This is a genomic window from Nostoc sp. (assembly GCF_036917975.1).
GTDB lineage: Bacteria > Cyanobacteriota > Cyanobacteriia > Cyanobacteriales > Nostocaceae > Nostoc.
Genome location: NZ_JBALEJ010000012.1, coordinates 115,343 through 173,013, shown reverse-complemented (window position 1 = coordinate 173,013; position 57,671 = coordinate 115,343). Strand labels below are relative to the sequence as shown.

The following is a 57,671-nucleotide window of genomic DNA, read 5'->3' as shown; positions in this document are numbered from 1 at the left end:
ACAGCCCAAAATGGCGTTCCTTGGTGGTACTTCCGTCAGCATGGCGGTGAGTATGAAGGTACGCGGATTCAATCTGTTGACCCAGATGGGATTATTGAAGCTAGTATTGGTGCTGAACGCGCCATCGGTTGTGTGGTTTACCCGGCAACTGAGATAATTGAACCAGGTGTAATTAAACATATTGAAGGCGATCGCTTTACTCTCGGTGAAATCGATGGCACTAAAACAGAACGCATCCAATTATTAGCACAGACTTTAAAACAGGCAGGATTCAAAGCCCCAATCCGCAATCAAATTCGCACGGAAATTTGGATCAAGTTGTGGGGAAATGTGGTCTTTAATCCTATTAGTGCCCTGACTGGTGCTACTCTAGAGGATATTTGTCGCTATCCCCTCACCCGTGAACTAGCGCGGCAAATGATGACAGAAACTCAAGCGATCGCAGAAAATTTAGGTATAAAGTTTGGCATCAGTTTAGAACAGCGAATTAATGGGGCAGAAAATGTTGGTGCCCACAAAACCTCGATGCTACAAGATATTGAAGCTGGACGTGCTACGGAGATAGACGCGATTGTTGGCGCAGTGGCAGAATTGGGAAAACTCACTCAAATTCCCACACCTTATATTGATGCTATTTATGCCAGCGTCAAGCTGCTGGAGGCGACTAAAGTCAAGAGTTGACGTTTTATTATGATATTGGGGTGAAAGACTTATCAAGACGTAATATCATGTCCAACTTAATACTTAGGGACTGACAAATAAAAAAATACTCAAAAAACTCTCTCCTCCTTATTCCTCCGTGTTCTCTGTGTCTCTGTGGTTCGTTTATTTGGATAATTTATTTCTTGGAAGTCCCTTATGTCATTGCGAGCGGAATATAAAATATAGATTATGGAGTGATAATTAAGCAAAAAAGTTGATGACCACAGCAGTCGATAAACTCACTCTGGTTGAATATCTTGCCTACGATGATGGCACAGATGTTAAGTATGAACTTGTGGATGGAGAGTTGGTTGAAATGCCACCGGAAAGCGATAGAAATAACTTAATCTCTCTGTATCTACTTTCACAGTTTCTCAAGTTTGTCCCAATTCAACTTATCCGCCATAAAGATACAGAACTTGTGGTTATCGGCAACCGGACTCGTGTGCGACTGCCTGACTTGATGATCTTGACACAGGAGTTATTAGAAGCGATGTCTACGACGGGCTACGCCTACGCAGGAGGACGGGCTACAATCACTCCAGATATGCCTCCTCCAGTAATGGTGGTTGAGGTCGTCTCTCCCGGAAAGGTAAATGAGGATAGAGACTACCGCTATAAGCGTTCTGAGTATGCAGCACGAGGTATTCCTGAATATTGGATTGTTGACGCTGCTCAAGCCCGAATTACCCTGCTGACTCTGGTAGATGGACTGTATGAAGAAGCCGTGTTTCAAGGAACAGACGTTATTAAGTCAGTAACTTTTCCAATGCTGAATTTGACCGCAGTCCAAGTATTGACGGCTGGACAGAATATTCCCAATCCCTAGTACCCAATTCAATCAGGTTGTCTGCAATTGGTAAAAGTTGCGTTCAGCGCAGTGGCAATTTGGATAAAAACCTCACTTGCAGGTGAAGTGCGATCGCTGATTGCAATCGGATTTCCAGTATCACCACCGCTACAAATATCGGGATCAATGGGAATTTGCCCCAGCAGTGGCGCTTGTAATTCTGCTGCGAGTTTTTCGCCGCCACCACTGCCAAAAATGGGCGTGCGTGCGCCACAATCACCACAAATTAAATAGCTCATATTTTCCACAATGCCAAGAACAGGAACACCCACTTGGCGAAACATATATATATTACGTCGGACATCTGCGATCGCTACTTGCTGAGGAGTTGTCACGAGAATTACTCCACAAACAGGGCTTTCTTGGATAATTGTGATTTGAGCATCACCTGTACCGGGAGGTAAATCTATTAATAAATAATCCAATTCGCCCCATTCCACATCTTGCAAAAATTGAGTGATAATTTTATGCAACACAGGGCCACGCCATGCCAAGGGACGATTTTCTTCTACAAGTAAACCAACTGACATCAGCTTAATTCCCTGAACTTCTAGAGGTAAAAATTTATCACCTGTAGGAGTATGAATTACTTGAATCTCAGCTTGCCCTAAACCCAACATTTGCGGCACATTCGGCCCATAAATATCAGCATCTAGTAGCCCAACCTTTGCACCTTGTAAGCTTAAAGCGGTGGCTATATTGACGGCTGTTGTTGATTTACCTACGCCACCTTTACCACTAGAAACTGCTAGGGTGATTTTAACGCCAGGAATTGTACAAATTTGAATATAAGTTTTTTTACACCAAGTTAAAAATGATAGTTTAGACTGAACATCTGTCTGTAATTGCTGCTGATGGAAACCAATATATAAACGCAAGTAAACATAGTCATCAACTATGCGGAGATTTCGTACCATTCCTAAGCTAACGATGTCATTTTTTAAAGTCGGTTCGATAACTTGTTTGAGGAGTTGGACTACCTCTTGCTGACGCGGATCATTAACTTCTGATTGCTGAAATGGGGATTGGTGATCAGACATGGTTAGGAGAAGCTTAGTACGCAATTTCGTAAATTCGTGGTCACTTGAGGATTCAAATTTAAACGCAGAGGGGCGCGGAGTTGAGCGCAGAGGAGCGCAAAGTTTGTTTGACTATATTCACTACGGGCTTAGTTAAAGCTATACTTAGTTAATAATTGTAGATTGACTTGAGGCTTTGCAAAACCCAACATTTTCTTGTTTTTAATAATTTATCAGTATGTCTTACGCACTTGTACATTACCCAAATATTAACATAAAGTATATCCAGCAAATAAGGCAGAAATATGACCCACAATTTGGTTTAATTGAACCACATATTACACTTGTATTTCCCATAATCGAGTCTATCAATGAAAACGATCTCATTATGCATACTCATAGTATCTTGAGTAAGTGGAAAACATTTCCTATTTCTTTAAAAGGATTGCAAAAATCATGGGATAAATATCTGTTTTTAATGGTTGAAGAAGGAAAGGTAGATATTATCAAATTACATAATGAATTATATACAGATATATTAGCCAAATGTTGTAGAAATAATATACCATTTATTCCGCATTTAACGCTAGGAGTATTTACAAAAGATACAGATGATTTTTTGCAAGTGTTCAAAGAGGCGCAGGCTTTAGATTTAAATTATCGTTGTGTTGTCGATAAGCTCCACTTGATAAATATTGCTGATGGGCAACGATCAATAATTTGGAGTAAAGAATTTATATTACGAAATTAGCAAAGCTTTGCTCGTGTTGGCATTACTGAGTTACCAAAAGCGATCGCTCTCATTTAAATAATTCGTAATTCGCAATTCGTAGTTAATAATTACGAATTAGTAATTATTTTCAGTCTTCTCCAAAATTTCTCTAAACCAAGCTTCTTCCTGTGGCGATTGCACTATTTTTAAAGGTTGTGAATAATCAATTGCTAAGTCAAATCTAGCACGTTCATAAATTTCATTTAGTAACCTTTGTAAGTCAACTATTGGCTCAGGTTCTCCCTGACGCAAAGGCACTGGAAAAATAGGAATTGGGGTTTTTAAGTCGAAAGTATATAAATCTGCATCAGGTCTATTGTAGCTGCGACTAACTAAGATACTATAATCTGTGGCTGTTGCTCCTAAAACAGGCATTGACTCTCCTTGTCTCAAGAGGTCAATTTCTACCAAGTTGGTTGCAGAAGCCAAAATTTTTTGTCGTTTGTTCTCGTAAGCGGCTCTACCTTCTTTGGAGCGTTTATTTTTAGGGGAAAGTATTTCTATCACCGCAACTACTTCTTTGCTTTGAGTTGTTCGCACCTCTAAAAATCGTTCAGTTACTTGTTCGGGTATGGGGACTTTCACTTTACTGGGTTCAGTAAGTTTTGCAGTAGTCAAAGTTGTGCTGGTATCTGTAGTGTTACGGTTGGCAACGGCTACATCGGCAATTCCCACAAGTAAGATATCATCGACACTAGTATAAACTCGCTCCTCTATGGAAACTCGGTATTTAGGGGCGATTTGAGGAGTTAAATCGTCGGCAACAGCTACAATTAAACGATTGTGAACTTGATGCCAAAGTTCAGGTTGTTCCAAATACGGGTTCATTCCAGGAAATGGATTTCCCATTGTGCTTTCCCTTAGTTATTTACTGCTCCCTTGAGACTATTGTATCTGTTTGAATCTTTTGAATCGCCCGTTGTGCTTGGATAGATACTTCTTTATCAGGATCATCTAAGGCTTGTTTTAGGGGGTTGATAGCGTCGGGATGAGCTAAATTTCCCAGAGCAATTACTGCTTCTTTCCTTACATCTGCATATTCATCTGTTAATGCTTGAATTAATCTCGGCATAACTTGAATATCTGGAATCTTTTGCAAAGCTTGTGCTGCTGATTTACGCACTTGCCAATGTTCATCATTTAAGGCTGTTTCTAATGCGGAAATTGCTTGATTATTTGCATGAATAGTCAGAGATTTAGCTGCATTTCGGCGAACTTGCCAGTCACTATCATTTGTAAGTGCTTGACAAAGGATTGTAATCACTTCTGTATCTTGTAAATGTTCTAAAGTTAAAGCCGCAGCACGACGTACACTTGCTTCCTCGTCAAAGATTAGATTTAAAGCTTGTGGACATTTTTCTAGTTGATTGATATATCGCAGTGTTGTAACGGCTGCTTCTCTTAACTCAGGACTTTTTGATTCTAAAAATGGCAAAATATATGGCAAAGATTGAATATCATGTATCTTCCGCAAAAGCACCAAAATATTTAATTGAAGATTTACATCATTACTTTGAAGTTTATCTAGTAAAAGTAACAATTCGTCTTGTGTAATTAACTCATTTAATGCTGATGCAGCTTCAGTGCGAATATCTGTATCTGCTGAACCGAGACATTCAATTAAAGCCGGGATTGCAACAGGATTAGCAATTTCCCAAAGAGCAGATATTGCTATTTTCTGAACAGTAACACTTTCATCTTTCAAAGCGATGATTAAAGCATCTATTGTTTCGTCATCGCCTAGATGCTGCAAGGTTTTGACAGCTACTATCCGATCATTTATATCAGGCGATCGCAACATTTCCAACCATTGGTTTAATTCCAGATTATTACTTGTAGACATTTTGAATCCTCTAGAAATAATTACTTCTTCCACCAATGCACACAACTAGCGCAACAAAAATGGAATTTGTACAGTAATTGCATTGGTTGGACATTCTTTTTCACAAGGTAGACAAAACCAACACTCATCATATTTCATGTAGGCTTTGCCTGTTTCTGGATTTTTTGCCAATACATCCAAGGGACAAACTTCAATACAGGCTGTGCATTTTTCTAGACATTTCGATTCATCAACTATTACAGGAACGTCTATTCTTTGATTGATTAAAGCCATAAAATAACTCCATGATTTTATGCTGAAACTGTTAAACGGTCAAATAAATGGGGTAATCTTACATCTATTATCTCATGATTTTAGGTTGTTTATAGGCATTATGGAATATCGCAGAGCCAAGATAGAAGGAGGTACATTTTTTTTTACCGTTGTTACTCATAACCGCCGGGAGTTTATTTGTAATGCAGAGAATATTCTGCTGTTAAGACAAGCATTCAGAGAAATAATGAGCAAATCTCTATTTACTGTAGATGCCATTGTCATATTACCAAACCACATACACAGTATTTGGACGTTACCACCAGGAGACAGTGATTTTTCAGATCGTTGGCGATTAATCAAAAATTATTTTACCCATCATTGTGATATTCAATATCAAGGAAAAATCTCTAGATCACGTCAAAATAAAGGTGAAAAAGCTGTTTGGCAACGCAGATTTTGGGAACATCAAATTCCAGATGAAATTGATTTCATTCGTCATGTTGATTATATTCATTATAATCCTGTAAAGCATGGATATGTTAAAGCACCTAAAGATTGGAATTATTCAAGTTTCATTTTGTATGTAAATAAAGGAATCTACGATATAGATTGGGGTTCAGGAATAGAGATAGAATTTCCCGAAGATGTAGGAAATGAATAATCTATTAGTAGGTTGGGTGGAGGCGCAAGTTAGTATCTTGGCAACACAATGAATAATTTATATCGCGCCGTAACCCAACATTAAGGGATATTAATCTTAGCGAATAATTAAATATAAAAAATAGGTCTAGCATTCATTTTATCTAATAAATTGAGAGAGATAGTGTAAATATTTTCTGTTTTACCGATATCATGTGTTGGGTTCCACTACGTTCTACCTAACCTACGGGAGATAGCTAGCTATCACAGACACTACCATCTGGCATAGTAGTGGTAGTGTATATAATAGCCCCGCTGATGTTGGCATTTTTAACACCAGTCAAATTAGCATCAGTGAGGTTAGCCCTGTTGAGAGAAGCTCCGCTCAAATCAGCGTCGGTGAGATTAGCGCCAACCAAATTGGCAACATTCAAACCCACATTATTGAGACAAGCTCTACTCAGGTTGGCTCCACTCAAAACGGCGGTGAACATTTCGGAACCACTAAAATTAACACCAACCAAGTTAGCGTCGTTGAAGATACACTCAGTCAAATCGGAAGCACTCAAGTTGGCGTAACTCAAGTCGGCACATTCAAAGGTAGCGGAAATCATCATACTCTTACTGAAGTTAACTCCACTGAGATTAGCATTGGTGAAATCGGTGTAAGTAAAATTACCCTCACTCAAGTCAATCCCACTGAGATTAACACCAGTCAAATCGCTGTCGCTCAAGTCAACGTTCCTAAAATCTCTCTCTCCAGCAGCATACCTTTCCAGCAATTCTTCAACTTCCATAACTTACCTCTTGCATCAACTAACACGTATAAAGATAACCCACTCAATCTGTGGAACACTTTATTTGACCCCACCAACCCCTTCGACCTTACCTTCCAAATCACCGATCTCCCCACAGGACAACTAGCCGAAGCTCAAATCACCAAATTCGACTCCCAAGGTCGCCCTAACGGCGGCACCCTCCTCATCGACACCGACGCTAATGGCATCGGCTGGTTCATCGATCCCACCCCCTACGACAACAGCGAATTCACCACCTCCCTCACCGACACAGCATTCCGCGCCACCACAGGCGAGGCATACGGCAAATACGACCTGCTAACCAGCATCCTGCACGAAATGGGACACCTAGCAGGCATCATCTCCGGCTACACCGAATTCGATCGCCACATCCAAACCGTCAACGGCTCCAAACTCTTCCGAGGCGACAACTTCACCGCCACCCTCACGAATGACGGCAGCCACCTCGATTCCAAACTGTATCCCTTCGACCTAATGAACACCTCCCTCTCCCCAGGTGTCCGTAAACTCCCGTCCCTCATCGACCTGCAAATCCTCAACGCAGTCCGCTCCTTGGAGTGGGGAAGTGGGGGAGTGGGCGGGAATGCCTTGCAAGCGCCTCTCAACTCCGATCCCCTAATTGGCATCCTTAACGGCGACTTCGACACCCAAGCCGACTGGTCAACTCGTGGTGCAGCCAACATCCTCAACTCCCAAGCCATCCTCACCGAAGACTCCCCCTTTAACAGCAACTTCACCCAAACCTTTATCATCCCCTCACACGCCAAATACCTGCAATTCACAATCCTTGACACCCATCTAGGAACCAACTCCTTCGCCCCCAACGACGCCTTTGAAGTCGCCCTATTAGATGCCCGTACCCTCACCCCCCTAGTCGGCACATCCATAGGACTCACCCAAACCGACTCCCTCCTCAACCTCCAACAAACTGGTAATGCATACTTTAGTGATAAAGTCAAGATAGCAGGCGCAAACACCTCCGGCGACAAAATAGCCCTGAACACACCGCGCACCGTCAAAATCGACATCAGCAACATAGCTCCTGGAACCCTTGCCACCTTATACTTCGACCTACTAGGCTTCGGTGCAAAAGATGGCAAAGTGATCATCGATAACGTCATGCTAGAATGGCACTAAGAAAAGCCCAAAAGCCTGTGTAGCCTCGTTCCCAGCCTCCAGGCTGGGAATGTATTCCGAGAGGCTCCGCCTCTGGTCAAGAAAGAGGAGGCGGAGCCTCCCAGAATGGGTTCCCAGCCTGGAGGCTAGGAACCAGTCAGCGCAAGGGCTGTATCTTAACTTAGTGGCATTCCGTCATGCTACTAGACCTAGACCTAATTAGCCCAACAGCGATGGCTTCGCCAACGCCAAGGGCGAACGCAGACACAGCCACCACCGACCAAGCAAAACCAGTATTAATCAACATCCTAGCCAATGACAGCGACGCAGACAGCAGCATCAACCCCACAACCCTAACCATCAAAACCAATCCTAGCAACCGTGCGATCGCAATCAAAAGGGATGGTACAGCAAATTACGAAAATTTTAAAGAAGATTTCCACAGATAAAAATAATTGCAGCGTGAATTTTACCTGGATAATAGAGATATTTTTATAGTTGAAAGTTTTTGCATTTTTCTTCATGGTATTTGTTGGGTTCCACTTCGTTCCACCCAACCTACGGGCTAAATACATAAAATAGGTTTAGCATTAATCTTTACAATAAATTGAGAGATTATTATAGTGTGAATATTTTCTCTTTTCCCGATATTATGTGTTGGGTTACACTACGTTTCACCCAACCTACAGGAGATAGCTAATTAATTAACTCCAACAAATTTAAGAGTTCACTTATGATGAACTTTGGTTTTGCTTCTGGTGGTAAATTTTGATTTTTTCTGTTGTAATAGCAAAAATCAATATTGACTTGTGTTGCTCCTGCATAATCGTGCTTTAGAGAATCTCCAACATAAAGAACTTCTGTCGGTGTTAAATTTAACCTAGATAATGCATAATGGAATATCTCAGGAGATGGTTTAGCAAAACCAATTGCTTCAGAAACTACAACTTCTTCAAAAAAATGCTCAATTCCAGCAGCCTGCATTCTCGGTAGTTGCGCTGATATAAACCCGTTCGTAATGACAGCCAAACGATAATTGCGTGCGAGAACAGTTAGCACTTCATTTACATCAGGTTCCATTACAGCAAAATGATTAAAAATATGCCAGTAACTTTCACCAAGATTGCTGATTTGATCTGTTTGTATATCTAATTGAGCAAGTGTACTTTGATAAGACATCTCGATTAAGTCACGAGGAGAAAAAGTTTCTCGCTGTTTCCAATACTGGGAATTATAAGTTTCAAAGACTTGAATAAAATTAGTCTCACTGACTCCATTTAAATCTAAAGATACTGCACAATTTTCCAGCGCTCCCAGAATAGCTTGTCGTTCACATAGTTCAAAATTCAACAGTGTATTATCGAGATCGAAAATTATTGCTTCATAACCCATTTTTATGATCTTAGGCTGTATTCTAGAAAAGTTATTGAATTGTTGATGGTGCGTTTCGCTCCGCGACAACACACCCTACATTTCTAATTAATTAAGCTCCAGTATTCTTAAATACTCCTTCACAGCATTAAATAGTCCCATTTCTAAAGCATCTGCAATTAAGGCGTGACCAATCGAAACTTCAAATATGTTGGAAATTGAACAAAATTTCTCTAAATTTTGCAAGTTTAAATCGTGTCCTGCATTGACTCCTAAGCCAATTTCTTGAGCCTTCTTCGCCGCTTGTTGATACTCCTGAAAAACTGACTCTACATCATCCTTACGAAAAGCTGTGGCATAAGGTTCTGTATATAACTCTATGCGATCTGCGCCAATTTCTTTTGCATATTCAATTTGAGTTAAGTCGGGATCTAGGAATAGGCTGACTCGGATTCCCAGTTGTTTTAACTCTTGGATAATTGGTTTGAGCCAAAAGCCATTTGTAGCCAAATCCCATCCGTGGTCTGAGGTAAAAGCGTCAGGTGCATCAGCAACTAAAGTACACTGCGTTGGCTTTACATCTCGTATTATGTTTAAAAATTGAGATGATGGATTACCTTCTATATTGAACTCAACAGTTAGCATTTCTGCCAGATCATAGACATCTTTAGGTTTGATATGTCGTTCATCTGGACGTGGGTGAACTGTAACACCACGTGCGCCTGCTTGAATGCAAGTAGAAGCTGCATTAATTACGCTTGGTATACCAAAACTTCGAGAATTTCTGAGTAAAGCAACTTTGTTCAGATTAACACTGAGATTTGTCATCAGATTGAATATATTAGCTCACAGTTACATCATACAATTCTTTAACTGTATCTACTTCCACAATGTAAGTATCAACAGGACGCTTAAACAATATCATTTGTCCTGATTCATTTTTCTTTAAGTTGACATGACAAAACCATTCATCATCATTTTTCTCTGGATAATCTAAGCGGTAATGATAAAGACCCCAACGAGTCTCTTGGCGATATAATGATGCTCTGGCTGCCATTTCTGCACAGTCACGAATAAAATGCACTTCTAGACTACGCATCAATTCATGGGGATCACGAGCGCCCATTAAATCTAATGTTTCTTGATATTGGACAAAATGTTTTAAACCAATCTCGATTTTATTCCCTGATTTGGGTGGTTGCAGATAATCATTAACTAAGCGTCTTAATTTATATTCTACCTGGGTGTGAGGTACACCATTGGGGCGAGTTAAAGGTGCATAAATTCTGGATTTTTCAGCTTCTAAAAAATCTGTATCTGGTTCGATAAAATCTAAATCTTGGATATATTTAATGGCATGAGTTCCGGCTATGCGACCAAAAACAAATGCCCCAATCATGTAATTATGAGGAACGCTAGCCAGGTCTCCGGCTGCATATAAACCTGTGACGGTTGTTTGAGCATTTTCATTCACCCACACACCAGAGGCACTGTGACCACTACATAAGCCAATTTCGGAAATGTGCATCTCTACGCCGTGAGTGCGATAATCTTCATTTCTACCTTGATGAAAGCGTTCTCTACTTGGTCGTTCATTTGCCCAGAGTATGGATTCAATTTCAGCGATTGTATCTTCATCAAGATGGGTCATTTTGAGTTGGACTGGCCCTTTTCCAGAATTTAATTCTTTCCAGATTTCCAACATCATTTGACCACTCCAATAGTCACAGCTAATGAAGCGATTTCCTTCGGCGTTAGCTGTATGTGCGCCAAAAGGCCCAGCAACATAGGCACAGGCGGGGCCGTTGTAATCTTTGATTAAAGGATTAACTTGAAAGCATTCAATATTACTAAGTTCTGCACCTGCATGATAAGCCATTGAATAGCCATCTCCAGCATTGGTAGGATTTTCATAAGTGCCGTAGAGATAGCCAGAAGCAGGTAATCCTAATCTGCCACAAGCACCTGTACACAAGATGACTGCTTTCGCTTGAATGACAATATAATCTCCGTTTCTGACATCAAATCCCACCGCACCAATAGCACGTCCGGCTTTAACTAATACACGGGTTGCCATGACGCGATTTGTAACTTTGACTTTGTGGCGTTTAACTTGGCGGGTAAGAATTGTTTTCAGGTCTTTACCTTCTGGCATGGGTAAGACATATTTACCCACACGATGCACTTGTTTTAAGTCATAGTTGCCTTGAGCATCTTTTTGAAATTTCACACCCCAGCTTTCTAATTCTTGGATGACTTCGTAACCTAATTTGCCTGTTTGATAAACGGCTTTTTGGTTGACAATGCCATCGTTAGCCAGGGTGATTTCGCGCACGTATTGTTCTGGTGTAGAATGGCCGGGAATGACTGCGGTATTCACGCCATCCATACCCATTGCGATCGCACCACTGCGACGGATGTTAGCCTTCTCTAAAATCAGCACATCTGCATCAGGATTGGCTTGTCTGGCCTTGATGCCTGCCATTGTTCCTGCTGTACCACCGCCAATGACAAGTACATCTGTTTTGATCCACTGGGTATTGATATTCATAATATCAAGTATTTTTTATAGGTTTTTGCACAAAATACGGTAGACTTAGCTAGTTACTGTATTTTAACATTTTTCGTGATTTACAACAAATAAATTATCCAATATTGTCGGTATTTTTTTGATTTGGAAGTCCTTTATGGGACGTAAAAAAATGTTTAGAGGTCATAAATATGTGCCCCTAGAATGTACTACTTTAAATCTCAATCACTAGATTTTTAGAACAATAGAAATTTGCCGCTTTTCTTGTATTCCTGAAACTTTTCTAAAACAGGGTGGTCATTTGGCATTAATGCAGGTAAGTCGGCTAAATTAAAAAATTCCAGCGCCAGCGATTCTCCATCTAGACAAGCGAGGTTTCCTTCCCATTCAACTGCTCGTAAAATTAAAATGAAGTTTTGCACGCGATCGCCATTGGGATAGGTTACAGTTTCATGGGCTGGGTTGGAAGACAACCCTACAGCTTCAAAACCCTTAACCGTTAAACCAGTTTCCTCAAAAACCTCTCGTGCAGAAGATTCTTCGGCAGATTCCCCTACCTCTGGACAGCCACCAGGTAGCCCCCAAAGCTGGAAATCACTCCGCTTTTGCAACAAAACACGCCCCAAGCTATCCTCAATAATCACACGTGAGCCAAATAATAAAAGTAAGCGATCGCCTACAACTTGTCGTAACTTGCCGAGATAGGAGTCTGACCAATTCGCCATAACGAGAAAGTTTGTAAAGAAAATCTAAAGGTAGCAAATAGCGATCGCCTGAAAACAGGATAATGCAGCTGAACTAGCCAATCCTTCCCATTCAACCTAAAACTATGACATCTACACCCAAAATCCTTGCCTTTGCTGGCAGCACCCGTATAGATTCTTACAACAAAAAATTGGTAAAAATCGCGGCGGCTGGCGCTAAAGCAGCAGGCGCAGAAGTTACTTATATAGACCTCCGCGATTTGCCTTTACCTCTGTTTGATGAAGATTTGGAAGCTGAACAAGGACTACCTACCAACGCCCGTACTTTCAAAGATTTGCTGATTTCTCATCAAGGATTGCTGATTGCTTCGCCGGAATATAACAGTTCACTCACAGCAGTTCTCAAGAATGCCATTGACTGGGCATCCCGTCCCGCCCCAAATGAAGCACCATTAGCTGCTTTTGCAGGTAAGGTTGCTGCCATTCTGAGTACTTCCCCTGGTGCCCTTGGTGGTTTGCGGGGGTTGGTTCACCTGCGGTCTATTTTAGGAAACATCAAAGTTTTGGTACTTCCCGACCAGATAGCCGTACCCAAAGCTTACGAAGCCTTCAATCCTGATGGCACGTTAAAAGATCCTAAACAGCAAGAATCTATTGAAAAGTTAGGCGATAATTTAACAAAAATATTGCTAAAGCTTAATTAAGCAAATATACTAGGCGATTAGAAATCGCGGCTACACAAACAAAGTCCGCCTACGCGGACTCAAAAGACATCTCCGAAAAAGAATTGTTTTGACGTAGCACTGCTACGTCTCTACAGGGGTTTTGGGTAACGCATATTTAATTTCTGGAGATGTCTAAAGAATTTGAAACCCACGGAGGTGGGTTTTGTCTGTATAGCCAAGCCAGTGCGGTCTTCTCCCAAAGGGAGAGGCTAGCGCCAAGGGGGTTTCCCCCATGAGCAACTGGCGCGCGAATTCTATTCGCCAGGGCAAGGTGTGTTTTTGCACTCATTGAGATGTACTAAGAACAACTGGTAAGGGCTACACCACATTGATCTTCCCTTGCCAACCAACCTTTAACACCTTGATATTCCACCTGTGCCCAATCTCCCTGAAAGCCTAGCAATTTGATAGCCGTATTAGCAGGAATTCTTCCCACTTTTTGCCTTTGTTGACTGGTACTAGCATAGAAATCCACGCCATTAGTACCGTAACCCCGCGTTGTTAAACCTAACTTTGGCACAAATACCCATCCAGTTCCTTGAAAACCATCACTAGCATTAGTAATCTGTACCCAATCTCCAGCAGCACTAATAACCTGAACTGTCTCGTTTATAGGTATTTGCCCTAGAATTGTGTTGTTTGTACTTGCACCACTCCGCACATGTAAACCTTGCGGATCTGTATCGATGACGTAGGCAAAAATATCACACTTTTGAGGATTAGTTGATTTCGCTAAACCTATTTGATGAGCTATACCAGTATTGAGTATCACACTCATACAACTGAATGCCAATGTTATCAATAGCTTTGATGCGGAATTTTTCACTTTTTTTGTCATATTTTCTTCAATTTTATGACATCAGTATCTAAGATACGACCGGCTACGCTTACACAATCTCTCACATCCCCATCATGAGCAACATTCCCCAAGTCGGACAACCAGCACCAGATTTCTCTACTCCCGATCAAAATGGCAATTCGGTCACTCTCGACGATCTCAGCAGTCAGTGGATTGTTCTCTATTTTTACCCCAAAGATGACACCCCTGGCTGTACCACCGAAGCGAAAGATTTCACCGATTTGTATCAAGACTTCAGCGCATTAGGAGCGAAAATCTTAGGCGTAAGTCCAGATTCGGGTAAGTCTCATTGTAAATTTATCAGCAAACATAACTTATCAATTAGCCTCTTGAGTGACCCAGAACATCTTCTGATAGAAGCCTACGGCGCTTGGCGCTTGAAAAAATTTATGGGCAAAGAATATATGGGTGTTGCTCGCTCAACTTTTTTAATTTCACCTGATAAAATTATTGTCTATGCTTGGCCTAATGTAAAAACCAAAGGTCATGCTCAGGCAGTTTTAACTAAATTACGGGAATTAGCAGCTACATAACGCAATTGGATATAAGTATAGTGACAGTAATCCTATATAAAATTGCTCTAGAAACTGCCGATGTGATGATTAAAGAAAGAAACTAGACTTTTCGCAACTTGAAATGATTATGGTTGAAGTCATCCAAGCTCACAATGTTAGTCTTGCTTATTTAGAAGCAAGATTTGGTCTACAACAAACTGAAGGTGAAGATTTTTTTATAGAGTGGTTTGAAACTCTGCCAGAAATCACAGATATAGAAAAACAATATCTAGATAGAGTTAAAACTAATTTTATGAGATTGGTTAAACATCCACCAATCTTAGAGAATGCAGTTAAGATGGTAGTTTTGTCTCCTTTATTAGACTTGGCAGGATTCTATCGTGAACCATTTTTTCTGACTACTGAAGAATCTCTAGAAATTGTCTTAGAGGATGAAGAAGAAATTATCAGAGGGCGCATTGATGTTCTGGTTATTAAAGAAAAATTGTGGCTGTTAGTAATTGAATCGAAAAGAGCTAGCTTTTCTATTTTAGCAGCTATACCCCAAGCACTAGCTTATATGTTGGGTAATCATAATCCAGATAAACCTGTGTTTGGATGTGTAACTAATGGAGAAGATTTTCAATTTATCAAGCTCATAAAGCAAGATAAACCGAAGTATGCTTTGTCTGATAAATTCACTTTATCTAAGCGAGAAAATGAATTATATCAAGTTCTCAGAATTTTAAGAAAACTAAGTCAAAGTTTGAGTTAATAGTTATGTCTCTTCGTCCTATCTACCTTGATGGTCACGCTACTACAGCTATAGATGAACGGGTATTTGCAGCAATGCTCCCCTACTTCACAGAAAAATTTGGCAACCCCGCAAGTATTGGTCATGTTTATGGTTGGGAAGCAGAAGCCGCTGTTAAACAAACGCGAGAAATTTTAGCGGCAGCAATCAACGCTACTCCAGAAGAAATTGTTTTTACCAGTGGTGCAACAGAAGCAAATAATTTAGCTATTAAAGGTGTTGCCGAAACTTATTTTAAAAAAGGTCAGCATATTATCACTGTTGCCACGGAACATAGTGCAGTTATTGATCCTTGTAATTATTTAAAAAGTCTCGGTTTTGAAATTACTATTCTCCCTGTTAAAAAAGATGGATTGATTGATTTAACTGAGTTAAAAAAAGCTTTACGTCATGAGACGATTTTGGTATCGGTGATGGCTGCAAATAATGAAATTGGCGTGTTACAGCCTTTGGCAGAAATTGGAGAAATATGCCGCGAGGGACTAGGTGCTGCTGGAGGCGATCGCAATATCATTTTCCACACCGACGCCGCTCAAGCTATTGGTAAAATTCCCTTGGATGTGGAAGCGATGAAAATTGACTTGATGTCGCTAACAGCCCATAAAGTATATGGGCCCAAAGGCATTGGAGCATTGTACGTCCGCAGACGCAACCCCAGAGTGCAACTGGCTCCCCAGCAGCACGGCGGCGGACATGAGCGGGGAATGCGTTCTGGTACATTGTATACACCGCAAATTGTCGGCTTTGGGAAAGCTGTAGAAATCGCTCTGGCTGAACAAGCAACAGAAAAACAACGCCTCACCCAATTAAGACAAAGATTGTGGGAACAGCTTTCCCAAGTTGAGGGAATTCATCTCAATGGACATCCTCAAGAACGATTGGCGGGAAACTTGAGTATCAGTGTTGAGGGAGTAGATGGAGCCGCACTTTTGCTAGGATTACAGCCTGTAATGTCTATATCTTCTGGTTCTGCTTGCTCATCGGCAAATACTGCACCTTCCCATGTTCTCACAGCACTGGGACATCCCCAACAGCTAGCTTATGCTTCAGTGCGATTTGGTATTGGTAGGTTTAATACGGAAGAAGAGATTGATATTGTGGCGAAACATGCGATCGCTACCATTCAAAGTTTACAAAAGACATCTCCGAAAAAGAATGTAGAGACGTAGCACTGCTACGTCTCTACAAGGGTTATGGATAACGCATATTTAATTTCTGGAGATGTCTAATAAACGTTAAATGGAAAGCTCATCAGATATAGAGACATAAAGCAATCTGGGATAGCAGAATATTAACAATTCAAAATTCAAAATTCAAAATTCAAAATTAAAGACATTTCAGACGGGGATTTAACACCAACTGTAGCTTGCTTCCCGTAGGGTAACTGATGCTACATATAGATGTAGGGGTCTTAAACCCTTGAATTTACGGTAACTATTGACTCTCGACCGATGGCTATTAATTTATGAATCAAGACTTAACACAGCAGTGGTTGACAGAAATCCAGACAATCAAAGAGCAGATGGCATTCCTGCAACATGAGCGCGATGCTGCTTGGGAAAGTGCCCAAAAATGGCGTCAGCTTTATAATACAGAAGCAGAACAACGGCGCACAGATGCCCAACTCTCCCAACAAGCGATCGCATCTCTCAAGGCAGATTTGCACAAACTCCAAGGTCTTGAAACAGGGACGCTGGAAGCTGGGACAACAGTCAAAGCTATCCAACAAGAAATAGACCAGCTAAAATCTGTCGAGGACTTGCAAGCTAAACTCATCGCTGTGATCAAAGAACGCGATCGCCTTTTGCAAGCTTTGAAAACTGAGCAAGATAACCACGCCCAAAGCCGCAATAGCCTAACTACTGCCTTGGGCGATGCCATTGATAGCTTGACACGCGAACGAGCAGTGGCGGCGGAGCAGGGGAAGAGGGAGTAAGAATTTTAGATTTTAGATTTTGGATTTTAGATTGAAATTTAATCCAAAATCTAAAATCCAAAATTGAATTGCTCAATGTCCTAAAATCCCATTGCCTTGGCTACTGCACCCAATTCTGCTGCAATACCCTGTTGAAATTGACTGTGATTGTGTTTAATGGCCGTATCCGGGTCTTTTAGACCATTGCCTGTGAGGACACAAACTACTGTCGCCCCCGTGGGAATTTGGTCTTTCACCTGCAACAATCCAGCGACAGAAGCAGCGCTAGCAGGTTCGCAGAAGATACCTTCTGATGCTGCCAAAAGTCGATAAGCGTCGAGAATTTCGGCATCGGTAACGGCGTGGAAATTTCCCTGACTGGCGGTTTGGGCTGCGATCGCTAACTCCCAACTAGCAGGGTTGCCAATGCGAATTGCTGTTGCTAGAGTTTCGGGATGCGCGACGGGTTTACCATGTACTAACGGGGCTGCACCTGCGGCTTGGAATCCCATCATTCGGGGTAAGCGATCGCACTTTCTGGCTTGATGATATTGACAAAATCCCATCCAGTATGCTGTGATATTTCCCGCATTGCCTACGGGGATACATAACCAGTCTGGGGCATCACCCAGGGCATCGACAATTTCAAAGGCTGCTGTTTTCTGTCCTTCTAGGCGGTAGGGATTGACTGAATTCACCAAAGTGATTGGATAGCTTTCGGCCATCTCGCGGACAATTTCTAGGGCTTGGTCAAAATTACCTTTAATTGCCAATACTTCTGCCCCATATAGCAATGCTTGTGCCAACTTGCCTAGCGCCACATAACCGTCGGGAATCAGTACAAAGGCATTCATCCCCCCACGTCTGGCATAAGCGGCGGCGGCGGCTGAGGTGTTGCCCGTGCTGGCACAAATTACTGCTTTTGCCCCTGCTTCCTTGGCCTTGGAAATTGCCATAGTCATTCCCCGGTCTTTGAAACTGCCGGTGGGATTGAGACCGTCGTATTTGACAAAAACCCGTACTTGTCTGCCAATGCGTTCTGCGATCGCTGGCGCCGGGATGAGAGGCGTGTTACCCTCCAACAGAGTCACAATCGGTGTGTTTTCGCTCACAGGCAAGTATTCGCGATAGGCTTCTATCAGTCCAGGCCAGGGTTGGCGATAAGATGTAGCAACAGACAGGCTCAAAGTCACGGGATTTAAAATTTATTAATGTAAGGATTGGATATTTAGAGAGGGCAAGATCGGGAAGTGCAAAATGGGTAAGAGGAAGAAAGTGAATTTTTCTTTGCCAGTTCCCAGTTATGAGTCCCTTAATTCAATTAAGAATATTATTTTTTGTGGTGCAGGCGTTAAATTTGGTATTTTTATTTTTTATTTAGAATGTCAGTTTATCATAACTGCCATAGCAACCTTCAGTTCAACAAATTTAGCAAAAATACCAGGCGATTAGAAAGATACTGTTGGCGAATTAATAGGGGGTCTAACCCATCATTCCTGATTACTCTGATTTAAGTCCGTTTCAACGGACTTGAGCTATTAGCCCGAAATTTATTTCAGGGCGGGAAAGCAACGCCAAACAATGTTTTAGGGGTGAGGGGTCAAACCCACCGTGAATTGACCAACAGTCTCATAGAATTCGCCAGGGCAAGGTGTGTTTTTACAAATCAGACTTACGCAAGAACTCTCTGAAACGAATGGCACTAAGTTAAGATACAGCCCTTGCGCTGACTGGTTCCTAGCCTGGAGGCTAGGAACCCATTCTGGGAGGCTCCGCCTCCTCTTTCTTGACCAGAGGCGGAGCCTCTCGGAATACATTCCCAGCCTCCAGGCTGGGAACGAGGCTACACAGGCTTTTGGGCTTTTCTTAGTGCCTTCCTCTCTGAAACTCTTATTTTTCTGCGGAAATATACATAGATGTCTCTGTTCAAGTTTTTAGAGGTTGTCTAGTTCCGACTCTATAGACTGGAAACGATGTTTTAAAGGAGTTTTAGCTGAAGTTGAGACACGTCAGCAAGTACGTTTTTTCATAATTTGGCGGAATTCTTGATGTAGTCTACAAATAATTTCTTGCGTAAATTCCCTAAAAACGGTCATAATAATTAGTACACCCATAATTGACAGGCCACCAAATTAAATAGTTCTAAGTAACTTCGAGTGGACGGAAGCTTCGCACGCTTTAATCGATGTTTTATTTGGAACCCAGCCATTCTAATCACCGTCTCTTATGATTGAACCGAAAATCCATTAGAGTAATTGATTGAAATTATACAATTATTTAATAAAGCTTAAAAGAGCATTATTATAATATTTCTAATGGTGTGAGTTAAATTGTGGATTTAATTAACGATGCCTACTTATAGTGTTTCCGATTGCGAGTCCCAAACTAGTTGGGTCAGTAAGTTAACTAAGTCTTACTACCAAGACGATCAGCAAGCTAAATTGCTGCATTTACAAGCAGAGGTAGATTCCCTGTTGCAGCAGTTAGAAAACCTAAAACACCAACGTCTAGCCGAAACTAACCAAAAAGAATAAGTCTATTTTGTAGAGCGATCGCCTTGTCCATCTCTAGTCTAAATTTGAATGGAGGGCGTGCTATTCAAAGCGCTGATTTTTCTGTGACCAGCGCTTTAAACTGTAGTTATGAGCATTTTCTACCAGTAAAGCTAGAGATTGCACGCCCGAAAGCTTGGCGATCGCAGAGAGTCTTTGTAAGTCATTTCCTGTAAAATCAGTGTAAATAACTTCATTGCTATCAGACAAAATTATAGTTCGGTCACGGCGTTGCTCTGTCTTTTCCCCCGGAATTCCAGGTTTAGACTGATTCAGAGATGCTATTGCTTCTGGTGATATAGTCAGTATTATTTCTGGTTGAGCGTTATTTGTTAAATCAATTACTTGAACCGGCCAATCACCCAACTTTTCCTGCATCTCCTCAAAGGTAGGAATAGCACCAGCCATAATTTCGCCAGATTTCTGCAAAGATTGCCACACACTCGATAATATTACCTTTACCCCTTGGGGATTTTGTTGATACAGTTCTCGTAGAGTAATGGGAGATGGTTGCACCCATTCCAGTGCTGCATTGGTCAGGGCTAAAGGTTTGGGTTGAAGAACATCATTTTTATTCTCTGGGATTTTTGGGCCAGCAGCTAATAGGCGCAAAACTTTACCCCGTAGTTGCACCGCCTTGATAGCGGCTATACTAATTTTTTGTTCTCCATTAGGCAACCAGACCACAATCTGGATTTCAGGGTCAGAAGTGATTCCCAAAATTTTCCAAAAAAATTTGGCAGTGTCAGTTTTGGGTGGGTTCAAATTCTCAAAAGGGGAATTTAGCCAGCGTTTACCGTCATTAAATGCACTCACCTCCACCTGATACCAAACTTGGTTATCTGTGAGTTTCAGGTCGGCGGTAGAATTTGCTTGCAGCCACTCACTGCTAGTAACTTGAGTGATTGGCTGCACCGTACCAACAATCTGACTAGATATTTGCGACTTTGTAATCTCACCATTGAGTCTTGCTAACAGACTTTGAATATAATCAAGATTTTCTTTGGTAATTTTTGGTTGCGCCTTTAACCAAGAATTAGCATGTCCTTCTCCCTGTTGAACCGCTAAAATCAAAGCAAACCAAGCTTGCACCTCTCGTCTATTTGGGTTCACCCGCAACGCCGCCACTGTCCGATTCCACAATCGTTTTTTATCAGCTTTAAGTAGAGTCGCAATTTCTTGGGAATTATGTGGCGACACTTCAAACACCTGTAAAGCTTTTCCCCAGCGACCATCAATCAAATCTGCCAACACCTGTTGACTAGGACTAGCCCAAATTTTCTGGGCTTGGGTTTGAGTCAATTGGGAATGCAAGCGAATCAAATCCATTTGGGCTTGCGCCGCCTCTGGCAAAACTCCTTTGCGCTGTTTCTTGATAAATTTTAACCATTCAAAAGCTGGTGTCCACAGTCCATTACGGGCAATTGACAGGGCATTTTGGTATCCATAATCCTTGAGGGCTGGTGATTTGAGGGTAATTTCCTCTAATTGAATTGGTTTAAGGAATAATTTCAGAGACTTGACTTGGTAAACCTGTAAGTGCGGTTCTAAACCTACTGTTTCATCAACAACTAATTCTTTGGTACTATCACCAGTTACCTGCTGCCATTTGGGCAATTGTCCATTCGGACTAGTCCAAGACAACATTTGTAGTAAATTCCTGCGTTCTGGATTGTAGTATACGACTTGACCGTAAGCGATCGCACCAGTTTCTTGATGGCGTTGACCCCGCAAATTAAACCAAACTCCTGGTGATGGTGTCCCACCTTCAAAGCGTTGCACTTGAGTTAAAGGTAAGGGAATGCTGATATCTTGGGATTCTGATGTCTCATCAAGCCAGGGGGAAGTTACAGAAGATTCCTCTGGGCCAGTTATAGGTAATTGAGTCGCTAAATAGTAGTAATTTTCTGACTCAGATTTAAACTCTAACTCGACTGATAGCTCGTAAACCCTGAGTTCCACAAGTTCTTTACAATCAGATTGACAATTAGCACGCTGTTGAAAAACTGGCAGTAAAAATGAGGTTTCCGTATTTTGATTTAAAGGCAGAGGTTCCCCAAATATTTGGTTTTTTTTACTCAAATCGAGTTGAATTTGTTTGAGAGTTTGGGGACGTTCGTGCTTCCCAAGGGGGATTTGTGCCCATGCAGGTAAAATTTTATTCAGCCAGCTTACCCGATCTGGATTGAATATGAAGAGAACGCTAATCCAGGCAAAAGCCATTATTAGACTAGCACTAATGAACAGAATTGCGTAGGCGCAGCCCGTCGTAGACATCGCTAACATTGACGACAACCAACTTCCCCGTTTTAGCTTTTTCTGGGGATTTTTAGCGACACGTTTCATTGCACCAGCACGAGTTTTATTTAGTTTCGAGGCTTTTGGCGTCAGCTTGCGTGAGCGATTTGCCATAGATTGGGTATTGGGGATTAGGGATTGGGGATTGGGGATTAGGGATTGAGAAAACTCTTTCCTAGTCCTCAGTACCCAATCCCAAGTACCCAGTCCCCAGTCCCCAGTCCCTAGTCCCCAATCCCCAATACCCTGTTATACTCGTCCTTGCAGAAGTTGCCTAGAAGCATTAAGTCTAATTTGGGACAAAATCCGTAAATGTCCCCATGTGAACACTAGATGATCGCGAATACACTCTTCACTTAAGTATGTAAGCAGAGTGTAAAAAATTGAAAGGTAGATTTATTAGCCGCAATCATTGCAAAACATGGATGCTTGCATGGTTACTTATTGCAGGAGTAAATGGAGTTGCACAAAAAGTACTAGCACAAGAGTACATAAATACAGAAACTACTCAGGAGTCAGGAGTTAAGAGTGATAATATTATTCCCTCGTCTCCCTCCCTCTCTCCAGATGAACCGATGGCGCAAGTTACATCGGTATCTCAACTCAAAGACGTACAACCCAACGATTGGGCATTCCAAGCACTACAGTCTTTGGTAGAACGCTATGGTTGTATCGCAGGCTATCCAGATAGCAGCTATCGCGGTAATCGCGCCTTAACTCGCTATGAATTTGCTGCGGGTGTGAATGCTTGTTTAGATAGAGTCAACGAATTAATCACTACAGCCACCAACGATTTAGTGACTCGCGAAGATTTAGCAACATTACAAAAATTGCAGTCAGAATTTGCCCCTGAATTAGCAACTTTGCGGGGTCGTGTCGATAGTTTAGAAGCCAAAACCACCGAAATTGCAGCCAACCAATTCTCAACAACAACCAAACTCAGTGGACTACTGATAGTTGGCATTCAGGGACGGACTAGCAATCGTGGTGATGTTAATCCTAGAGATGGACAAAAAGATACAAATGATGCAGGGACAAACACTAATGTTATATCTCTGGCGCAGCTATATTTAACTAGTCAAATCACTCCCACTAGTTACTTGTTTACAGGTCTTATAGATGGTCAGGGAAAAACCTCACCTAGATTTACCAATAGTGTTTCCCGGAATGATGTTTTACTTGGCTACGAATTTCCTACAAGTAACTTAATTGTAAGCGACCTCAATTTTCATTGGCTGGTGACAAATACATTAGCAGTAATGGTGGGAACAGACGGTGTAAGTATGCCAGCTGCTTTCCGAGGCCCCAACCGTGTAGAAAGTGCTGCAACAGGGCCGTTGTCTTATTTTGCCCAAAGAAACCCAATTTTAAATATGGGATACGGTCATGGCGGTATAGCTATTGATTGGCAATTTGCTAAACGCGCTAGTTTGCAGGCAATTTACACTAGTTATCAACCAGGAAATCCCGCTAAAGGCAGCGGTTTATTTGATGGAACCACCACTACAGGTGTGCAATTGCTACTGACACCAACTAATACTCTAGATTTAAGTTTGTACTACGTTAACAATTACTCTTCAAATGGTTGTTTGCTAACCTTTGTTGGCGATGAATGCTTAACTGCGGTTAATACCACGACTGGAAAATCAGCACCTCTGCAAACCAACGCCGTGGGTGCGACTCTAACTTGGCAAATTTCTCCCCGCATTAGCGCAGGTGCATGGGGTGGTTATACTAAATCTTATATTCCTGGGCAATCGGGAAATGTAGAGACAACAAATTATATGGTGTTTTTGAATTTCCCTGATTTATTTGCTAAAGGAAATTTGGGAGGAATTTATGTCGGTCAACCTCCTAAAATCACCAGTAGCGACTTACCTGTAGGGAATAATGTTCCTGATTTTATCAATACAGGTTTAGGACGTGCAGGTGGACAACCAGGAACAACTACTCAAATTGAAGCATTTTATCGTTTCCAATTATCAGATAATATCAGCATTACACCAGGAATAATTCATCTTATCCAGCCTGGCAACACACCAGATAGTGATTCAGTTACTATTGGCATTTTGCGGAGTACTTTCAGTTTTTAATTCTGCTTGCAGATACATCTTATAGAACTTAAGTCTTGACAGAGGCTTATACCTAATTGCTTACAAAAAACAATGAAAATCTATTTTGTAATGCCTCATACCCAATTTTAAATAGATATAAAAAAGGTTTGGCTCACCACCAAACCTTTGTATAAATCCAGTGCATAACAACATCCCAAGTCAATTTACCCATTATTCTATTCATAGGGCATCTTCCTATAGGATGTGTGCAAATATCTTGAAACCTGATAATGGATTGCTTAGTATAACTGAATACCTAGAAGATAAAATTAATCTGCCATAATTCAGGGCATATTAATATAGATGTTAAAGATAGTCATACAACTACTTGATTGTAATTTAATCCCAAAATGCTAATCAGCAACAAAAAAGACGGGGGTTAGCCCGTCCTCTGTATAATAAGTAAAAACATCTTGGTAATTTCTGCAATATATCAAAATACTTTAATTACAATCTGCCAAATTGCCAAATGCTTACCAATAAAACAAGAATATAAATTAATACAGTTCAGATAAGCTTCTCTTCCTTCTCTGACGAGAGGCTACGCGAATGTGTCCTAAGCTGTTAAGTATACAACTTGCATTATCAGGGCGGGCAAGATGCCATTGCTGTCAAATGAACGCGAAAAGCTGTTCGCTTGAATAAACTTTGGCAAATATCACTAGCCCATATTGAACAAGTTACGACAGCCGAACCCCAAAGTAATTGGCGAGAATTGCGTGCCCCTGGTAGCTTTATTCCTGGAGTGATTAAGGCTGGAACTTATTACACTAACCGTGGTAAAGAGTTTTGGTATGTAAATCGAGAGACAAATTATTTAACGATTCAATTGCGAGATGAATCCTACAAACGGATTATCTTAACTATCGATGACAATGAGTCTTGGCAACAAAGACTTTCTCAGATAATTACTGCATAGTTAGCAAAATGAAAAGCGTCTTTGCCGCGAGTCAGGGAGGCGGCAGCCCACTGATGGAGAATTCCCAGTCTCAGACTGGGAATGGGGTAATCTTTCAAAGAGTTGTATCGTCAGTTTTCTACTGATTTGGGGTTCTCTGTATTAACCACCGGCGACAGCTGGGACAATACTTACTTCATCGCCATCTTTAAGAGTTGTGTTAATCCCATCTAGATGACGGATATCTTCGCTATCGACGTAAAAATTTACAAACCGACGTAGTTTTCCTTGTTCATCGCACAACCGAGATTTAATACCAGGAAAGCTTTTTTCTAAGGAATCTAACAATTCAGCAATAGTGCTGCCGGTGGATTCTAGAGTAGCTTGATTATTAGTAAAACTCTGAAGAGTTGTAGGAACTAAAACTTTTACAGCCATAGAAGTACAAAGTGAAAGGGTGAGGAGTGAAGAGTGAAGAGTTAGGAGTCATCTGTAAGGGGTGAGATGTGAGGAGTAAAGAGTTATGAATAAAAAAACTCCTAACTCCTAACTCCTAACTCCTATTTAAACGAGGACTTGTTGCCATTCCAAGCGATCTAGAGTACGCGATCGCTCTAGGGCACGTTCAAAACTATCTATCTTAGCATCAATAGTCAAAGGTTCGCCAATGTAGCCTTGTAATGCTTCCTGCGTTTTCAGACCATTGCCGGTGATGTAAAGCACGGTAGTTTCATCTGGATCAATTTTGCCAGCTTCGACCAGTTTTTTCAGCACGGCGACGGTTGTACCACCAGCCGTTTCTGTGAAGATGCCTTCGGTTTCTGCCAGCAGTTTGATGCCATCAATAATTTCTGCATCATTGACTGATTCAATATTACCGCCAGTTTTCTGGGCTAACTCTACAGCATAAATGCCGTCTGCTGGGTTGCCGATCGCGATGGATTTCGCAATTGTATTCGGTTTAACTGGCTTAATAAAGTCGCGTCCTTCTTTAAAGGCTTGGGCAATGGGGGAACATCCATCTGCTTGAGCGCCACTGAAACGGATATTTTTACCTTCCACTAGCCCAAGCTCTGCAAATTCATTAAAACCTTTGTAAAGCTTGGTAAATAACGAACCAGAACCAAGGGGAACAACGACGTGATCAGGTAATTCCCAACCGAGTTGTTCTGCAACTTCAAAGGCTAGTGTCTTTGAACCTTCAGAGTAATAAGGACGCAGATTAATATTGACAAAACCCCAACCGTGTGTGTTGGCAATTTCCGAACAGAGACGATTTACTTGATCGTAGTTACCCTGAACAGCCATGACAGTAGGGCTATATATCAGACTGCCTAGAATCTTACCGGCTTCCAAATCTGCGGGAATAAATACACAGCAGTCTAAACCGGCGTGAGCTGCGATCGCTGCTGTAGAGTTTGCCAAATTACCCGTGCTAGAACAAGAAACAGTGCTAAAGCCTAATTCCCGCGCACGGGTGAGAGCAACAGACACCGCCCGATCCTTAAAGCTCAGGGTGGGCATATTCACGGCATCATTTTTTATATAAAGCTTATTTAGACCCAGGCGACGGGCAAGACGGTGGGAACGAACCAAGGGAGTCATCCCCGTTCCCACATCAATAACATTATCAGTTGCGACAGGCAAAAAGGGACGATAGCGCCAAATGGAATTGGGGCCAGCTTGAATTGTTTCACGAGTGACAGTCAGACGTAGGGCGTTGTAATCATACTTAACTTCTAATGGCCCAAAACATAACTCACAAACATTGCTGGCCTTGAGTTCATATTCTGCACCACATTCCTTACACTTCAAGGCTTGAAAGTAGGCAGTGCTGGTTTGGGTTTGGGTTTGGGTTGTAATTGCCTGAGTCATAAACTAGCTTTCCCTGTTTGTCTGTCGGCTGTCGCCTGATACTAACACGAGCAAAAATACCAGTCAAACATACCCGATAAAAATAGTCGGGTATGTTTAGTGTTGAATGGAATTATTCTTGTAAAACTTTGATATCAGTAATCGCTGTAGCTAGTACTTATACTTATACGAATAATGTTAAAAAAAAGAAAACAGCCTAAAATACTCAGGATTAATACTGCTATTGAAGGAGGCAGGAGGCAGGAGGCAGAAGGAACAATTGGGAGAGGATTCAGACCCCTCCCAATTGTAAGCGCCGTATAAACGGTGGGGTCTTAAACCCTTGCTCCCTCTGGTCGCGGCAGGAGGCACCAGCGCTGTTTTCCTCCTGCCTCCTGCCCTCTGCCTCCTGCCTTCCTCGATAAATATGATTAAATTGCATTTACTTAAAATGCCATCTCATTTAAGCGATTTAGATCGCTTAGTTAACTTTCTATTTTTTAATCTAAATAACTCCACAGAGTAATACAGATTTATGACAGCCAAAACTCAAAAGCATTATTAAATATAGCTTCTATTCTTCCTAGAGTCTGCGTTCAACCATTAAAATTTCTATGTGTGTTGCCAAAATAAAGCTAATTTTTCAGCTTTGATGCACTCATTCACAGCCAGAGAAATTACTTATTTATACGGAAGATTTTTTTTGCTTTAAAAGCTACATTGCTATAAACATGGATAAGTCAGCAAAACACATTAATAAATTACACATATTTGCGATTGCCAGCCTTGATTTTCAAGGGTAAGCGTAAAACAAGTAGACAAATTATTTCTGGTTATTGCCTCAATACGGCTAGGAGTGTCAATAATTTAACTCCTTAAATAGGCATTCCCGAAAGGTTGAAGCTTTGGGGGGCTATAATCGGCAGTTCTTTAAGGAATTGCCGAACTTTATCCTGTCTCAAAATCCAAGATACAAGTTCAGCAAACAAACAAACTACTTCTATGGTAAGTCGAAATAAATCTGTCAACAAGCAGCGTAAAGTTTACCAATCTCTAGTAGCAACAGCATTATTAACTGGTAGCCTTTTCCAATTTGTTGCACCTGTATTAGCTGACGGAACTACTGGGGGTACATCTATCAGTAACACTGCCACAGCAACCTACGAAGATCCCAACAATCCAGGGACAACTATAAATTCCACCTCTAACACTGTCACTGTGACAGTAGCAGAGGTTGCGGGTATTACTGTTACAGCGTCGGGTGTTACAGATAACAATGGTGGCACTGTTGGAGTTAACGATTTACTAACCTACACCTACACCCTAACAAACGTAGGTAACGACCCCACCAAATTCCATATTCCCAACCAAGCAACAACAACTGGGCCTGGTACGGTTTCTGGTGTACTTCCTGCTGATAAAAATGGGGTAACACCAGCTAGTGGCACATTGCAATACAGTACAGATGGTGGTGCAACTTGGACAAACGTAACAGCCGGTGGTGTAGATACACCCTCAATTCCGGTTAGTGGTACTGTATTGGTGCGTGTGCCGGTAACTGTACAGACTGGCGCTCAGTCGGGTGACATAATTAAAGTTACCCTTGGTAACACGCCTGGTGATGCCCAAAACCAACTGCGGAGTCCCGATGGTGGTGACGTTTATACTGTAGATAATCCTGATAACGCAGGTGGCGGGGAAGTTCCTGGCGCACCAGTTAACGGTACACGAGAATCTAGTATTACCCAGCAAATTCAAGTAGGCAACACAGCTAAAACTGTTGCTCTAGCCACAATACTCAAAACTCGGACAGGTTATAACGCTGGTAACACTTCCGTACTCAATGATGATGTGCTGACTTATGGTTTAAGCTTGCGAGTTGAGAGTAACGACGTAACCAATCGTGGGCTAACACCCGCAGCTTTAGCTGGTACAACCATCAATGTAGACGGTAATTCAGTTACTCGCATCTTAGTTTCTGATGCACTTCCAGCATTAACAACTCTTAATGGAACCCCAACCGCTCCTTCAGGGTGGATAGTGGTCTATGCTGGTGAAGATCCTGCAACTACAACTGCCGATCAGGCTTTGTGGAAAACTAATAGTGCGAATGTCACAGGTGGTGTAGTTAAACGGGTTGGTTTTATTAACGATCCTAACTCTATCTCTTCAGTTGCCACTGGGACAACCGTTACAGGTTTTACAGTCCAAGTAAAGACCACTGGAATCACAGGAACGACAGCGACAAATGTTAACAACATCGCTCAAGTGTTCGGTAAAACTGCTGGAGATCCAAATAGCCCTCTACTCTTTGACGATTCAGGTGACCAAAATCCAGATAACATCAACCCCACTAATGGAGCCTTTCCTACTACAGTAGACTCTGGCTATTATCCCGGTACAGTTCCCGCCAATCAAACTGACACAGGTAATAACAACCAAGGTACTAATTCTGTTATAGGAAATGTTAACGTCTACACCGTTTCAGTCGCCCAAGCAAACTCAGTTTTAAACGGGCCGAATAATGCACCGGATGCTGTTGGCCCAACAGATAATAACGACGACTTCACAAACAAATCCTCTTTTGTTCCTCCTAACACATTACCTGGTAGTACGCTTGACCCACAATCAGTTGGTTTCACTAACACAATTAAGAACAGTGGGACTAACTCTAACGACATTACAATAGTACCAACAGTACCAGCTACAGCTACAGATTTACCCAATGGTACAAAGGTGACTGTTAGCTATAACAGTCAATCTGCTGTCTATACTTACAGCATCACCAATAACGTTGGCACTTTCACCCTCGCAGCCAATAACACACCAATTAAAATCTCTGGTGTTGCTGCTGGAAGCAGTGTAAATTATGGCGTAGAAGTTGACCTACCAGCTGGTACGAAACTATCGACTGATATCAATAAGGGCTTCCCAGTACCCATTACTGCCTTTATTGACACTAATAATAATGGTGTAGTTGATACTGGTGAGGTTAACAACATCTCCATCGATCGCGTTTACACTGGCTTCCTGAAACTGCTGAAAGTGTCGCGAGTCTTACAAGGAACTGGGCCTGTAGTCCAGGGGAATGATGGCACATTCAGTATCGATCCGAAAAAGCCTGCACCAGGAAACATTATTGAGTACCAAATTCAGTACAGCAATATTTCCGATCCTCAAGCTGGAACCGGTAACGTGATTTTGAATGCTAACAAAGTTGTGATTACTGAAGATGGTACGCAAACCCCCAACAACTGGGCGCTAGACAACGACAATAACACTCAAATTGATACTAGCAACATTGTTGGTTCAGCTAAAGATTCTGGAGCTTCAACTATCCAATTCTTTAATGGTAATCCAGCAACTAACTCTGGCATTGACCAAACTGGAACTACAGCAAGCACTGATGTTGCTAAGTACGTAAATACCGTAACTGGGACGATCGCACCGGGCGTTCAAAGAACATTTACCTTCCAACGCAAGGTGAATTAATTCCTTGGGATTGGGGATTGGGGGTTGTGACGTTCGCAGATTCTAAGAGAGCGATCGCCGCAAACCAGTTAACCTTATCCCCAACTCTAAACAGGAAGCAAATAGGGGAGTGACCCTTTCTTCGCAAAAGCAGGGAAAGATAAGTCAACAATCAAGATTCTGGAAATTTTTTGAGGTTATTTATTATGAAGCGTGTTTCTCTTGCAGGTTTAGGAGCCTTCGCTCTCATTGCTACAGTCCCATTTTTCGGTCAAATTCCGGGAATCGCAAATGTATGGCATTCTACAAGTGCTATTGCTCAGAATATCAAAACTCAAGGGCAAATTCAATTGCGTTTAGAAGCAGAAAAGCAAGTAGTAGCACAGGATCAGCAGGGTAAGCAAAGTCAGAAATGGGAACCTTTAAAAGGTCAAGTTGTGGTGCAACCTGGAGATGTGTTGCGATATACCTTGAGTGGCGAAAATAAGAGCGATCGCCCAGTGAAGAATCTGACGTTTAATCAACCTATTCCGAAAGAAATGGTCTACGTGCTGAATTCTACCAATGTCGCCAACAATGCCAAAGTTCTTTACAGCATTGATGGCGGGCGTAGCTTTGTTGAAAATCCCACTGTGAAAGTTACTCTTCCTAACGGCAAAGTGGAAACAAAACCAGCACCAGCCAGTGCTTACACCCATATCCGTTTGCAGATTCCCTCTCTTGCAGCGAAGACAACAGTCAAAGTGACTTATCAAACCCAAGTGCGCTGATTGGAACGCGGGGATACGCCCATTAGTGTCAACTTAACGTGAAACCGCTTGTCCGCCGGGAATTGAAATTCCCGTCTCATAGCGAAAGTCATCTGAAGATGACTAAATATCGCCAAAAATCTCCAGTCTACTTCAGTAGACTTTAGCTAAAAGCCAAAGAAATTTATTTCCGGGCGGGCATGGAAGCCAACAGATAAGCTATTTCCAGCTTAAGTTGACACCAATGGGATAGGCCGTCTTTGTGACTGTATTTCGAGATGGAACCTGGAAACAAGATTTTTAAAGGGTTTTGGCTTAACTGGATTTTCACAAATAAATAAGTGCTTTTATTAACAACAAGCTTGACATTTCATAGGAGATGTGTTCAGTGAGCCGTCCTCAAAACCAAAAGCAAATTACTTCTAGCAGTGGCTGGTGGCGACGGTTAACAGCTACTGTTCTTCTGGGAAGTTTTCTGCATACTACTATATCTATACCGGCGATCGCGCAACAGACTAACAATCAAGTTGCGTCTTCGCCATTAATAAATCAAGCTACTTACACTTATACAGATTCAGCTAATAATAATCAATATCAAGGAAGTTCTAGTCAGATCAATGCTAGTCCCACCCCATTAGTTGATCCTTCAGGACGGATTTTAGGTTGTGCTGGCACAATTTTACCTGACTATACAGGTTTTTCAGTTGGGGTATATGAACCTAACTCTAGCGACCCAACGGGGACAGAATTAGGCGGCTTGGTTGCTTTGACTCGAACAGAGTTACCAGATATTCCTAATAACAATGTTCCTGGTGGTAGATCGCCAAATACCGAGAATAGTAACCCTTACTTCGTTACGAATAACCCTGCGGGTGTCTACAATTTCCTACTCGATCCCAATAAGGGTCAAACCGATCCAGGTAAAACCTACATTTTTGTAGTTAATCCGCCACCAAATTCTATCTACACACAGCGGCGGATCAAGATTGAAATCCTTGGTAGCACTGGCACACAAGGTAATAATGTTGTGCGATATGTCGCTAGTTCTCTGGATGGTCAACCAATCAGTATCACAGGCGAAACCAGAGTAGAACAAACAATTGTTTTAGTTCCCAATGCAGAAGTTGTGGGACTGGATTTATTAGCCTTTGAATTTACTACAAATTTGTGTCAAGCCAATCAGCTACAGATTATCAAAACAGGCGATCGCGCTGCTGCTGAACCTGGAGATACGGTAATCTACCGCCTGTCAGTAAAAAATCTCGTTGATGCTGGTTTGAATAATATATTTGTCACCGACAACCTACCTTTAGGATTCGATTTTTTGCCGAAATCTGTGCGGGGAGAGGTGGATGGTCAACTCGTCACTATCACTTCAGAACGCAATGGTAATACAGTGACATTCCGCACAGATGTAACCATTCCTACACAGAAAGTCTTGAATATTGTCTACGCTGCTCAACTAACACCTGATGCGGTGCGGGGAACAGGTCGCAACAGTGCGATCGTTAATGCCCAACGAGCCGATAACCGTTTTAGCACCAAGGATGGCCCTGCAACACACCAGTTGAAAATTAGTTCAGGAATCGTTTCTGACTGTGGCACGATTATCGGCCGGGTGTTTGTTGATAAAAACTTTGACGGTGAACAACAAGCTGATGAGCCGGGGATACCAAATGCAGTGATTTTTCTGGAGGACGGAAACCGCATCACTACAGATCCTAATGGTTTATTCTCCTTAGCTAATGTCTTACCTGGATACCACACAGGTGTACTAGACCTCAGCAGTATACCTGGTTATACCCTAGCTCCCAACAAAAAATTCCGCGAACGAAATAGCCAATCTCGCTTGGTGCGTTTAGAGTCTGGTGGCTTGGTACGTATGAACTTCGCTGTCACCCCCACATTTCAGGAGCCAGTCAAGAAATGAAACCCAGACTGCACTGTGCAACTATATTTAAGCTGAAATTGATGGGGGCAATGCCAGTAGCTCTCTGCCTGGTTTTGTATCCTGCTATCGTCAAAGCTGAAATCACTAGTGAAAATCTCCTTTTCCCTGATTCACCTTCGCAAACAGAAAAGGGTGTTGAAGAAAAGACAAGGGAGCAGGGAGCTCTTAGCTGGGGAAAGGCTTTGAATTCTCTTCCTTCTCTACAAGGGAAGAGCGCTAGGGGATTAGGTTCCGCTTTGGTTTTTCCAAATAACGTGAAAAGTTCTAAGCAGCAGTTTCCATCTGATGAATTTTCTTTCACTTCTTCAGCACCGACTACTGATAATGCAATTCCAGATTTCCAGGCAAGTGAAACGGAAATACAACTGCTTCAACCAGCAAACTCTGTTGATTTACCCACAGGCTTAAGCAAAGTAGCCGGAATTGAGGAAAAGACGGAAGTACAAACATTTCAACCAGCAAACTCTGTTGATTTACCCACAGGCTTAAACAAAGTAGTTGAAATCAAGAACAAAAATGATGGAGGTAAAGAAACCGAGACACAGTTGCAAGCTTCCCCAAGGGCAATACAACCATTTCAACCAGCAACTTCGGTAGGTTTGCTTAGAGGCTTACGCAAAATAGCAGGAGTAGAGAACGGACAAGGGGTGAAGGAAAATCTTCCTGTGTCTCCCACTCTCCCCATATCTACAGCCATCAAAATCCTGACTCCAACGGCTGACAGTGTTGTAGATGTCCAAGCTAGCACAGTGATTGTACAGTTTCCTGCTGGTAGTCAGGTGGAATTGCGGGTGAATGGTGCGTTGGTAGACCCTTCTTTAGTAGGACGAACGGAAAATGATGCCACCACCAACTTAGTAACGCAGACATGGTATGGTGTCTCGTTAAAAGAGGGGGCAAACACCATCTCTGCAAAAATTATTGGAGGAACAGAACCCCCTGTAACATTGCAAGTCGCAGTGCGGGGAGCGCCACAGCGACTAACTTTAGAAACAGTTGAGTCTCGTATCCCAGCAGATGGACGCTCGACAGCGACAATTCGGGGTCAACTGCTCGATGCAGGTGGCAATCGCTCTAATCGTAATGCTGTAATCACCCTCATACCCACTGCTGGGGAGTTTGTCGGGAAAGACTTCAAGCCCGATGAACCCGGATTTCAAGTGGAGGCGAAAGGCGGACAATTTACAGCGACATTGCGATCGCAGCTAAAAGCCCAAACTGTCAGTATTCGCGCCATAGCTAATAACTTAGAAGCTTTTACTCAACTGCAATTTGAAACGGCATTGCGTCCGAGTTTAGTTACTGGAGTCATAGATTTACGTTTGGGGGCTAGAGGTACAAATTATTACGGCAGTTTCAGTGATTTTCTCCCTCCTGACAACAACAACGGCACGCAATTAGATTTCCATTCCGCAGTATTTGCCACTGGTGCGATCGGGGAATGGTTGTTTACGGGTGCATACAACAGTTCTCGTAGCCTCAACGAAGATTGTGACTGTAATAACCGCCTGTTTAGAACTTACCAATCCAACGAGCAAAACTATCCTGTTTATGGCGATAGCTCGAAAGTTGATGTCATCACTCCTTCCATTGACAGTGTATTTCTGCGTTTCGAGCGTTCATCTCGTATCCCCGGAGTTTCCCCTGATTATGCTATGTGGGGTGACTACAACACAGAAGAATTTGCGCGGGGATCTCAGCAATTTACTGCGATTACCCGTCAACTCCACGGTTTTAAAGCTAACTACAACTTAGGAAATCTCCAAATTACAGGTTTCTATGGCGACCACTTAGAGGGGTTTCAACGGGATACCATTGCTCCCGATGGTACTAGTGGTTATTACTTCCTCTCTCGCAGACTACTACAAGCAGGTAGTGAAAATGTCTTTATCGAGTTAGAAGAACTCAATCGTCCTGGAACTGTATTAGAACGTAAACAGCTTAACCGAGGCCCAGACTACGAAATCGACTACGATCGCGGTACATTATTATTCCGCGAACCGATTCTTCGTACCGATGTCGATCAAACTGGACAAGTATTGGTACGTCGGATTGTTGTTACCTACCAATATGACGATCAAAACTCTGATGGCAATATCTATGCTGGTCGTTTGCAATATAACCTTTCCCGCAAGCTTAACTCCGAAAGCTGGATAGGAGCAACTTACGTCCAAGAAAATCACGGAGTACGCGACTTTCAACTCTACGGTGCAGATGCGCTGATTTCTTTAGGTAATCAGAGTAAGTTAATTGCAGAATACGCCCATTCCACTAATGATTCTGATGTTGTGGGAAGAGTCAGAGGTGACGCTTACCGGTTGGAAGCTGAGGGACAAATTGCTCACGGAATTCAAGGCCGTGCCTATTATCGCTTTGCTGATACAGGCTTTGCTAATAATGCCACTGTCAGCTTTGTCCCAGGACAAACTCGTTATGGAGCGCAGCTTACAGCGAAAGTGAACTCAACTACCAACCTCACAGCGCAATACGACCACGAAGATAATTTTGGGATTGCTCCCCAACCCCTAGATACCTTTGAAGAACTGTTTGCACCCAGTTCTGATGCGATACCTGGGAGCAGGGTTGATAATTCGCTGACGACAATTTCTGCTGGAATTCAACAACGTTTAGGTAGTGCCACTATTGATCTGGATTGGATTCATCGTTATCGGGAAGACCGCATCCCCGACAGTAGTTTGAGTAGTAATTCCGATCAATTGCGATCGCGTTTTTCCATTCCTCTAGCTAAAAACCTGACTTTCCAAGCCCAAAATGAACTGAGTTTATCTTCCCAAAAAGATCCTATTTACCCAGACCGCACCATCTTAGGCTTGAATTGGGCAGTAATTCCTGGTGTCAGTGTCAGTTTAGCCCAACAGTTTTATAGTAGTGGTCAATATTCGGGTAATTCCATCACTAGCTTGAGTGTCAACGGTGAACACAAACTCGGATCGGATACTACCTTGACCGGTCGTTATTCAATTTTGGGTGGTGCTAACGAAATGACTACCCAAGGGGCAATTGGTCTAAATAATCGTTGGACTATTGCTCATGGATTGCGGCTGAATGTTGCTTACGAACACGTATTTGGCAACTTCTTCGGACAGACTGCGGCGGGTCAACAATATGCCCAACCCTTCGCTTTTGGTCAATCTGCATCTGCGATCGGATTTGATGGTGGCGATAGCTACAGCATTGGGCTGGAATACAGTGATAATCCGCAGTTTCAAGCCAGCGCCCGTTATGAACATCGTTCTTCTTCTGGTGGAAGTAATACAGTAATTACCGCAGGTGTTGCGGGTAAAATTTCTCCGGCTCTCACAGCCTTGGTGCGTTATCAACAAGCTGGTTCTTCCAATCAAAAGCTTTTAGGATTGGGGGATACAGCTACCTTGAAGTTGGGTCTAGCCTACCGCGACCCCAATAACGATAAATTTAATGCTTTATTGCGTTATGAATATCGCCAAAATCCTTCAACCATCCCTGACACCATCCTCTTAGGAAGTGGTACAGGTTCCCAAGACCATACCTTTGCTTTAGAAGCGATTTACGCTCCTAACTGGCAATGGGAATTCTACGGTAAGTATGCTTTGCGTAACAGCACCTCTTATTTAGCTAACGATTTAGCTGGTACTAGTACAGTAAATCTAGCCCAATTACGAGCTACCTATCGTTTGGGCTATAGCTGGGATTTGGTGGGTGAAGCTCGTGTAATTAGTCAGTCTAGCTATAGCGAAACAGGCTTTGTTGTAGAAACAGGCTACTACCTCACGCCTAACCTGCGCGTCTCTGCTGGATATGTATTTGGTAAAGTTGATGACCGAGATTTCTCAGGCACACGTTCTGCGGGAGGTGCGTATTTAGGCTTTACGGTTAAACTCAACGAATTGTTTGACGGTTTTGGACAGCAAAAGATTCCGCCACCCCAGCCACAGGAATCAGCGATGAAAACTTTGGTGAATAAACTCAAGGCTGCAACCAGGGGGATGCAAAAGAGTGAAATATAAAACGGTTATTTGTAGAGACGTAGCAGTGCTACGTCTCTACATTGGGTTGTAAACAAGGGATGGGGAATTTTCACGATGATCAAACCAAGATTTCAGGGCAAATACCGCGTAGAGTCCACCCGTTTACCAAATCGAAATTATGCTGCTAATGCTTGGTATTTCATCACCATTTGTACTAAAGATTGCTTCGATTATTTTGGTCAGGTCGTGTCAGGTCAGGTAAAACTTTCGGAAATAGGAGAAATTGCTCAAAAATATTGGGTACAAATTCCCAATCATTTTGAAGATATCAAAATTGATACATACGTAATTATGCCCAATCATGTCCACGGAATTGTAGTTATTGATAAACCCCTATCCCAAAATGTAGAGACGTTGCAGTATGTAGAGACGTTGCAGTGCAACGTCTCTACACAACGCGACAGAATTCAACAGAAAACTTTATGCGACGTTACCCAGCGTCAATTCATGTCTGAAATATCCCCAAAATCAGGTTCATTAAGTGCGATCGCACGATCGTATAAATCTGCCGTTACCCGTTGGTATCGGGAAAATGGTTATGAAAATTTTGCTTGGCAGCCTCGATTTTATGACCACATCATTCGTGCCGATGCTTCTTTAGACCGAATTCGAGAATACATCATTAATAATTCCATTAAATGGGACAAAGACAAAAATAACCCTACAAATTTATGGATGTGATGTTTATACCCACAATGTAGAGACGTTGCAATGCAACGTCTCTACAAATCGTCAATTTATAACCAAGATTTATTAAATTTAAAATCAAATCTTTTTTTCACTATTTAGAAGCGATCGCCACAGAAAATATAAATACAGATGGTAGATTATCTAAGATTTTGGGCAATCTAAAGACTGGAGATTTATTTGAGGTAAATCAGACATCATTGATGATTAAAGTTAGGGAAATGAGCATCTTTTAAAGGTTATTTTCTGAAAAGAAGTGAGGTTTAAAACCGTACTTTGTCCCGCTACGCGCTTTCGCCCGCAAGTGGCGCGTTCGTGGTAGCGTCTCGTAGAGAAAGAATCATTGTTTCCCAAGGGTTGTTGAAACCCCACCTGCAAGTGGCGTGGCTGTCTTTAATTTTGAATTTTGAATTTTGAATTTTGAATTGATTCATGGTGACTTACTAATGAAAAACTTATGGCAAAATTTTCAGGTGTTGGGCTGGGGGCTGATGAGTGCGACATTAGTACTTCAACCTACATTAGTACAAGCTCAATATATCCAGCGATCGTTCTTAAATCCAGGCTTTGAGTCGCCGGTTTTTGGTTCTGCTAATCAACAATGTTACGTTCAAGTGGATCAAAGCCTTATCCCTGGTTGGAGTACCACTCATGGCTCAGTAGCAGTGGGAACAGGTAACTGTACTGGTTATACATCTCCAGGCTCAGTACCACTAATTGAGATTTGGACTTCAGGATTTAATGGCGCTAGTACAGCAACTAATGCAGGGAATCAATTTGCGGAGTTAAATGCTGAACAAGCTTCTGAGTTGTATCAGAATATATGCCTAATTCAAAATGAGACGATCACATTCTCTTTTTTACATCGTGGGCGTTCAAGTGCAACTGTTGCTGATGTGGCAAATTTTCTCATTGGACTAAATACTAGTTCAACATCAACTATTTTTGGCACGTTCTCAACAACTAGCAATGGAACAGTTACGGCACAACCATTAGCCCAGAATGGTGCAACTATTCCTACTGTAACTAACAATAACGCCGGAAATGGCTGGGTGCGATACTCTGGCACTGTTCCTTACACCGGAACTACTGGGAATAATCCTGTAGGATTTGCGGCTGTTTCTACAGCCGGTGGGAACAATACCATAGGCAACTTCCTTGATGAAGTGCAATTTGCTGGTAAACCTGTGGTTGAGTTTACAGCAAGTTCGGGTGGTGCAGCAGAATCAGAAACTAACCCTACAACTAATCCTCCAAAACTCAGAATCGTTGGTTTAGTGCCAACTGGAGGGATAAGTGTTCCTATCTCCGTCAGTGGTACAGCAGTTTTGGGCACAGATTACAATACAACATCAGGCACATCTACCTTTAATATCACTATCCCGGCAGGAAACTACGATGGTAGTGATGCCACTAGTGTTTTTACCATTCCCTTTACTGTTATTAATAATAATGTTCCTCAAGGTGTGAGGACAATTATATTCACCATACAAACTTCAACTAGTTTTTTCGCCAGTTCGACCACAACTTGTGGTGCTTCCCCAACAGTCGTCTCCAATTATACGATCTATGATGATGATTTCCTGAGCGGCAAGGTTTGGGATGATGCTGATAATAGCGCTAATAATACTTTTACTAATATCAATACTGGCTCGGAAACAGGTACTAATGCAGGTGGGTTGTTAAATGCAATTCTGGTGGATGCAAATAATAATGTTTTAAAAACAACACCTGTCGCAGCAGATGGTACTTACACTTTTCTTGATGTCCCCTTGAATCAAAGCAACGTTAAAATTATCTTAAGTACAACTGCTGGCACAGTGGGTAATCCTGCCCCTGCGCCATCTCTTCCCACTAACTGGGTCAATACTAGCCCTCTGACGACGGCTATTTTTAATACTGGCACAAACATCTCTAGTAAGGACTTTGGGATTGAACAGTTACCCGATACTAATAACGTCACTGCATCTGTGCAAACGAATCCAGGGGGAACCAATAAATCGCAAGTACCTACCCTATCAGCTACCGATCCTGAAGATGGCAATTTTAGTGTTGGCAAAAGTTTCAAGATTATTAGTCTGCCAACAAATGGGATACTTTATTACAACAACGTAGCTGTAACAGCGAACCAAGTTATTAGTAATTATGACCCAACTCAGCTAACATTAGATCCAAATGATGGTGCGATAACGGTCACATTTACTGTGGCAGGTGTAGATGCAGCAGGTAAAGAAGATCCCACACCGGCTACTGTAACCATGCCATTTACAGGTAGCCAACCTAAGCTACTTTTAGTTAAACGGATCACGCGCATCAATAACCAGGATTTAAACGACATTGTAGATGGTCGCAGTGACGTTTCTACCAGTGCTGCCAATTATGTATCACCCCTCCATGAGACTGATGATGATAGCGATAAACCTTGGCCACTTGGTTATTTGCGGGGATTGATTAATGCTGGGATAGTCAAACTAGGGGACGAATTAGAATATACCATATACTTTCTTTCTAATGGTCTGTCTAATGCAACTAATGTCCGCATTTGTGACTTAGTGCCTGGTAATGTTACTTTTATTCCTAATACTTTTAATGGGATGACTCCTAATGATGGCGGCTTGCCAGGAGCAGATCAAGGAATTGCCCTAGCTATTGGTTCTACTACACCTACGGCTTATCTAACTAATGTAGCAGATAGCGATCGCGGGCGTTTTTATACAGCTAATGACTCAGCCACACCATCATACTGCGGTATTAACACCAATGGGGCAGTAGTGGTCAATATTACAGTCCCAAGTTTTCCCAGTCTGCCGGCTGCAACTGGATCTGGTACACCAGCTAATTCCTATGGTTTTGTGCGCTTCCGCGCTAAGGTGAAATAGCTTTAGTTAGAGAGACGCGATAAATCGCCGTCTCTACAAGTAATTTATCCATCAATTATTTATTGACAGACTACTAATTCATCGCCATTTCATGACAATCCCAACTCTTCTGGAAAACCGAGCATGATGTTTAGGTTTTGGATAGCGGCTCCTGATGCACCTTTACCCAGGTTGTCAAGACGAGCAACTAACAACACTTCTCTGGTGGTGTCATTGGCAAATACAAAAACCTGAACAATATTGGTACCGTTTAGTGCGGTCGCATCTAGAAATGTTCCGTCTCGTAGTAGAGTAGAATCTTGGAATGGAGCAACCTGCACAAACTTTTCACTTTGGTAGTAGTTAGCGATCGCTTGATAAATAACTTCACCTGATGGCGGATTATCCAAAGTCCCCAATGGCAAAGGCACTTGTACTAGCATCCCCTGTTCAAAATCTCCCACTGCCGGTACGAATAGCGGCGGCGATGCTAACCCTGAGTAATGATGCATCTCATTAACATGCTTATGCCCAAACTGCAAACCGTAGATGCCGTATGGATAGAGTGACTCTGCCCCGGCTTGCTGTTCATGGAAGCTATGATATTGTTTAATGAGATTCTTTCCGCCACCTGAGTAACCTGACACGGCATTAACGGTGACGGGAAAGTTACTGTTCAGAAGTCCTTTAGCAATCAACGGACGGATACAGGCTAAAAATCCTGTAGGATAACAGCCTGGATTGCTGACAAACTGGGCGCTGGCGATTTTCTCTCGCTGTCCTGGATTTAGTTCAGGGAAGCCATATACCCAGTTTTTAGCTGTGCGATGGGCACTACTAGCATCCAGGATCTTAACCCTAGTATTACTGACTAAGCTAACAGCTTCGCGGGCCGCATCATCAGGCAAGCAGAGAATGACAACATCAACAGCATTAATTAATTTGGCTCGTTCAGTTGCATCTCTATGTTTAGATGCCTCAATGCTAACTAACTCAATGTCATCCCGTTGGTTAAGACGTGAGTAAATCTGTAAGCCTGTGGTTCCCGATTCTCCATCGATGAAAATCTTCGGTTTGGTAGTCATGCGCTTCTGATATGTGAGTGATTAACAATTCAAAATTCAAAATTCAAAATTCAAAATTAAAGACATTTCAGACGGGGATTTAGCGAGAAACGCGGTCTTGGGATGCATCCCAAGTGGAGCGATTTCTCAAGACAAACCCCGACTGAAATGGGTGCTACATGTAGATTGCAGGTTCTTAAACCCTTTAATTTACGATAAATCAGGAGTCAGAATACAGAATACAGTATTCAGAATACTCCACCCATAAAGGGATAGAGTTTTAAGTGAAAATATTTAATACTAGAATACTAGTTTCGCCCACTATTCCACTCGCTTTTAACCCAATACGCTTGGGTTAAGGGTTATTGGTCTTTTGAAGACGCGATAAATCGCGTCTCTACATGAAGGTTTTGAGCTTAAGTAAAAAAATGCCCAATTGTCATTGCCAGTGAAGAGACGCTACGCGAAGGCAATGACGGGTTTTGGATCATTTATTTTTTGGAACACTCTTACACCTTCTGCATGTTTCTACTGATGGGGTCAAAACCTTTAGAAAATCGTGTGCTTTCATCGTAGTAAGCGCCAGTCAGATTCGCTCCATACAACTTAGCATAATTGAGTTTAGCTCCCCGAAGATTTGCTTCATTCAGTTTGACACCGCTCAAATTAGCTCTGGTCAAATTCGCATTGGCTAAGTTAGTTCTACTTAAATCTGCTCCCCAGAGTTTAGCTTTAGCTAGATTAGCTCCACTCAAGTCAGCCCCCCATAAATTGATTCCAGGCAAATAGGCTCCAATCAACTTGTCCTTACTCAAGTTGACGGCTGTAAAATATCTTTCTCCGGCAGCAAAACGCCTTTTTAATTCTTCAGCATTCATCTGTGGCGTTGACCTCTCTTTATCTCTAAGATATTCTTCAGCTTAAGGTTCAGTGGAGCAGGGGAGAAATCAATTCAAAATTAACGCTGGGCTAACAAAATTAAAGAACTTCTGCCTCCTCTTTTCCCTCTGCCCCAATGCCCAATACCCTTTACATCTATTTTGGAATCAGTTCAAACTCGAAAGTACTGATCAAACGGTCATCAATATAGACCTCTATTCTATGCTTACCAACTGGATCGCCAGGAGCGATCGTCCAAAAATTTTCAATTACACCTTCTGGAGCCGACTGTGTACGCCGTATTACAGATGTCCTGCCGTCTGCTGATATTGAGAAGTCTTCACCGTTATCTGTACCCCAAGTTTCTGGAGGTTTTGGTAAACGTAAGACTTCGCGCCATTTCACTTCACCTCGATAGTCTTTGAGTTTAATCCGCCATCCGTAGATGTTTCCTTCCTGAAGTGGTACTCTTGTTGTCTGAAAAATGGTAACGTTCCCTTTGGAATCAACTCTCTTCAACCCAAACTCGGTGCTACTGACAACAATCTGTTTTACATTCGTTGGTGTAGGAGATGATATGGCATTTTCTACCAAAACAGAAGTAGCGTTGATTGGCTCAGAACTGATGACTCCAGATATAAGCCAAAAAGAAGCTAGCACAGCAGTAGTAGTCCAAATTCTCATTATTATGGTTTTCATGTCAGACTTTTGGTACTTATTCAAGTAATCTGCCATGTTTTCCGGGTCAAGGTTCCTATGGTTGGGCAAAGATGAAATTATTTTTAGGAATTGGGCAAATTGAATCAATCCAATCGCCTTGGGCAACATCCGTTGAATTTTAAATTTTGAATTCCGCTTTGCGGTACTAGTCTTAACAGTAAAAGAAATAAAAGAAAAAGATGGCAACTTTTGTAGGTTGTGATACGCTATCTGCTGAAGAAGTGTCGAGGAACCGAAAATGACTAAGCTGCGCGTGGGGTTACTGTTTGGCGGTCGTTCGGGAGAACATGAAGTTTCGATCAACTCAGCACGGGCGATCGCTAAAGCCTTAAGTGCAGAGGAAAATGCTAATAAGTACGAAATCCTGCCTTTTTATATCCAAAAAAATGGCCGCTGGCTTGCAGGAGAAGCACCCGAAAAGGTTTTAGCAACGGGCAGTCCGCTACTGGAATCGGAAGAATCAACTTCTGAGGGAAATCTGACATCCAATCCGCAAGCCCAAACCCTGAGTAAGTGGCAATCTCCCTCTCAAGTTGCCCAAGTGGATGTTTGGTTTCCCATTCTCCACGGCCCCAATGGTGAAGACGGGACAATTCAAGGGTTACTTACTTTGATGCAGGTTCCCTTTGTGGGTTCTGGGGTGTTAGGTTCGGCAATGGGGATGGATAAAATTGCCATGAAAATTGCCTTTGAGCAAGCGGGACTACCACAGGTAAAATATAAGGCGATTACGAGAGCGCAGGTTTGGTCTAATCCTTGCGTATTTCCGAAACTTTGTGATGAGATTGAGGCAGCATTAGGCTATCCTGCCTTTGTCAAGCCTGCAAATTTGGGTTCATCAGTGGGTATTGCGAAAGTGCGATCGCGCCAAGAATTAGAAGCAGCTTTAGATAGTGCTGCCAGTTACGATCGCCGATTAGTTGTAGAAGCTGGTGTTGTCGCCAGGGAAGTTGAGTGTGCCGTTTTAGGTAATGATCAACCCCAAGCCTCTATCGTTGGAGAGATTACTTATGATAGCGATTTTTATGATTATGAAACTAAATATACTGAAGGTAGGGCAGATTTACTGATACCTGCACCGATTCCAGATGCGATCGCTCGTCAAGTTCAAGACATGGCTTTGCAGGCTTTTGCAGCTGTTGACGCTGCCGGGTTGGCAAGGGTAGATTTTTTCTATGTGGAAGCGACACAAGAAGTTTTAATTAACGAAATCAATACGTTGCCAGGCTTTACTGCAACGAGTATGTATCCTCAACTCTGGGCCCATAGTGGAGTTCCTTTTCCAGAATTAGTTGATCGGTTAATTCAACTTGCTCTCGAAAGGCATTCTCCTAGTTGATGGAGAAAATCAGCGAACTAATTTCAGATTATTACAGCGAAAAGTCACAATAAATACAGAATTTTGGCAAAAGTTAGCCGAATTTGGTAGCCTGTATTTTACAAAAAAGCTACTTAAATCTACACTTTTGTTACGGATACCTGATGCTTGACTCCTCCAGTACAATTTATTGACTAGAGGGGTACAAATCTGAAAGTAATCATGGAAAAAAGTCAGAATGTACAGCGCGAGCCAACCCAACTAAGACGGGCTACTCCAGAGCTGACAAACAGGAAATCGAGACTAAGAAAAAGCTCGAATGTTCTGATCTATTTGGTTGTACATCATCCTTGGCTATTGCTAACTGGGTTTTTAGCCATGTTTATGGGAGGTGGTGCCTTTGCGCTGTATAGCTTAGGTAATGCTGGCCCGATAACACAGGAAGAACCAGAAAAAATCCCAGTTATAGTTGAAGAACCAATTAATGCGCCCTCTGAGAACACTAATCCTACACCTTTATGGATGGTGGCTGCGATCGCCCTCAGTTGTGGTAGTGGTTCCCTGTTCATTTTCCGAATGCTCAACCGGACAAAGATTAGCAATAAAGTCCAAAAACAAGTTAACCGCCATCAGGCACGTTTGGCACAGAACCATTACCAAAAATTGGAACCACATCTTCCTAAGAACCAACCAATTTTTGTGCCACAGCCACAACTGATGCCCCTTATGCAGATGCAACCCAAAACAAAGCATCTGGTGACGGTTTTACCAGCAGAACACAAGCATCACCTCGATACGCCCACAGAACCTTTAGCAGACTTGATGGATCTTCGTAAAAATAGTTCATTGTCTGCAATTTTACGCCAGTATTAATACTACCGTAAAGTAAAACCCCGTTAAATTAACACTTTTTGCCAATTACTTGGCTGAGATTCCCGACTTATTTAAAAAGTCGGGAATCTTGTTATATACCAATACGCTTGGGTTAAGGGCTAATGGCAACAATTTTGGGTTTTCGAGACGCGATAAATCGCCGTCTCTACAAGTGTTTTGGGCTTATCTGAACTGTATATTGATATATGAGCAATTAGCAAATTTAAAAACCTGCCAAAATGGCAACCAGCTTTCGATTAACCAAGTTAAATTGTATAAAGATAAACGACTTCAAGGGTTTTGTTATCAGGGGCTACCACGTAAGCAAATTCATTTTTGTAAAATACTATTTACTAAGTGATTGGCAAACATAAAAAGCTATCTCTATCAATTATTTGCAGAGTATTTTCTCAGCAAATAAATATCAATAATTAGGTTTTGCATTTGCTGCAACAGGAATCTTAAATGCGTATGGGCGTTGTTGTTTAAGTACGCATTAGCCCCCAAATAACGGGCAACGTCTGTATACATTCCTGTTCACTTCAGCAGCAAATGGCAGAGTGGGAGTTTGAAAGCTGACTGATATGCTTCCTCCCACTCTCTTTTTATAATAAGAATTCAGAACTCAGGAGTCAGAATTCAGAATTGAATTCTGTACGACTGGGTAATGAATATTGGTTTAACAAACAGAATTCAGGAGTCAGGAGCCAGAATTCAGAATTGAATTCGCAAACGTTAAAGCGGATGAATAAACGGCGTTTTTGCTCCCCCACTAAATCGGAGATTTAGTGGTGCAATAATCGAGTGGTGGGTCTGAATCCCCCACTCATTAATTCTGACTCCTGTTAGCGGTAGCGGGGCGTTTAGCCCATTCTGACTTCTGAATTCTTCTTCAAAACCTTGCCCGCAAGTGGCGCGAAAAAAATTAAAATATTCTTCCTAATCAAAACTCTATCCCTTTATGGGTAGAGTATTCACCAATTCTGAATTCTGAATTCTGACTCCTGTTTTATAGAAACAGAATTCAGTTTGATTCTAAATTCTGAATTCTTCTCTAAAAATTAGTATCACGTAAAAACTTAAGAATCGCTGCATTCAGCACTTCAAAAGCACCACTTGAGGCATCATGACAGCAGTTAGGTAAAATCTGTAATTTGGAATTGGGGATATGCTGATGCAATTTTTCACCATGACTAGGAGGAAACCAACTATCTTGCTCACCCCACAAAACTAGTGTAGGACACTTAATTGCACTTAGGTTATTTTGAATTTTGGTAAGCATATTTGGCTTTTTTGCTTGCCAATTCTCAATTTCTTGCGCGGCTATTTGTAATTCTTCGGCAACTTTTGCAATTGTACCAGGCAATTCAATAAACGGGTAAGTTATCCAATAGACATCTTCCTGTGTCAGGATTGAGGGATCAAATAACACCCCACGTCTTTCTATTGCCATAATTTCTCTAAATATAGGTGCAAACAGATATGCCAGACGTAAGGAGTCAATTGTTTGCATTATTTCTAAAGGCGTTTGGGCAAGTAACCACATAGCCCAATGGGGTAGATATTCGGTAAAAACAGGTACGTTTACTACTACAAGCCGCCCGATTAATTGCGGATTTTCTTGAGCAAGGGCAAGGGCAACTAATCCTCCTAGAGATTCAGCCACAATTACTGCGGGTTCATCACATAACGCCTGAATAACTCTTTTAAACTCAATAACTTGATGCCCACTATGTTCTCTACGAAATAATGGTTTTTCAGAAAAACCAAAACCTTTAGCATCAAAACAAATTACCCGATAATGTTTAGATAATGGTGCTATGCTGTGTCGCCAATTGTAGCTCCAACTCCCCATACCATGTAATAAAATTAGCGGTTTACCTTTACCTTTTTCGCCATAAGCAATTTGTATAGGATACCCTTTAGCATCAGCAATAATTAAATTTTGCCGCCCTTTAGGAAAAGTAGCTTGCCACCAATCTTTCATTCCGTTATCAATAAATAATTGAACATAATTGAACTAATTATAGGGATTTAACAGTACTTACGCACAGACCAATATTTTACGAATTACGAATTACGTTAGCATAGCGGTAGCGAGTCCGCGTTGGCGCAGCCTCTCGTAGAGAGCGTCATTACGAATTAAGAATTACGAATTACAAATTACGAATTATTTTAACCGCCTGTTAAAGCGTTCCACAGGATTCTAATTAAGATCACAGGCAATGCTATTAAGACAATTGAGATTAACAACAATCCCACCAAAACAGCAAAGATAAACCACCTGTTTGCACTCTTTTGCTGGCTGGGAAACTTTAAGTAATCTTCTAATAGCTTGATATTATAAATGTTAGATCTCCAGGCAAAATCAAACAAATCTCCCAAAACTGGAACAGTGCCTACTAAGCCATCAATGATCACATTTAAAACCATTTTACCTAAAGTGGCTCTAGATACACCCAGCCGCGCTGCTTCTAGAATGATGTAGCTAGAAAACATAACCCCCAAAAAATCACCACCAATAGGTATGAGTCCGATGATTGGATCTAGACCAAAACCAATCTTTGTACCAGGAACGGTAATAATATTATCCAGCAGCCGACTTAACTGACGCAGGCGCTTTAAGGTGGGTGCTTTGGCATCAGGTTCAATCATCGAAAATCGAGGAGGAGAATCAGACATGAAGGCGATCGCTAAATTTGTATTGAATCGTTAGATATTTTACTCCCCTACTGATCTTTTGCAATCATTATTTTCAGGGATTTACCATTTAATATTTTTCTTGAGCTTGCAACTGCCCTTTTAAGCGCATATCTTCGCCCACAGTCACGTTTAACTGATCGCCGATTAACAGCACAGCAGCGCTCATTGACAGCCAGAGCATTAAAACTATCACAGCCCCTACAGCACCATATACTTTATTATAATTGCCAAAATTCGCCACATACAACCGAAATAGGGCAGACAATATTGCCCAGAAAACAGCAGCTAAAATTGCTCCAGGCATCATTGGCGTACCTGAGTTCCACTTGCTTGGGCCATAGCGATAGACGAAGCCAAAGGCGATAGCAACAATACTTAAAGCTAAAGGCCAGCGTAATAGCTGCCAAAGATGTAACAAGAAGATTAAAGAAGTATTTTCACGTACTACCATTCCCAGCAGCCAATCACTGGTAAACACTAAAAAAGAAGCCAATACTAAAAGCAACATAGTCCCGACTGTTAATCCCAGAGAGACGAGTTTGGCTTTCCAAAAAGGACGCATGTTTTCTGGAGGAATTTGATGAATTTGGTCGAGGGCTGTCATCGCGGTATTCACCGCCCCAGAAGCAGTCCAAATTGCTAAAGCAAAGCTCAGAGAAAACAAACCGCTATTTTTGGAGTTAGTAATCTCTGTGGTGGCAAAATCACGAATCAGATCCAAGGCTTCTTCTGGTAGGACTTGACTTAGTTCCACCGCCAGTTGTCTAAAGGTAGCTTGCAAAGATTCTGCCAATAAGCCAATGGCTGTAATCAGAGCAAGAATTGCTGGAAACAAAGATAACATGGCATTGAAGGCGATTTCCGAGGCAAGTCCCAAAAGTCGCCTTTCGATTGTCCTGGCAAAAGTTTTTTTGAGTGTGTGCCAATTGAGGTGGCGAAAGAAGCGGAAAAAACGAGACTTTGGCATAATGTAGAGTTAAAACTGGTTAGGTTTCTTAACTACTGTGCCAAATTTTGTGTAGCGATCGCATTGATCTTTTTACCGCAAGAATACGGGCTGGAAAATGAGAAAGATGAGATGAAACAAGAGGCGATCGTTATAATTTGGGACGATCGCCTCTTGAGATTTAGGCAAGACGCAAAAACTTTCGCCAGGGATTAACAATTAGTAATCGAAGTCACCGCCCAAGCCGCCGCCACCGGGGCCGGCAGGAGCAGCATCTTTTGGTTCCGGCTTGTCAACTACAATTGCCTCAGTGGTCAGCACCATACCTGCAATTGACGCTGCATTCTGTACGGCCGAACGGGTCACTTTGGCAGGGTCAACAATTCCAGCTTCAAACAAATCCACAAATTCGCCAGTGGTTGCATCATAGCCCACATTGAAGTCCTTCTCTTTCACGCGCTCCGCAATTACAGCACCGTTTTGACCTGCATTCTCGGCAATCCGCTTCAGAGGGGCACTCAGGGCGCGAGATACAATCAACGCCCCTGTCAACTCTTCATTCACTAGGGTAGATTTTGCCCAGTTTTCCAAGTCAGGAGCTAGATGGGCCAGCGTCGTACCACCACCAGGAACGATGCCTTCTTCAACAGCAGCTTTTGTCGCGTTGATGGCATCTTCTAAACGCAGCTTGCGGTCTTTGAGTTCGGTTTCAGTGGCCGCACCAACTTTGATCACAGCAACCCCGCCCGATAGCTTCGCCAAACGTTCTTGCAGCTTTTCTTTGTCATAGGAAGATTCGGTTTCTTCGATTTGGCGGCGGATTTGCTCTACCCTGGCTTTAACGGCTGCTTCGTTACCATCGGCAACGAGGGTCGTGCTATCTTTGGTGATGGTGACTCGGCGAGCTTTACCGAGTTGGTCAAGCTTGGTGGCATCTAACCTCAGACCGGCATCTTCTGTAATCAATTGCCCACCTGTAAGAATGGCAATGTCTTCCAAAATAGCCTTACGGCGATCGCCAAAACCAGGAGCTTTCACAGCTGCTACATTCAACACTCCCCGCAGCCGATTTACTACTAGGGTAGCCAATGCCTCTTTCTCAATGTCTTCAGCCAGAATCAGCAATGGGCGACCTGCACGGGCAACCTGCTCTAGTACTGGTACTAAATCTTGTACCAGGGCAATTTTTTTATCTGTAATCAGCAGGAATGGCTCATCTAGCACTGCTTCCAACCGTTCGGCATCTGTGGCAAAATAGGGAGAAATATAACCCTTATCGAAGTTCAACCCTTCTGTAACTTCTAGTTCGGTGGTGACTGACTTACCTTCTTCTAGAGAAATCACCCCTTCACGACCAACTTTATCTAATGCTTCTGCAATCAGCGCACCTACGGCTTCATCGTTGCCGGCTGAGATGGCAGCAACTTGAGCGATCGCTTTAGAGTCTTCTACGGGACGCGCATGTTCTTTGATCTTGTTTACTAAAAAGCCTGTGGCTTTGTCGATACCACGCTTGAGTTCGATGGCATTGGCACCGGCCGCGACGTTCCGCAATCCTTCTTTGACAATGGCGTGAGCCAAAACGGTTGCAGTTGTAGTACCATCTCCGGCAGCATCATTGGTTTTGGAAGCGGCTTGCCGGATTAGGGCTACACCTGTGTTTTCAACGTGATCTTCCAGTTCAATTTCTTTAGCGATGGTTACACCGTCATTGACGATTTGAGGAGCGCCAAATTTTTTCTCCAAAACAACGTTACGACCTTTTGGGCCAAGGGTGACAGCTACCGCCTCAGCAAGAATGTCAATTCCTCTTTCCAGAGCGCGACGAGCATTTTCGTTGTAAATGATGCGTTTTGCCATAGTGATTCCAGTTTCCTTTAATAGTTTGTAGGTTGAGCAGTTGCGACTGTCATTGGTTATGGCAGCTTGTGGAGTAGCAATGACCAATAACTAATGGCAATCGACTATGAAACAATTGCCAGGATGTCTTTCTCAGACAACAGGACATATTCTTCTGTACCAAGCTTGATGTCGGTGCCTGCGTACTTGGAGTAGAGGACTTTATCGCCAACTGCAATATCGATCGCTTGACGAGTGCCATCATCGTTACGCTTACCAGAACCCACTGCCACAATTTCACCCACCTGCGGCTTTTCCTTGGCGCTATCAGGTAGAAAAATTCCGCCCGCAGTTTTATCTTCTGACTCACTAACCTTGATGAAGACGCGATCGCCCAGAGGCTTCACAGTAGATACACTCAACGTTATAGCGGCCATACAAAATTCTCCAAATTAACTTTCTTCATGTGGACAAATGGGTGTAATTAGGCGATCAATTGTTACTCAATGGGGAGTTACAGCTATTTTCAGGTCAATAGACCACACGGTAGGGGCACAGCATTGCTGTGTCCTTACGACAGATACATGAAAACTGCTGTAAGTGATTAGGAGGAGAGTTCATCATGCTTAGTGTTTCTCAAATCAAAAACTAAGGGTAGATAGGAATGGCACTAAGTTAAGATGCAGCCCTTGTCCTGACTGGTTCCCAGCCTCCAGGCTGGGAACCCATTCTGGGAGGCTCCGCCTCCAGTAGCTTGACGAGAGGCAGAGCCTCTCGGAATACATTCCCAGCCTGGAGGCTGGGAAGGAGGCTACACATGCTTTTGGGCTTTTCTTAGTGCCATTCGGGTAGATAGTTTTCTGATGAAACGAATCTAATGAACAGTAAAGTAGTCCAAGATTAAAATCCGGTAACTCTATCGAAATACCGGATTTTGTTATGTTAAGTATCATGTCACATGGTCTTGTAAAAATCAAGCGGTTTGGAAGTGCTTGAGCTTAGAGTGTTCCAAAAAATGAATGATCCAAAACCCGTCATTGCGAGCGAAGCGAAGCAATCCCAGTCTTTGCGATTGCTTCGCTTCGCTCGCAATGACAATTGGGCATTTTTTTACTTGGAGTACTCTTAGTGAAGTAAGACGTTGTTTCAGCATTGGATTCGTATTTCGATTCTGGTAGTCCTTGCAGCTGCTAAATTGGGATCTCTGCCAGCTTCGGGTATCTCTGTCACCAGATGAAATCTGCGATCGCTCCACTAAATTATTACCCCAACAGCTGTTTTCGGGGGAATGCTCTCATGGCTGATAGATTGATTAGCTTTTTCAAGGTGAGTAAAAATTTTGCTCAAAAAATTCCTCTTTAACAGAGTACGGTGGGTTTAAGTCCCCGTAACAAAACTTACTTGCGACTTGCGACTTGCGACTTGCGACTTGCGACTTGTTTTAATCTCTTAACTCTGTGTTCTCTGCGTCTGGAGTGGTTAAATAAATTTGTATTCTATGCAATTGGAATCGGCTAGAAATTTCTAGCCGATTGTAGAAGTCCCCAAGTACTCATAGCCTGGGGATTGTGAGGGGGCGATGAATGCTTCACCGTCTGCCAGCACCACGATAAGGCACTTCCGACACATCAGCGTCTTCTAGCTTTATTTTCGGTGCAAACACTTCTTGATGTTGTGGCTGTTGAATTTTTTGCTGTGCAAATTTGACGCGGGTACGAACTCCCAAATCGGCATCGTTATCGAGTATTTGTTGAAGTTGATTTGTAATTCGCGCCGCTTGATCGGGTAAAGTAGTTGCTATAGCGATCGCTAGTGTTTCTAAACTGGTCACTGCTGCATAGCGTACTACCCACTCTGGATCTTGAGAAATTAGTAATAGCGCCTCTAATACCTGAGTTTGAACAGATTCCACTTTCTCCGGCGGTAGTTGATGCCAGCGCAAAGTGCCTAACCCCCTAGCAGCTGCCCGCCGTACACTTAAGGAAAAATCAGTTTTTGCTGCCTCGAATAAAGTATCAAGTGCCCGAACATCGCCAATTCCTGCTAAGGCACGAATCGCCCAGGCTCTAGCACTGTAGTTGTAGTCATCAATTAGTTCCAATAGAGATGGTACTGCGGGTTCCCCGATCGCAATCAGCCCATCGACTGCCGCCACTGCCGCCCCTGGATTGTTGTAGCCCAAAGCTGCAATCAGGGTGGGAACAGATTCCTCTATACCAGCTGCCGCTAACTCCTGAACCGCGTCTAATAGGCGTTCCGAGGAGTCCGCTTCTTCCACAGCACGGATCAATATTTGGGCAAGATCGCTGTTATTCATAATAGTTTTTCATGAGTCATTAGGGATCAGCCAATTGTAGCTTAAGTTCTCCGTAGTTGGCACTACACATAAACCCCCTAGCCCTGATTTTGCAATTGGGTTGGGGGTTTAAATTTGATAAGTATTTTTTTTAAACGTATTAATAACAACTAATTCCTGGAAAATTATAACTACAACAGCGAGTCCATCAAATTCATCACTTTTATCACACCATCTGACAAAGTGCTTATTGCTGTGTGGTTAACTTGATGTTCTAGTAATCCTTTCAGAGAAATTAGCTTCAGACTATTTTCGGCAAGAGCCTCAGCGATCGCATCTGCGGCGGGTAGATATCCAATCGCTCCCAAATCTGCTAAAACTGCTCGACGCAATTGCAATTTCTCTCCAGCTAAAGCTTGTACCAACCGTTCTCCATAAACTGGCTCTTGGGTTAATTGATACATGGCTCGTGCAGCAGCATATTGCACCAATTCGATTGGATGCTCTAAAAATGGTTTTACCAAATGGGTGAATTCAGTTGCCCTCAAGGTTCCCAAGGCTTCTAATATGGCTTCGTAGGGTTGAGATAAATCAGGCTGCTTTGATATCAGCTGCTCACCGTGCAAACCTACTTGTAATAAATTAATCAAGACGGGAATACAAACCGGATCGCCCAGCATTTCTAAGGATTGTGCCGCCGCTTCCCGCACATAAAAATCTGAGCAGTCTAAACACGCAATTAAAGGTGAGACTGCCTGGCGATCGCCTAGTTTCCCTAAGGCTCTGGCTGCGTTCCGTCGTAGAGGATATCCGCCTTCTGGTGTCCGATCGGCTTCATCTTCTAAAGCTTTAATTAATCCTGTAACCGCAGCTGTTTCAGATATCCGAAATCTACCCAACCACCAGGCAGCATAAAACCGCAGACCTAAATCTGCACTTTCTAGATTAGCGATCGCTTGCTCTACTGTTAAAGATTCACCATCGCCAGAGTTCCCTGTCGATGATAAATCTTCAAATTTCTGCGGACTAGAATTCATTATGAAGAAGGAGGATCGCTTTGTTCGCTATCTGTTTTAGTTTCCGCGTTCAATGCCTGAATGCTGACTATCTTGCCACCCAAGCGAGTAATTCGCTGCATTTCTTGATTCATCCGGTTCTCTGGCACTGTGAAAAACACAGTGGCACTAGAACGAATGGGATAGTTGGTTTTTTCAGTTTCTTCGCTTTGGCGCAGACCAACAACTTCGTACCGAAAGTAGCGACTACTCGTTCTACTACTAATTTGTCCAACCATAAAATTAATTCCCAATTCTAAATTGCCGTTATTGTCATTAGTCTTTTGTCTTTAATAATGACTAATGACTAATGACTCTTGACTAATGAGACTAAAGTGGTTTCACACTAGCTATTTTACCACCTTGTTTTACCACTCTTTGGAAGTAAGTAGATAGTTCTTCATAAGGTATAATCACCGCTTGATTAACACGGCGGGTGCTAGGATACCCAGCACCAAAAACACCTGCTACTTCAATGCGGTAAAGTCTGCCTTCTTTCCCAAAAGTTCCCGCGCCACCAAAAGTACTGTTGGGGGTAACGCCTTTTTCAGAAGCAACGTATGAAAAGCCAGAGGGGCCACCAGACGGAGGAACAACGATGGATGCACTATTGCGACCTAGTTCGCTAGCAAGGCGGGAAGATTTGCCTTTGAGTTGGGAGGTATCGCTACTGGCATAACCACGATAAAGCTGGAATATCCGGCTAAATCCGACAGTTTTCTGTCCTGTTTGGGTTTTAAAGCCGCGATAGTAAGGCACTATATTTTCACCAAAGCTAGATTGATACTCTGGTGAATCAATATAAGAATCAATGTCGGCTTCATATCCCTTGTTTTGGTACAAGTCCAAGTGATAGACGACATCAGACTCATCATAAGGGGCACGACCCAACAAATGTTTGTAGTTGAGTTCGATGACGCGAGTTTGGAAGTTGTCGTAGAAAAACTTCGATTTGTACAGTTCTGATTTAGCTAGTTGACGCACAAACTCTTGCACTGTACTTTTCCCATCGCGCAGGATAGATTCAGCACTTATGAGCCGGTCAGATGTCAAGATGTAGTTGTTGCCCAAAACTTGACGATAGACGGCAGCAATTACTCTCTCAATGTCTTCTTTGCTTGCATTTGGACGCAATTCTACAGGAGACTGATCGCTAAAAGGTTCTGTTCCCAGACGGGAAGCTGCTGTTGTAATAGCCATTGGTAATTTTCCCTTTGTAATTAATAATTGGGGACTGGGGATTAGGGATCGGGGATTGGGTACTGGGTATTAGGTATTGGTTATCCCCTTTATCCTCTTAGTCCCAATTCCTAGTCTCCAGTCCCCAGTCCCCAGTCCCCAGTCTCTATTTATACGGCTGTAATGCTAAGAACTCGGCTGCCCTTGCGATTCAACTGCTGCAATTTACTAGAAAGTTGCTCGTAGGGTACGATCAACTCCGCAGTACCGCGCCTGACTACAGTTGAGTTAGGGGAAGCTGCTTGTAGCACTCTGATGCGGTATGTTTCACCGCGACCACCTGTAGAGAGACCAGTTAAGGCTCCAGCAGAAACGGGGTAAATAGGTGAAGCTAGATTCTTCGCCACTTCCCAGGTTAACCGTCCTTGTTTTTGTCCTTGAGCGCGATCGCTATTGGCATAACCCCGATACAGTTGGAACAGTCGGCTATAGCCAACGTTTTTCTGTCCTACTTGACTCTTAAAGCCTCGATAGTAGGGCACAATACTTTCGCCAAAACTCTCTTGATATTCTAATGAGTCAATGTAGGAATTAATCTCAGCTTCGTAACCTTGTGAGTTATAAAGCTCAACATGATACGAAATCTCTGACTCATCTTGTGGGGCACGCCCCAATAAATGCTTATAATTCAACTCGATAAACCGAGTTTGGGAATTGGAGTGGAAAAACTTATCCCGATACAGTTCCGATTGAGCAATGGCTTGCACAAATCCCCGAACCGAGATTCCACCTTGCTGCAACAGTGATTCGGCGCTGACAAGACGCTCTACCTCAAGTAGATAGTCATTACCCAAAACCTGACGGTAAGCCGCCCGGATAACCACTGCTACATCCGCTTCTGTTCTATCAGGACGTAGTTCTATTGGCGCCGAATTCTCAAAAGCTCCAATCCCCAATCTTGCTGCTTGTCCCAAAGCTGCCATCTTTAAAACCTCCTCAGTTTTAACTGCAAAACTAAAAACTTTTTAGAAAAATTTTTTCTAGTCTTTTAACAGTCCTTTGAAATTGACACGTAACCGTTCAGGGCAAAAGTTAAAAGGCACTCATAAAGAAAAAGAAAAAAGGTTTAAAGCCCTTAAATTTATTTATGGGAATTATCTTTTTACTTTTTACTTTTTACTTTTTACTTTTTAATGCACCTTTAGGTACGGTGATTGTTAAGACATCGCTGCCTTAATATCCTGTTTCCACAGGTTCCCAGGCTCACTTTATGGGTTCAGCATTCTCTAATCTGAGAAACCCCTAAACGCTGCACGTAGCTTGCTTCCCTCTCTGGTTATGCAGACTCGCTACCGCTACGCTAGAGAAGATTGTACTGCCTCACCACATTTGCCACGAGGGCATAGTGATATCTCCTTACGTTATTTCGGGCGTATACTTTCCCCAGTTCAGGGGTAGGTTTTTAAATCTTGTACTGATAAAAATATTGTGCCAATTGACGGTAGCTTAAAAGAGGCACTGAGTTGCGAACTTTCGCAAAGTTGTAGCAAGTACCGTGCTACATCGGCAGCTTTTATCCCTGTCTAACTCTTTCTTCAGGGTATTCAGCTAGCTTTTCCTAAAAAACTGCCCAGAGAGGTAAACAACTCATAGAACTTACTTGTCATAAGAGCTGATTTCCTCTCCGGGCTAAAGAAATACTCTTAGCTTAGAGTATTGATTACATAGTCGATGTAGGAATTTGCTTCAACAGCAGGATCGCCGCTTAGACCGTGGTTAGCTTTGATGTACTTGAGAGCTTCAATGTACCAGCTAGGAGACAGGTCAAAAGTCCGGTTGATTTCAGCCAAGCCAGAAATCAAGAAATCGTCCAAGGGGCCTGTGCCACCAACAACTAAAGCGTATGTGATAAT

Annotated in this window: 49 protein-coding genes and 2 pseudogenes (2 of these 51 running past the window's edge); 23 read left to right on the top strand and 28 right to left on the bottom strand. The window is 42.5% G+C overall.

Going from position 1 to position 57,671, the window contains the following annotated elements:
* A protein-coding gene (locus tag V7K76_RS04245; RefSeq protein WP_334774510.1) for a 2-dehydropantoate 2-reductase crosses the window boundary here: on the top strand, positions 1-681 show its 3' portion. It extends 300 nt beyond the left edge of the window; the window shows 681 of its 981 coding nt (coding positions 301-981); its start codon lies beyond the left edge, outside the window; the stop codon is at positions 679-681.
* Positions 682-919: 238 nt separating this feature from the next.
* On the top strand, positions 920-1,531 hold the full coding sequence (locus V7K76_RS04240) for a Uma2 family endonuclease (RefSeq protein ID WP_334774509.1): 612 nt from the start codon (positions 920-922) through the stop codon (positions 1,529-1,531).
* An 8-nt stretch (positions 1,532-1,539) separates the two neighbouring features.
* Here V7K76_RS04240 and V7K76_RS04235 read toward each other — a convergent pair whose 3' ends face one another.
* Complete coding sequence (locus V7K76_RS04235) at positions 1,540-2,592, bottom strand: Mrp/NBP35 family ATP-binding protein (protein ID WP_334774508.1); 1,053 nt, start codon at positions 2,590-2,592, stop codon at positions 1,540-1,542.
* Positions 2,593-2,809: 217 nt separating this feature from the next.
* On the opposite strand from V7K76_RS04235, the gene V7K76_RS04230 reads away from it, so the two are divergent.
* A complete protein-coding gene (locus V7K76_RS04230) occupies positions 2,810-3,322 on the top strand; it encodes a 2'-5' RNA ligase family protein (RefSeq protein WP_334774507.1) in 513 nt (170 codons plus the stop codon).
* Between the two features lie 96 nt (positions 3,323-3,418).
* Here the strand turns inward: V7K76_RS04230 and V7K76_RS04225 are convergent, their stop codons facing one another.
* Genes V7K76_RS04225 through V7K76_RS04215 form a run of 3 tightly spaced genes read right to left on the bottom strand, consistent with a single transcriptional unit; the run spans position 3,419 to position 5,459 of the window.
* Positions 3,419-4,192, bottom strand: a complete 774-nt coding sequence (locus V7K76_RS04225; protein WP_334774506.1) for a DUF4058 family protein — start codon at positions 4,190-4,192, stop codon at positions 3,419-3,421.
* A gap of 19 nt (positions 4,193-4,211) precedes the next feature.
* On the bottom strand, positions 4,212-5,186 hold the full coding sequence (locus tag V7K76_RS04220; RefSeq protein WP_334774505.1) for a HEAT repeat domain-containing protein: 975 nt from the start codon (positions 5,184-5,186) through the stop codon (positions 4,212-4,214).
* Positions 5,187-5,231: 45 nt separating this feature from the next.
* Positions 5,232-5,459 carry a 4Fe-4S dicluster domain-containing protein gene (locus V7K76_RS04215; RefSeq protein ID WP_012408944.1) on the bottom strand — a complete coding sequence of 76 codons (228 nt, stop codon included), beginning with the start codon at positions 5,457-5,459 and terminating at the stop codon, positions 5,232-5,234.
* A 100-nt stretch (positions 5,460-5,559) separates the two neighbouring features.
* Here V7K76_RS04215 and V7K76_RS04210 point away from each other — a divergent pair, with 100 nt between their 5' ends.
* Complete coding sequence (locus V7K76_RS04210) at positions 5,560-6,102, top strand: REP-associated tyrosine transposase (RefSeq protein ID WP_334774516.1); 543 nt, start codon at positions 5,560-5,562, stop codon at positions 6,100-6,102.
* 235 nt (positions 6,103-6,337) lie between these two features.
* Here V7K76_RS04210 and V7K76_RS04205 read toward each other — a convergent pair whose 3' ends face one another.
* Positions 6,338-6,877 (bottom strand): pentapeptide repeat-containing protein, encoded by a 540-nt coding sequence (locus V7K76_RS04205; RefSeq protein ID WP_334774504.1) that lies wholly within the window; start codon positions 6,875-6,877, stop codon positions 6,338-6,340.
* 495 nt (positions 6,878-7,372) lie between these two features.
* On the opposite strand from V7K76_RS04205, the gene V7K76_RS04200 reads away from it, so the two are divergent.
* Positions 7,373-8,035: a hypothetical protein gene (locus V7K76_RS04200; protein ID WP_334774503.1), complete on the top strand. Its 663-nt coding sequence runs from the start codon at positions 7,373-7,375 to the stop codon at positions 8,033-8,035.
* 176 nt (positions 8,036-8,211) lie between these two features.
* Positions 8,212-8,463 (top strand): Ig-like domain-containing protein, encoded by a 252-nt coding sequence (locus V7K76_RS04195; RefSeq protein ID WP_334774502.1) that lies wholly within the window; start codon positions 8,212-8,214, stop codon positions 8,461-8,463.
* A gap of 247 nt (positions 8,464-8,710) precedes the next feature.
* Here V7K76_RS04195 and V7K76_RS04190 read toward each other — a convergent pair whose 3' ends face one another.
* The 4 genes from V7K76_RS04190 to V7K76_RS04175 form a co-directional block, all read right to left on the bottom strand.
* The gene (locus V7K76_RS04190; RefSeq protein WP_334774501.1) at positions 8,711-9,406 is read right to left on the bottom strand and encodes an HAD family hydrolase; all 696 of its coding nucleotides are present in this window, start codon (positions 9,404-9,406) and stop codon (positions 8,711-8,713) included.
* 87 nt (positions 9,407-9,493) lie between these two features.
* Positions 9,494-10,213, bottom strand: coding sequence for a pyridoxine 5'-phosphate synthase (locus V7K76_RS04185; protein ID WP_334774500.1), 720 nt, complete (start codon positions 10,211-10,213; stop codon positions 9,494-9,496).
* Between the two features lie 13 nt (positions 10,214-10,226).
* Positions 10,227-11,936, bottom strand: a complete 1,710-nt coding sequence (locus tag V7K76_RS04180) for a fumarate reductase/succinate dehydrogenase flavoprotein subunit (RefSeq protein WP_334774499.1) — start codon at positions 11,934-11,936, stop codon at positions 10,227-10,229.
* A gap of 215 nt (positions 11,937-12,151) precedes the next feature.
* Entirely contained in the window at positions 12,152-12,640 is a 489-nt protein-coding gene (locus tag V7K76_RS04175; RefSeq protein WP_335029684.1) for an NUDIX hydrolase, read from the bottom strand.
* Between the two features lie 104 nt (positions 12,641-12,744).
* On the opposite strand from V7K76_RS04175, the gene V7K76_RS04170 reads away from it, so the two are divergent.
* Positions 12,745-13,323 (top strand): NADPH-dependent FMN reductase, encoded by a 579-nt coding sequence (locus V7K76_RS04170; RefSeq protein ID WP_334774497.1) that lies wholly within the window; start codon positions 12,745-12,747, stop codon positions 13,321-13,323.
* A 319-nt stretch (positions 13,324-13,642) separates the two neighbouring features.
* On the opposite strand, the gene V7K76_RS04165 is transcribed toward V7K76_RS04170, so the two are convergent.
* Positions 13,643-14,182, bottom strand: a complete 540-nt coding sequence (locus tag V7K76_RS04165) for an SH3 domain-containing protein (RefSeq protein ID WP_442936739.1) — start codon at positions 14,180-14,182, stop codon at positions 13,643-13,645.
* A gap of 74 nt (positions 14,183-14,256) precedes the next feature.
* Between V7K76_RS04165 and bcp the strand changes: the two genes are divergently transcribed.
* The 4 genes from bcp to V7K76_RS04145 all read left to right on the top strand — a co-directional run bounded on the left by bcp (position 14,257) and on the right by V7K76_RS04145 (position 17,447).
* A complete protein-coding gene (gene bcp / locus V7K76_RS04160; protein WP_334774495.1) occupies positions 14,257-14,736 on the top strand; it encodes a thioredoxin-dependent thiol peroxidase in 480 nt (159 codons plus the stop codon).
* Between the two features lie 109 nt (positions 14,737-14,845).
* Positions 14,846-15,472 carry a type I restriction endonuclease gene (locus V7K76_RS04155; RefSeq protein ID WP_335029682.1) on the top strand — a complete coding sequence of 209 codons (627 nt, stop codon included), beginning with the start codon at positions 14,846-14,848 and terminating at the stop codon, positions 15,470-15,472.
* A gap of 5 nt (positions 15,473-15,477) precedes the next feature.
* Positions 15,478-16,680, top strand: coding sequence for a cysteine desulfurase family protein (locus V7K76_RS04150; RefSeq protein WP_335029681.1), 1,203 nt, complete (start codon positions 15,478-15,480; stop codon positions 16,678-16,680).
* A 296-nt stretch (positions 16,681-16,976) separates the two neighbouring features.
* Entirely contained in the window at positions 16,977-17,447 is a 471-nt protein-coding gene (locus V7K76_RS04145) for a hypothetical protein (RefSeq protein WP_334774492.1), read from the top strand.
* Between the two features lie 80 nt (positions 17,448-17,527).
* Here the strand turns inward: V7K76_RS04145 and thrC (V7K76_RS04140) are convergent, their stop codons facing one another.
* Positions 17,528-18,619, bottom strand: a complete 1,092-nt coding sequence (thrC, locus tag V7K76_RS04140) for a threonine synthase (protein WP_292851010.1) — start codon at positions 18,617-18,619, stop codon at positions 17,528-17,530.
* 1,155 nt (positions 18,620-19,774) lie between these two features.
* Between thrC (V7K76_RS04140) and V7K76_RS04135 the strand changes: the two genes are divergently transcribed.
* Positions 19,775-19,960 (top strand): hypothetical protein, encoded by a 186-nt coding sequence (locus tag V7K76_RS04135; RefSeq protein ID WP_334774491.1) that lies wholly within the window; start codon positions 19,775-19,777, stop codon positions 19,958-19,960.
* A gap of 60 nt (positions 19,961-20,020) precedes the next feature.
* Here the strand turns inward: V7K76_RS04135 and V7K76_RS04130 are convergent, their stop codons facing one another.
* Positions 20,021-22,390 carry a hypothetical protein gene (locus tag V7K76_RS04130; RefSeq protein WP_334774490.1) on the bottom strand — a complete coding sequence of 790 codons (2,370 nt, stop codon included), beginning with the start codon at positions 22,388-22,390 and terminating at the stop codon, positions 20,021-20,023.
* A 311-nt stretch (positions 22,391-22,701) separates the two neighbouring features.
* Between V7K76_RS04130 and V7K76_RS04125 the strand changes: the two genes are divergently transcribed.
* Together V7K76_RS04125 and V7K76_RS04120 are read left to right on the top strand one after the other, a co-directional pair.
* Positions 22,702-24,369 carry an iron uptake porin gene (locus tag V7K76_RS04125; RefSeq protein ID WP_334774489.1) on the top strand — a complete coding sequence of 556 codons (1,668 nt, stop codon included), beginning with the start codon at positions 22,702-22,704 and terminating at the stop codon, positions 24,367-24,369.
* 649 nt (positions 24,370-25,018) lie between these two features.
* Positions 25,019-25,309, top strand: a pseudogene (locus V7K76_RS04120) (hypothetical protein); the annotation flags it as partial.
* Between the two features lie 141 nt (positions 25,310-25,450).
* Here V7K76_RS04120 and V7K76_RS04115 read toward each other — a convergent pair.
* Complete coding sequence (locus V7K76_RS04115) at positions 25,451-25,726, bottom strand: ubiquitin-like small modifier protein 1 (protein ID WP_292850995.1); 276 nt, start codon at positions 25,724-25,726, stop codon at positions 25,451-25,453.
* A 126-nt stretch (positions 25,727-25,852) separates the two neighbouring features.
* A complete protein-coding gene (thrC, locus tag V7K76_RS04110) occupies positions 25,853-27,163 on the bottom strand; it encodes a threonine synthase (RefSeq protein WP_334774487.1) in 1,311 nt (436 codons plus the stop codon).
* Between the two features lie 981 nt (positions 27,164-28,144).
* On the opposite strand from thrC (V7K76_RS04110), the gene V7K76_RS04105 reads away from it, so the two are divergent.
* The 6 genes from V7K76_RS04105 to V7K76_RS04080 all read left to right on the top strand — a co-directional run bounded on the left by V7K76_RS04105 (position 28,145) and on the right by V7K76_RS04080 (position 40,907).
* On the top strand, positions 28,145-30,634 hold the full coding sequence (locus V7K76_RS04105) for a beta strand repeat-containing protein (RefSeq protein ID WP_334774486.1): 2,490 nt from the start codon (positions 28,145-28,147) through the stop codon (positions 30,632-30,634).
* Between the two features lie 185 nt (positions 30,635-30,819).
* Positions 30,820-31,383 (top strand): hypothetical protein, encoded by a 564-nt coding sequence (locus V7K76_RS04100; protein ID WP_334774485.1) that lies wholly within the window; start codon positions 30,820-30,822, stop codon positions 31,381-31,383.
* 358 nt (positions 31,384-31,741) lie between these two features.
* Entirely contained in the window at positions 31,742-33,292 is a 1,551-nt protein-coding gene (locus V7K76_RS04095; RefSeq protein WP_334774484.1) for a hypothetical protein, read from the top strand.
* A complete protein-coding gene (locus V7K76_RS04090; protein ID WP_334774483.1) occupies positions 33,289-37,320 on the top strand; it encodes a TonB-dependent receptor in 4,032 nt (1,343 codons plus the stop codon). Before V7K76_RS04095 ends, V7K76_RS04090 begins: the two co-directional genes overlap by 4 nt.
* Positions 37,321-37,395: 75 nt before the next feature.
* Positions 37,396-38,022 carry a transposase gene (locus tag V7K76_RS04085; RefSeq protein ID WP_334774482.1) on the top strand — a complete coding sequence of 209 codons (627 nt, stop codon included), beginning with the start codon at positions 37,396-37,398 and terminating at the stop codon, positions 38,020-38,022.
* Between the two features lie 452 nt (positions 38,023-38,474).
* Positions 38,475-40,907 carry a hypothetical protein gene (locus V7K76_RS04080; protein WP_334774481.1) on the top strand — a complete coding sequence of 811 codons (2,433 nt, stop codon included), beginning with the start codon at positions 38,475-38,477 and terminating at the stop codon, positions 40,905-40,907.
* An 89-nt stretch (positions 40,908-40,996) separates the two neighbouring features.
* On the opposite strand, the gene argC is transcribed toward V7K76_RS04080, so the two are convergent.
* The 3 genes from argC to V7K76_RS04065 all read right to left on the bottom strand — a co-directional run bounded on the left by argC (position 40,997) and on the right by V7K76_RS04065 (position 43,528).
* A complete protein-coding gene (gene argC, locus V7K76_RS04075) occupies positions 40,997-41,971 on the bottom strand; it encodes an N-acetyl-gamma-glutamyl-phosphate reductase (protein WP_334774480.1) in 975 nt (324 codons plus the stop codon).
* Positions 41,972-42,459: 488 nt separating this feature from the next.
* Positions 42,460-42,828 (bottom strand): pentapeptide repeat-containing protein, encoded by a 369-nt coding sequence (locus V7K76_RS04070; RefSeq protein WP_334774479.1) that lies wholly within the window; start codon positions 42,826-42,828, stop codon positions 42,460-42,462.
* Between the two features lie 157 nt (positions 42,829-42,985).
* Positions 42,986-43,528, bottom strand: coding sequence for a hypothetical protein (locus V7K76_RS04065; protein WP_442936676.1), 543 nt, complete (start codon positions 43,526-43,528; stop codon positions 42,986-42,988).
* Positions 43,529-43,787: 259 nt separating this feature from the next.
* Between V7K76_RS04065 and V7K76_RS04060 the strand changes: the two genes are divergently transcribed.
* Positions 43,788-44,888, top strand: a complete 1,101-nt coding sequence (locus tag V7K76_RS04060) for a D-alanine--D-alanine ligase family protein (RefSeq protein WP_334774478.1) — start codon at positions 43,788-43,790, stop codon at positions 44,886-44,888.
* A gap of 201 nt (positions 44,889-45,089) precedes the next feature.
* Complete coding sequence (locus V7K76_RS04055) at positions 45,090-45,740, top strand: hypothetical protein (RefSeq protein WP_256875107.1); 651 nt, start codon at positions 45,090-45,092, stop codon at positions 45,738-45,740.
* Between the two features lie 1,054 nt (positions 45,741-46,794).
* On the opposite strand, the gene V7K76_RS04050 is transcribed toward V7K76_RS04055, so the two are convergent.
* The 3 genes from V7K76_RS04050 to V7K76_RS04040 form a co-directional block, all read right to left on the bottom strand.
* Complete coding sequence (locus tag V7K76_RS04050; RefSeq protein ID WP_334774477.1) at positions 46,795-47,727, bottom strand: alpha/beta fold hydrolase; 933 nt, start codon at positions 47,725-47,727, stop codon at positions 46,795-46,797.
* Positions 47,728-47,915: 188 nt separating this feature from the next.
* Positions 47,916-48,422, bottom strand: a complete 507-nt coding sequence (locus tag V7K76_RS04045; RefSeq protein WP_334774476.1) for a DUF4112 domain-containing protein — start codon at positions 48,420-48,422, stop codon at positions 47,916-47,918.
* Positions 48,423-48,510: 88 nt separating this feature from the next.
* Positions 48,511-49,410 carry a YihY/virulence factor BrkB family protein gene (locus tag V7K76_RS04040; protein ID WP_334774475.1) on the bottom strand — a complete coding sequence of 300 codons (900 nt, stop codon included), beginning with the start codon at positions 49,408-49,410 and terminating at the stop codon, positions 48,511-48,513.
* On the opposite strand from V7K76_RS04040, the gene V7K76_RS04035 reads away from it, so the two are divergent.
* The gene (locus V7K76_RS04035; RefSeq protein ID WP_335029680.1) at positions 49,375-49,605 is read left to right on the top strand and encodes a hypothetical protein; all 231 of its coding nucleotides are present in this window, start codon (positions 49,375-49,377) and stop codon (positions 49,603-49,605) included. The genes V7K76_RS04040 and V7K76_RS04035 overlap by 36 nt on opposite strands.
* A 3-nt stretch (positions 49,606-49,608) precedes the next feature.
* On the opposite strand, the gene groL is transcribed toward V7K76_RS04035, so the two are convergent.
* From groL to cpcA, 8 genes and pseudogenes are all read right to left on the bottom strand, one after another.
* On the bottom strand, positions 49,609-51,249 hold the full coding sequence (gene groL / locus V7K76_RS04030) for a chaperonin GroEL (RefSeq protein WP_334774474.1): 1,641 nt from the start codon (positions 51,247-51,249) through the stop codon (positions 49,609-49,611).
* A gap of 104 nt (positions 51,250-51,353) precedes the next feature.
* Positions 51,354-51,665: a co-chaperone GroES gene (gene groES / locus V7K76_RS04025; protein ID WP_179063948.1), complete on the bottom strand. Its 312-nt coding sequence runs from the start codon at positions 51,663-51,665 to the stop codon at positions 51,354-51,356.
* Between the two features lie 1,151 nt (positions 51,666-52,816).
* Positions 52,817-53,545, bottom strand: coding sequence for a HEAT repeat domain-containing protein (locus V7K76_RS04020; protein ID WP_334774473.1), 729 nt, complete (start codon positions 53,543-53,545; stop codon positions 52,817-52,819).
* 170 nt (positions 53,546-53,715) lie between these two features.
* Positions 53,716-54,561, bottom strand: a complete 846-nt coding sequence (locus V7K76_RS04015; RefSeq protein ID WP_334774472.1) for a HEAT repeat domain-containing protein — start codon at positions 54,559-54,561, stop codon at positions 53,716-53,718.
* A 44-nt stretch (positions 54,562-54,605) separates the two neighbouring features.
* Positions 54,606-54,818: pseudogene (locus V7K76_RS04010) on the bottom strand (phycobilisome linker polypeptide); the annotation flags it as partial.
* Between the two features lie 91 nt (positions 54,819-54,909).
* Entirely contained in the window at positions 54,910-55,779 is an 870-nt protein-coding gene (locus tag V7K76_RS04005) for a phycobilisome linker polypeptide (RefSeq protein WP_335029679.1), read from the bottom strand.
* A gap of 149 nt (positions 55,780-55,928) precedes the next feature.
* Positions 55,929-56,741 carry a phycobilisome linker polypeptide gene (locus V7K76_RS04000; protein ID WP_335029678.1) on the bottom strand — a complete coding sequence of 271 codons (813 nt, stop codon included), beginning with the start codon at positions 56,739-56,741 and terminating at the stop codon, positions 55,929-55,931.
* A gap of 720 nt (positions 56,742-57,461) precedes the next feature.
* Positions 57,462-57,671, bottom strand: partial view of a phycocyanin subunit alpha gene (gene cpcA / locus V7K76_RS03995; protein WP_012411562.1) — the 3' portion only. It continues 282 nt past the right edge of the window; 210 of the gene's 492 nt are visible here — the last part of the coding sequence; its start codon lies beyond the right edge, outside the window — the gene reads right to left on this strand; the stop codon is at positions 57,462-57,464.

What these genes read in the sequence shown, in the direction of transcription:
- V7K76_RS04170 (WP_334774497.1), top strand. Translation starts at nt 12,745, where the DNA reads ATGACATCTACACCCAAAATCCTTGCCTTTGCTGGCAGCACCCGTATA.
- V7K76_RS04150 (WP_335029681.1), top strand. Translation starts at nt 15,478, where the DNA reads ATGTCTCTTCGTCCTATCTACCTTGATGGTCACGCTACTACAGCTATA.
- V7K76_RS04210 (WP_334774516.1), top strand. Translation starts at nt 5,560, where the DNA reads ATGGAATATCGCAGAGCCAAGATAGAAGGAGGTACATTTTTTTTTACC.
- V7K76_RS04125 (WP_334774489.1), top strand. Translation starts at nt 22,702, where the DNA reads ATGCTTGCATGGTTACTTATTGCAGGAGTAAATGGAGTTGCACAAAAA.
- V7K76_RS04065 (WP_442936676.1), bottom strand. Translation starts at nt 43,528, where the DNA reads ATGAAAACCATAATAATGAGAATTTGGACTACTACTGCTGTGCTAGCT.
- V7K76_RS04015 (WP_334774472.1), bottom strand. Translation starts at nt 54,561, where the DNA reads ATGAATTCTAGTCCGCAGAAATTTGAAGATTTATCATCGACAGGGAAC.
- V7K76_RS04005 (WP_335029679.1), bottom strand. Translation starts at nt 55,779, where the DNA reads ATGGCTATTACAACAGCAGCTTCCCGTCTGGGAACAGAACCTTTTAGC.
- V7K76_RS04180 (WP_334774499.1), bottom strand. Translation starts at nt 11,936, where the DNA reads ATGAATATCAATACCCAGTGGATCAAAACAGATGTACTTGTCATTGGC.
- V7K76_RS04135 (WP_334774491.1), top strand. Translation starts at nt 19,775, where the DNA reads ATGCCTACTTATAGTGTTTCCGATTGCGAGTCCCAAACTAGTTGGGTC.
- V7K76_RS04205 (WP_334774504.1), bottom strand. Translation starts at nt 6,877, where the DNA reads ATGGAAGTTGAAGAATTGCTGGAAAGGTATGCTGCTGGAGAGAGAGAT.
- V7K76_RS04215 (WP_012408944.1), bottom strand. Translation starts at nt 5,459, where the DNA reads ATGGCTTTAATCAATCAAAGAATAGACGTTCCTGTAATAGTTGATGAA.
- V7K76_RS04085 (WP_334774482.1), top strand. Translation starts at nt 37,396, where the DNA reads ATGATCAAACCAAGATTTCAGGGCAAATACCGCGTAGAGTCCACCCGT.
- V7K76_RS04185 (WP_334774500.1), bottom strand. Translation starts at nt 10,213, where the DNA reads ATGACAAATCTCAGTGTTAATCTGAACAAAGTTGCTTTACTCAGAAAT.
- V7K76_RS04115 (WP_292850995.1), bottom strand. Translation starts at nt 25,726, where the DNA reads ATGGCTGTAAAAGTTTTAGTTCCTACAACTCTTCAGAGTTTTACTAAT.
- V7K76_RS04020 (WP_334774473.1), bottom strand. Translation starts at nt 53,545, where the DNA reads ATGAATAACAGCGATCTTGCCCAAATATTGATCCGTGCTGTGGAAGAA.
- V7K76_RS04130 (WP_334774490.1), bottom strand. Translation starts at nt 22,390, where the DNA reads ATGGCAAATCGCTCACGCAAGCTGACGCCAAAAGCCTCGAAACTAAAT.
- V7K76_RS04060 (WP_334774478.1), top strand. Translation starts at nt 43,788, where the DNA reads ATGACTAAGCTGCGCGTGGGGTTACTGTTTGGCGGTCGTTCGGGAGAA.
- groL (WP_334774474.1), bottom strand. Translation starts at nt 51,249, where the DNA reads ATGGCAAAACGCATCATTTACAACGAAAATGCTCGTCGCGCTCTGGAA.
- V7K76_RS04240 (WP_334774509.1), top strand. Translation starts at nt 920, where the DNA reads ATGACCACAGCAGTCGATAAACTCACTCTGGTTGAATATCTTGCCTAC.
- V7K76_RS04155 (WP_335029682.1), top strand. Translation starts at nt 14,846, where the DNA reads ATGGTTGAAGTCATCCAAGCTCACAATGTTAGTCTTGCTTATTTAGAA.
- V7K76_RS04105 (WP_334774486.1), top strand. Translation starts at nt 28,145, where the DNA reads ATGGTAAGTCGAAATAAATCTGTCAACAAGCAGCGTAAAGTTTACCAA.
- V7K76_RS04040 (WP_334774475.1), bottom strand. Translation starts at nt 49,410, where the DNA reads ATGCCAAAGTCTCGTTTTTTCCGCTTCTTTCGCCACCTCAATTGGCAC.
- V7K76_RS04190 (WP_334774501.1), bottom strand. Translation starts at nt 9,406, where the DNA reads ATGGGTTATGAAGCAATAATTTTCGATCTCGATAATACACTGTTGAAT.
- V7K76_RS04220 (WP_334774505.1), bottom strand. Translation starts at nt 5,186, where the DNA reads ATGTCTACAAGTAATAATCTGGAATTAAACCAATGGTTGGAAATGTTG.
- V7K76_RS04090 (WP_334774483.1), top strand. Translation starts at nt 33,289, where the DNA reads ATGAAACCCAGACTGCACTGTGCAACTATATTTAAGCTGAAATTGATG.
- V7K76_RS04145 (WP_334774492.1), top strand. Translation starts at nt 16,977, where the DNA reads ATGAATCAAGACTTAACACAGCAGTGGTTGACAGAAATCCAGACAATC.
- thrC (WP_334774487.1), bottom strand. Translation starts at nt 27,163, where the DNA reads ATGACTCAGGCAATTACAACCCAAACCCAAACCCAAACCAGCACTGCC.
- V7K76_RS04235 (WP_334774508.1), bottom strand. Translation starts at nt 2,592, where the DNA reads ATGTCTGATCACCAATCCCCATTTCAGCAATCAGAAGTTAATGATCCG.
- V7K76_RS04200 (WP_334774503.1), top strand. Translation starts at nt 7,373, where the DNA reads ATGAACACCTCCCTCTCCCCAGGTGTCCGTAAACTCCCGTCCCTCATC.
- groES (WP_179063948.1), bottom strand. Translation starts at nt 51,665, where the DNA reads ATGGCCGCTATAACGTTGAGTGTATCTACTGTGAAGCCTCTGGGCGAT.
- V7K76_RS04080 (WP_334774481.1), top strand. Translation starts at nt 38,475, where the DNA reads ATGAAAAACTTATGGCAAAATTTTCAGGTGTTGGGCTGGGGGCTGATG.
- V7K76_RS04225 (WP_334774506.1), bottom strand. Translation starts at nt 4,192, where the DNA reads ATGGGAAATCCATTTCCTGGAATGAACCCGTATTTGGAACAACCTGAA.
- V7K76_RS04230 (WP_334774507.1), top strand. Translation starts at nt 2,810, where the DNA reads ATGTCTTACGCACTTGTACATTACCCAAATATTAACATAAAGTATATC.
- V7K76_RS04195 (WP_334774502.1), top strand. Translation starts at nt 8,212, where the DNA reads ATGCTACTAGACCTAGACCTAATTAGCCCAACAGCGATGGCTTCGCCA.
- V7K76_RS04050 (WP_334774477.1), bottom strand. Translation starts at nt 47,727, where the DNA reads ATGAAAGATTGGTGGCAAGCTACTTTTCCTAAAGGGCGGCAAAATTTA.
- V7K76_RS04100 (WP_334774485.1), top strand. Translation starts at nt 30,820, where the DNA reads ATGAAGCGTGTTTCTCTTGCAGGTTTAGGAGCCTTCGCTCTCATTGCT.
- V7K76_RS04055 (WP_256875107.1), top strand. Translation starts at nt 45,090, where the DNA reads ATGGAAAAAAGTCAGAATGTACAGCGCGAGCCAACCCAACTAAGACGG.
- V7K76_RS04045 (WP_334774476.1), bottom strand. Translation starts at nt 48,422, where the DNA reads ATGTCTGATTCTCCTCCTCGATTTTCGATGATTGAACCTGATGCCAAA.
- argC (WP_334774480.1), bottom strand. Translation starts at nt 41,971, where the DNA reads ATGACTACCAAACCGAAGATTTTCATCGATGGAGAATCGGGAACCACA.
- V7K76_RS04165 (WP_442936739.1), bottom strand. Translation starts at nt 14,182, where the DNA reads ATGACAAAAAAAGTGAAAAATTCCGCATCAAAGCTATTGATAACATTG.
- bcp (WP_334774495.1), top strand. Translation starts at nt 14,257, where the DNA reads ATGAGCAACATTCCCCAAGTCGGACAACCAGCACCAGATTTCTCTACT.
- V7K76_RS04095 (WP_334774484.1), top strand. Translation starts at nt 31,742, where the DNA reads ATGTGTTCAGTGAGCCGTCCTCAAAACCAAAAGCAAATTACTTCTAGC.
- V7K76_RS04175 (WP_335029684.1), bottom strand. Translation starts at nt 12,640, where the DNA reads ATGGCGAATTGGTCAGACTCCTATCTCGGCAAGTTACGACAAGTTGTA.
- V7K76_RS04070 (WP_334774479.1), bottom strand. Translation starts at nt 42,828, where the DNA reads ATGAATGCTGAAGAATTAAAAAGGCGTTTTGCTGCCGGAGAAAGATAT.
- V7K76_RS04000 (WP_335029678.1), bottom strand. Translation starts at nt 56,741, where the DNA reads ATGGCAGCTTTGGGACAAGCAGCAAGATTGGGGATTGGAGCTTTTGAG.